The 54,949-nt window shown below is 70.7% G+C and carries 54 protein-coding genes (1 of these 54 cut by a window edge); 30 read left to right on the top strand and 24 right to left on the bottom strand.

Annotated features, from left to right (window positions below; translation table 11 throughout):
* From GXW71_RS05405 to GXW71_RS05380, 6 genes are all read right to left on the bottom strand, one after another.
* Nucleotides 1-886, bottom strand: partial view of an NAD(P)/FAD-dependent oxidoreductase gene (locus tag GXW71_RS05405; RefSeq protein WP_211851389.1) — the 5' portion only. 485 nt of this gene lie to the left of the window's left edge; only the first 886 of its 1,371 coding nucleotides appear in the window; it begins with the start codon at nt 884-886; its stop codon lies off the left edge, out of view.
* Nucleotides 883-1,143 carry a (2Fe-2S)-binding protein gene (locus tag GXW71_RS05400; protein WP_211851388.1) on the bottom strand — a complete coding sequence of 87 codons (261 nt, stop codon included), beginning with the start codon at nt 1,141-1,143 and terminating at the stop codon, nt 883-885. The genes GXW71_RS05405 and GXW71_RS05400 overlap by 4 nt, the downstream gene beginning before the upstream one ends.
* The gene (locus tag GXW71_RS05395) at nt 1,136-2,239 is read right to left on the bottom strand and encodes an NAD(P)/FAD-dependent oxidoreductase (protein WP_211851387.1); all 1,104 of its coding nucleotides are present in this window, start codon (nt 2,237-2,239) and stop codon (nt 1,136-1,138) included. The genes GXW71_RS05400 and GXW71_RS05395 overlap by 8 nt, the downstream gene beginning before the upstream one ends.
* A gap of 20 nt (nt 2,240-2,259) precedes the next feature.
* Complete coding sequence (locus GXW71_RS05390) at nt 2,260-3,228, bottom strand: Bug family tripartite tricarboxylate transporter substrate binding protein (RefSeq protein WP_211851386.1); 969 nt, start codon at nt 3,226-3,228, stop codon at nt 2,260-2,262.
* 112 nt (nt 3,229-3,340) lie between these two features.
* The gene (locus tag GXW71_RS05385; protein WP_211851385.1) at nt 3,341-4,249 is read right to left on the bottom strand and encodes a LysR substrate-binding domain-containing protein; all 909 of its coding nucleotides are present in this window, start codon (nt 4,247-4,249) and stop codon (nt 3,341-3,343) included.
* A gap of 232 nt (nt 4,250-4,481) precedes the next feature.
* A complete protein-coding gene (locus GXW71_RS05380; protein WP_246526307.1) occupies nt 4,482-5,765 on the bottom strand; it encodes a DUF1835 domain-containing protein in 1,284 nt (427 codons plus the stop codon).
* Nucleotides 5,766-6,023: 258 nt separating this feature from the next.
* On the opposite strand from GXW71_RS05380, the gene GXW71_RS05375 reads away from it, so the two are divergent.
* Both GXW71_RS05375 and GXW71_RS05370 read left to right on the top strand, forming a co-directional pair.
* Nucleotides 6,024-7,301, top strand: coding sequence for an FAD-dependent oxidoreductase (locus GXW71_RS05375; protein ID WP_211851384.1), 1,278 nt, complete (start codon nt 6,024-6,026; stop codon nt 7,299-7,301).
* A gap of 25 nt (nt 7,302-7,326) precedes the next feature.
* Nucleotides 7,327-8,286 carry a Bug family tripartite tricarboxylate transporter substrate binding protein gene (locus GXW71_RS05370; RefSeq protein WP_211851383.1) on the top strand — a complete coding sequence of 320 codons (960 nt, stop codon included), beginning with the start codon at nt 7,327-7,329 and terminating at the stop codon, nt 8,284-8,286.
* A 49-nt stretch (nt 8,287-8,335) separates the two neighbouring features.
* Here GXW71_RS05370 and GXW71_RS05365 read toward each other — a convergent pair whose 3' ends face one another.
* The 3 genes from GXW71_RS05365 to GXW71_RS05355 form a co-directional block, all read right to left on the bottom strand.
* Complete coding sequence (locus GXW71_RS05365; protein WP_211851382.1) at nt 8,336-9,433, bottom strand: serine hydrolase domain-containing protein; 1,098 nt, start codon at nt 9,431-9,433, stop codon at nt 8,336-8,338.
* 185 nt (nt 9,434-9,618) lie between these two features.
* Entirely contained in the window at nt 9,619-10,959 is a 1,341-nt protein-coding gene (locus GXW71_RS05360; RefSeq protein ID WP_211851381.1) for a hypothetical protein, read from the bottom strand.
* Between the two features lie 222 nt (nt 10,960-11,181).
* On the bottom strand, nt 11,182-12,606 hold the full coding sequence (locus GXW71_RS05355; RefSeq protein ID WP_211851380.1) for an aminotransferase-like domain-containing protein: 1,425 nt from the start codon (nt 12,604-12,606) through the stop codon (nt 11,182-11,184).
* A 107-nt stretch (nt 12,607-12,713) separates the two neighbouring features.
* Here GXW71_RS05355 and GXW71_RS05350 point away from each other — a divergent pair, with 107 nt between their 5' ends.
* From GXW71_RS05350 to GXW71_RS05330, 5 genes are all read left to right on the top strand, one after another.
* On the top strand, nt 12,714-13,577 hold the full coding sequence (locus GXW71_RS05350; RefSeq protein ID WP_211851379.1) for a DMT family transporter: 864 nt from the start codon (nt 12,714-12,716) through the stop codon (nt 13,575-13,577).
* Nucleotides 13,578-13,695: 118 nt separating this feature from the next.
* A complete protein-coding gene (locus GXW71_RS05345) occupies nt 13,696-13,989 on the top strand; it encodes a hypothetical protein (protein WP_211851378.1) in 294 nt (97 codons plus the stop codon).
* A 216-nt stretch (nt 13,990-14,205) separates the two neighbouring features.
* Nucleotides 14,206-14,478: a hypothetical protein gene (locus tag GXW71_RS05340; protein WP_211851377.1), complete on the top strand. Its 273-nt coding sequence runs from the start codon at nt 14,206-14,208 to the stop codon at nt 14,476-14,478.
* Nucleotides 14,479-14,559: 81 nt separating this feature from the next.
* Nucleotides 14,560-15,060 (top strand): peptide deformylase, encoded by a 501-nt coding sequence (locus tag GXW71_RS05335; RefSeq protein ID WP_211851376.1) that lies wholly within the window; start codon nt 14,560-14,562, stop codon nt 15,058-15,060.
* A gap of 186 nt (nt 15,061-15,246) precedes the next feature.
* Nucleotides 15,247-15,624 carry a hypothetical protein gene (locus tag GXW71_RS05330; RefSeq protein WP_211851375.1) on the top strand — a complete coding sequence of 126 codons (378 nt, stop codon included), beginning with the start codon at nt 15,247-15,249 and terminating at the stop codon, nt 15,622-15,624.
* Here GXW71_RS05330 and GXW71_RS05325 read toward each other — a convergent pair.
* The gene (locus tag GXW71_RS05325; RefSeq protein ID WP_211851374.1) at nt 15,621-17,024 is read right to left on the bottom strand and encodes an MFS transporter; all 1,404 of its coding nucleotides are present in this window, start codon (nt 17,022-17,024) and stop codon (nt 15,621-15,623) included. The two genes, GXW71_RS05330 and GXW71_RS05325, sit on opposite strands and share 4 nt — an antisense overlap.
* 241 nt (nt 17,025-17,265) lie before the next feature.
* Here GXW71_RS05325 and GXW71_RS05320 point away from each other — a divergent pair, with 241 nt between their 5' ends.
* Genes GXW71_RS05320 through GXW71_RS05310 form a run of 3 tightly spaced genes read left to right on the top strand, consistent with a single transcriptional unit; the run spans nt 17,266 to nt 20,781 of the window.
* On the top strand, nt 17,266-18,096 hold the full coding sequence (locus tag GXW71_RS05320) for a chromate resistance protein ChrB domain-containing protein (protein ID WP_211851373.1): 831 nt from the start codon (nt 17,266-17,268) through the stop codon (nt 18,094-18,096).
* Entirely contained in the window at nt 18,093-19,481 is a 1,389-nt protein-coding gene (gene chrA, locus GXW71_RS05315; protein ID WP_211851372.1) for a chromate efflux transporter, read from the top strand. The genes GXW71_RS05320 and chrA overlap by 4 nt, the downstream gene beginning before the upstream one ends.
* A gap of 55 nt (nt 19,482-19,536) precedes the next feature.
* Nucleotides 19,537-20,781, top strand: a complete 1,245-nt coding sequence (locus GXW71_RS05310; protein WP_246526306.1) for an MFS transporter — start codon at nt 19,537-19,539, stop codon at nt 20,779-20,781.
* Between the two features lie 166 nt (nt 20,782-20,947).
* Here the strand turns inward: GXW71_RS05310 and GXW71_RS05305 are convergent, their stop codons facing one another.
* Together GXW71_RS05305 and GXW71_RS05300 are read right to left on the bottom strand one after the other, a co-directional pair.
* Nucleotides 20,948-22,291 carry a hemolysin family protein gene (locus GXW71_RS05305; protein WP_211851371.1) on the bottom strand — a complete coding sequence of 448 codons (1,344 nt, stop codon included), beginning with the start codon at nt 22,289-22,291 and terminating at the stop codon, nt 20,948-20,950.
* 347 nt (nt 22,292-22,638) lie between these two features.
* Entirely contained in the window at nt 22,639-23,622 is a 984-nt protein-coding gene (locus GXW71_RS05300) for an NAD-dependent epimerase/dehydratase family protein (RefSeq protein ID WP_211851370.1), read from the bottom strand.
* Nucleotides 23,623-23,742: 120 nt separating this feature from the next.
* On the opposite strand from GXW71_RS05300, the gene solA reads away from it, so the two are divergent.
* Nucleotides 23,743-24,924: an N-methyl-L-tryptophan oxidase gene (gene solA / locus GXW71_RS05295; protein WP_211851369.1), complete on the top strand. Its 1,182-nt coding sequence runs from the start codon at nt 23,743-23,745 to the stop codon at nt 24,922-24,924.
* 10 nt (nt 24,925-24,934) lie between these two features.
* Here solA and GXW71_RS05290 read toward each other — a convergent pair whose 3' ends face one another.
* Together GXW71_RS05290 and GXW71_RS05285 are read right to left on the bottom strand one after the other, a co-directional pair.
* On the bottom strand, nt 24,935-25,924 hold the full coding sequence (locus GXW71_RS05290; RefSeq protein WP_211851368.1) for a Bug family tripartite tricarboxylate transporter substrate binding protein: 990 nt from the start codon (nt 25,922-25,924) through the stop codon (nt 24,935-24,937).
* The gene (locus GXW71_RS05285) at nt 25,899-28,196 is read right to left on the bottom strand and encodes a DUF3604 domain-containing protein (protein ID WP_211851367.1); all 2,298 of its coding nucleotides are present in this window, start codon (nt 28,194-28,196) and stop codon (nt 25,899-25,901) included. Before GXW71_RS05285 ends, GXW71_RS05290 begins: the two co-directional genes overlap by 26 nt.
* Nucleotides 28,197-28,318: 122 nt before the next feature.
* Here GXW71_RS05285 and GXW71_RS05280 point away from each other — a divergent pair, with 122 nt between their 5' ends.
* The 3 genes from GXW71_RS05280 (at nt 28,319) to GXW71_RS05270 (ending at nt 31,043) form a co-directional block, all read left to right on the top strand.
* Nucleotides 28,319-29,215, top strand: a complete 897-nt coding sequence (locus GXW71_RS05280) for a LysR family transcriptional regulator (protein ID WP_211851366.1) — start codon at nt 28,319-28,321, stop codon at nt 29,213-29,215.
* A 68-nt stretch (nt 29,216-29,283) separates the two neighbouring features.
* Nucleotides 29,284-30,117 (top strand): aminotransferase class I/II-fold pyridoxal phosphate-dependent enzyme, encoded by an 834-nt coding sequence (locus GXW71_RS05275; RefSeq protein WP_211851365.1) that lies wholly within the window; start codon nt 29,284-29,286, stop codon nt 30,115-30,117.
* On the top strand, nt 30,114-31,043 hold the full coding sequence (locus GXW71_RS05270; protein WP_211851364.1) for an AEC family transporter: 930 nt from the start codon (nt 30,114-30,116) through the stop codon (nt 31,041-31,043). The genes GXW71_RS05275 and GXW71_RS05270 overlap by 4 nt, the downstream gene beginning before the upstream one ends.
* 48 nt (nt 31,044-31,091) lie before the next feature.
* Here GXW71_RS05270 and GXW71_RS05265 read toward each other — a convergent pair whose 3' ends face one another.
* On the bottom strand, nt 31,092-31,706 hold the full coding sequence (locus tag GXW71_RS05265) for a hypothetical protein (protein WP_211851363.1): 615 nt from the start codon (nt 31,704-31,706) through the stop codon (nt 31,092-31,094).
* Nucleotides 31,707-31,961: 255 nt separating this feature from the next.
* Here GXW71_RS05265 and GXW71_RS05260 point away from each other — a divergent pair, with 255 nt between their 5' ends.
* A complete protein-coding gene (locus tag GXW71_RS05260) occupies nt 31,962-33,437 on the top strand; it encodes an amidase (RefSeq protein WP_211851362.1) in 1,476 nt (491 codons plus the stop codon).
* Nucleotides 33,438-33,478: 41 nt separating this feature from the next.
* On the opposite strand, the gene GXW71_RS05255 is transcribed toward GXW71_RS05260, so the two are convergent.
* A complete protein-coding gene (locus GXW71_RS05255; RefSeq protein ID WP_211851361.1) occupies nt 33,479-34,606 on the bottom strand; it encodes a GlxA family transcriptional regulator in 1,128 nt (375 codons plus the stop codon).
* Between the two features lie 184 nt (nt 34,607-34,790).
* On the opposite strand from GXW71_RS05255, the gene GXW71_RS05250 reads away from it, so the two are divergent.
* Nucleotides 34,791-35,864 carry a class I SAM-dependent methyltransferase gene (locus tag GXW71_RS05250; protein WP_246526305.1) on the top strand — a complete coding sequence of 358 codons (1,074 nt, stop codon included), beginning with the start codon at nt 34,791-34,793 and terminating at the stop codon, nt 35,862-35,864.
* Nucleotides 35,865-35,872: 8 nt separating this feature from the next.
* Here GXW71_RS05250 and GXW71_RS05245 read toward each other — a convergent pair whose 3' ends face one another.
* On the bottom strand, nt 35,873-36,370 hold the full coding sequence (locus GXW71_RS05245; RefSeq protein ID WP_211851360.1) for a DUF2938 domain-containing protein: 498 nt from the start codon (nt 36,368-36,370) through the stop codon (nt 35,873-35,875).
* A 99-nt stretch (nt 36,371-36,469) separates the two neighbouring features.
* On the opposite strand from GXW71_RS05245, the gene GXW71_RS05240 reads away from it, so the two are divergent.
* From GXW71_RS05240 to GXW71_RS05230, 3 genes are all read left to right on the top strand, one after another.
* The gene (locus GXW71_RS05240) at nt 36,470-36,910 is read left to right on the top strand and encodes a helix-turn-helix domain-containing protein (protein ID WP_246526304.1); all 441 of its coding nucleotides are present in this window, start codon (nt 36,470-36,472) and stop codon (nt 36,908-36,910) included.
* Nucleotides 36,911-36,982: 72 nt separating this feature from the next.
* Nucleotides 36,983-37,726, top strand: a complete 744-nt coding sequence (locus GXW71_RS05235; protein WP_211851358.1) for an alpha/beta fold hydrolase — start codon at nt 36,983-36,985, stop codon at nt 37,724-37,726.
* Between the two features lie 72 nt (nt 37,727-37,798).
* Nucleotides 37,799-38,770, top strand: a complete 972-nt coding sequence (locus tag GXW71_RS05230; protein WP_211851357.1) for a Bug family tripartite tricarboxylate transporter substrate binding protein — start codon at nt 37,799-37,801, stop codon at nt 38,768-38,770.
* 50 nt (nt 38,771-38,820) lie between these two features.
* On the opposite strand, the gene GXW71_RS05225 is transcribed toward GXW71_RS05230, so the two are convergent.
* Nucleotides 38,821-39,951, bottom strand: coding sequence for an acyltransferase family protein (locus tag GXW71_RS05225; protein WP_211851356.1), 1,131 nt, complete (start codon nt 39,949-39,951; stop codon nt 38,821-38,823).
* Between the two features lie 331 nt (nt 39,952-40,282).
* Here GXW71_RS05225 and GXW71_RS05220 point away from each other — a divergent pair, with 331 nt between their 5' ends.
* A complete protein-coding gene (locus tag GXW71_RS05220) occupies nt 40,283-40,495 on the top strand; it encodes a hypothetical protein (protein WP_211851355.1) in 213 nt (70 codons plus the stop codon).
* A 21-nt stretch (nt 40,496-40,516) separates the two neighbouring features.
* On the opposite strand, the gene GXW71_RS05215 is transcribed toward GXW71_RS05220, so the two are convergent.
* Nucleotides 40,517-40,750, bottom strand: coding sequence for a hypothetical protein (locus GXW71_RS05215; RefSeq protein ID WP_211851354.1), 234 nt, complete (start codon nt 40,748-40,750; stop codon nt 40,517-40,519).
* Between the two features lie 127 nt (nt 40,751-40,877).
* Between GXW71_RS05215 and GXW71_RS05210 the strand changes: the two genes are divergently transcribed.
* The 5 genes from GXW71_RS05210 (at nt 40,878) to GXW71_RS05190 (ending at nt 45,599) form a co-directional block, all read left to right on the top strand.
* Complete coding sequence (locus GXW71_RS05210) at nt 40,878-41,084, top strand: hypothetical protein (RefSeq protein ID WP_211851353.1); 207 nt, start codon at nt 40,878-40,880, stop codon at nt 41,082-41,084.
* A gap of 141 nt (nt 41,085-41,225) precedes the next feature.
* The gene (gene yghU / locus GXW71_RS05205; RefSeq protein ID WP_211851352.1) at nt 41,226-42,104 is read left to right on the top strand and encodes a glutathione-dependent disulfide-bond oxidoreductase; all 879 of its coding nucleotides are present in this window, start codon (nt 41,226-41,228) and stop codon (nt 42,102-42,104) included.
* Between the two features lie 57 nt (nt 42,105-42,161).
* Nucleotides 42,162-43,049, top strand: coding sequence for a LysR family transcriptional regulator (locus GXW71_RS05200; RefSeq protein ID WP_211851351.1), 888 nt, complete (start codon nt 42,162-42,164; stop codon nt 43,047-43,049).
* A 99-nt stretch (nt 43,050-43,148) separates the two neighbouring features.
* Nucleotides 43,149-44,387 (top strand): YbfB/YjiJ family MFS transporter, encoded by a 1,239-nt coding sequence (locus GXW71_RS05195; protein ID WP_246526303.1) that lies wholly within the window; start codon nt 43,149-43,151, stop codon nt 44,385-44,387.
* 60 nt (nt 44,388-44,447) lie between these two features.
* The gene (locus GXW71_RS05190) at nt 44,448-45,599 is read left to right on the top strand and encodes a mandelate racemase/muconate lactonizing enzyme family protein (RefSeq protein WP_211851350.1); all 1,152 of its coding nucleotides are present in this window, start codon (nt 44,448-44,450) and stop codon (nt 45,597-45,599) included.
* A gap of 36 nt (nt 45,600-45,635) precedes the next feature.
* Here the strand turns inward: GXW71_RS05190 and GXW71_RS05185 are convergent, their stop codons facing one another.
* The 4 genes from GXW71_RS05185 to GXW71_RS05170 are packed head-to-tail and all read right to left on the bottom strand — an operon-like array spanning nt 45,636 to nt 49,067.
* Nucleotides 45,636-46,289: a GntR family transcriptional regulator gene (locus tag GXW71_RS05185; RefSeq protein WP_211851349.1), complete on the bottom strand. Its 654-nt coding sequence runs from the start codon at nt 46,287-46,289 to the stop codon at nt 45,636-45,638.
* 41 nt (nt 46,290-46,330) lie between these two features.
* Complete coding sequence (locus tag GXW71_RS05180) at nt 46,331-47,326, bottom strand: Bug family tripartite tricarboxylate transporter substrate binding protein (protein ID WP_211851348.1); 996 nt, start codon at nt 47,324-47,326, stop codon at nt 46,331-46,333.
* A 2-nt stretch (nt 47,327-47,328) separates the two neighbouring features.
* Entirely contained in the window at nt 47,329-48,450 is a 1,122-nt protein-coding gene (locus tag GXW71_RS05175) for an alanine racemase (protein WP_211851347.1), read from the bottom strand.
* Entirely contained in the window at nt 48,447-49,067 is a 621-nt protein-coding gene (locus GXW71_RS05170) for an HAD family hydrolase (RefSeq protein ID WP_211851346.1), read from the bottom strand. The genes GXW71_RS05175 and GXW71_RS05170 overlap by 4 nt, the downstream gene beginning before the upstream one ends.
* Before the next feature lie 96 nt (nt 49,068-49,163).
* Between GXW71_RS05170 and GXW71_RS05165 the strand changes: the two genes are divergently transcribed.
* The 3 genes from GXW71_RS05165 to GXW71_RS05155 all read left to right on the top strand — a co-directional run bounded on the left by GXW71_RS05165 (nt 49,164) and on the right by GXW71_RS05155 (nt 51,097).
* Nucleotides 49,164-49,802 carry a glutathione S-transferase family protein gene (locus tag GXW71_RS05165; RefSeq protein ID WP_211851345.1) on the top strand — a complete coding sequence of 213 codons (639 nt, stop codon included), beginning with the start codon at nt 49,164-49,166 and terminating at the stop codon, nt 49,800-49,802.
* A 236-nt stretch (nt 49,803-50,038) separates the two neighbouring features.
* A complete protein-coding gene (locus tag GXW71_RS05160; RefSeq protein ID WP_211851344.1) occupies nt 50,039-50,404 on the top strand; it encodes a 4a-hydroxytetrahydrobiopterin dehydratase in 366 nt (121 codons plus the stop codon).
* Nucleotides 50,405-50,485: 81 nt separating this feature from the next.
* Nucleotides 50,486-51,097 (top strand): hypothetical protein, encoded by a 612-nt coding sequence (locus GXW71_RS05155; protein WP_211851343.1) that lies wholly within the window; start codon nt 50,486-50,488, stop codon nt 51,095-51,097.
* Between the two features lie 292 nt (nt 51,098-51,389).
* Here the strand turns inward: GXW71_RS05155 and GXW71_RS05150 are convergent, their stop codons facing one another.
* Nucleotides 51,390-51,599: a hypothetical protein gene (locus GXW71_RS05150; RefSeq protein WP_211851342.1), complete on the bottom strand. Its 210-nt coding sequence runs from the start codon at nt 51,597-51,599 to the stop codon at nt 51,390-51,392.
* A gap of 342 nt (nt 51,600-51,941) precedes the next feature.
* On the opposite strand from GXW71_RS05150, the gene GXW71_RS05145 reads away from it, so the two are divergent.
* The gene (locus GXW71_RS05145; protein ID WP_211851341.1) at nt 51,942-53,768 is read left to right on the top strand and encodes a calcium-binding protein; all 1,827 of its coding nucleotides are present in this window, start codon (nt 51,942-51,944) and stop codon (nt 53,766-53,768) included.
* A 154-nt stretch (nt 53,769-53,922) separates the two neighbouring features.
* Nucleotides 53,923-54,949, top strand: a 1,027-nt coding sequence (locus GXW71_RS05140) for an ABC transporter transmembrane domain-containing protein (protein WP_246526302.1), incomplete at its 3' end; no start/stop codon positions are given.

The following is a 54,949-nucleotide window of genomic DNA, read 5'->3' as shown; positions in this document are numbered from 1 at the left end:
CGCCGCCATCCCCGGCCACCAGAATGCCCGGGATCAACGTGTTGCCCCAATCATCCAGCACCGGTTCCCAGGCACGCTGTGCGGCGTTCCAGCGATGTTCGCAGCCCTGAATCGCGCGAGTGACCTGGGTGTTGGGAACGACCCCATCGTGCAGCAGCAAGGTGTCCGCCGTGTGGATCTGCCCGCCGACGTGGATGCGCTCCAGGCGACCATCCCCCTCGACCACCACATCCCGTGTGCGAAACACCGGCACGCGCTGCCGGACGGCCCGCATCCAGGCGAGGCCCCGCAGCAGGTAGCCGGGGGCGGTCAATGCCCGCGGCAGGCGCAGAAGGGCGTGCGGCGTGATCCGGCTCATGTCGACGATGCCCGCGATCTCGCCGCCTCTGGCGAGGGCCTGAGCGGCATAGAGCCAGATCAACGGCCCCTGACCGGCGATCCAGACGCGACCGCGTGGACGCAAGCCGGCCGACTTCAGCAGGATCTGCGCGGCGCCCACGCCCATGACCCCGGGGAGGGTCCAGCCGGGGATCGGCAGCGCGCGTTCCGTGGCGCCACTGGCCAGGATGACGCGGCCCGCATCGACCTCATGCACGGCGTGGTCCTGCAGGACGAAGGCGCGCGGTCCGGGCTCGATCGCCCAGAGCACTGCGCCGCTGTGGAGCCCCGCACCGCTGGCGCGGAGTGCTGCCATCAGCGCGGCACCTTCGCGTGATTGCGCCGCACCCGGGCCCACGGCGTCGGGCTTTGCGGCGCGGTGCACCTGGCCACCGGGGGCGGCATTCTCGTCCAGGAGCAGCACCGAAGCGCCGTGCCGCCGCGCCTCGATCGCCGCCGACATGCCGGCCGGCCCGGCGCCCACGATCAGGATATCGACCTTCGTCATGGGGAAGCCCTCATGCCCGCGACCACCGGGACCATGCAGGCCTGTCTCGCCCCCTCTCCCTCCACCGTCACAAGGCAATCGAAGCAGACGCCCATCATGCAGAAGGGGCCACGGGGCGCGCCGCTCATCCCCGTCACCCGGACGCGGTTGATGCCCGCGGCGAGCAGGGCCGCGGCCAAGCTTTCGCCCGCGCGTGCGGGGATCTCCCGATCCTGCCAGGTGATCGTGCAGTCCGGCGGCTCGACGCGTTCAAACATGGAAGCGCCTCGGGTGAAACGCCGCAACCGCATCCGGCAGGCGTCCGGCGAGGATGCCTTCGGCCAGCGGCCCGGCATGCTGCGCGGCCAGCGTCACCGCCGAGTGGCAGACGGCGACGAAGGCGCCGGGATGCGTGTCGCTCTGCGCATAGGCAGGGAGCTTGTCGGGGGTCATGGGACGCAGCGCGCCCCAGCTTCGCAGGCTGTGCGCCTGCGCGAGCGATGGCAGTATGCGGACCGCCCGCGCGGCCATGGTCGACAGGTTCATCACCCGCGTGCGCGGCTCCGGGTCGCCGTCATCCTCGTTCGTGATGCCGATCTGCACGGTGCCGTCGATCGTCTGGCGCAGGGCACTCGCCGGCAGCGGCAGCATGGGCGGCAGCCGCTCGGTCACGATGTTCTGTCCGCGGACCGGCCGCACCGGGACATCAAGTCCGATCATCGTCGCCAACCTCTGGGTGCCCAGGCCCGCCGCAACCACGAGCTTCGTCGCCTGGACCGCGGTGCCATCGGCGCGGTGGATCTTGAAATGAGCATCCCGCTCGATCTGCACCACATCCGCGCCCGGCAGATGGGCCGCGCCCGCGGCCGCCAGCCCGGCGTGGAATCCGCGCAACACCATCAAGGGATTGATATGACCGTCCTGCGGCTGGAAGCTCGCGCCGAGGACGTCAGGGCCCAGCTTGCAGCTTGGCATGAGGTCCAGCAACGCGGCGCGGCTCAGCAGGCGGAGATCGCTGGCGCCCTGGTTGTGCATCCGGTTCACGAAGGCACGGCGGGCTTCCAGCTCCTCCTCGCCAAGACAGAAGACGAGCCCCCCCTGTGCGCGATATCCGATGTCGCGTCCGGCAAACCCGGAGAGCGTCTCCGCGAGTGCCGGCCAGGCGGCAAGCGCGTCCCGTGTCCAGCCGGCGTAGGACGGCGCGCCGTCACCCTTGCTCTGGCTCCAGATCAGGCCGAAATTCCCGCGCGCCGCGCGCAGGGCGACATCGCCTCCATCCAGCACCGCGACGTGCGCGCCACGCGAGGCGCAGCCCCATCCGATGGCGCTTCCCAGCATGCCCCCGCCCAGGATGGCAATATCGAAGATCTCCATGGGCCGCTCCGATCGATCGCTCAAAGGCGGATGTTCGCGCTGCGGATGATCTCGCCCCAGCTTGCCCGCTCCCGCTGCAGAAAGGCGGTGAACGCCTCCGGCGAAAGATCCATGGGTATGCTCCCGGAATTCGCCAGCCGCTCCTGTTGCGCGGGTGTCGCCATCAGGGCACGAACTTCCTGGTTCAGGCGGGCGACGATCGGGGGCGGTGTCCCGGCCGGTGCGAAGAGGGCCGACCAGGCACTGGCCTCGAAGCCCGGCGCACCCTGCTCGGCGATCGTTGGAACGTCAGGCAGAGCGGCAAGCCGCGCTGACCCGCTGACCGCGAGGGCCCTCAGCGTCCCTTGACGGATGAACGGGAGCGAGGAGGTTCCGCTGTCGAAGAGGAGGTCGCAGTTGCCGGCTATGGCCTCGGTCAAGGCTGGCCCGCTGCCACGATAGGGGATCTGCACCATATCGAGCTGGAAGGCTCGGGTGAGCATCTCCACGATGAGGTGCGAGGGCGAGCCCTGGCCACCGGTACATGCGTTCAAGCCGCCGGGTTGCCGGCGCGCGCGATGCAGAAGATCGCTGAAGCTCCGAAACCGCGAGTTCGGCGCCACCACGAGCAGCAAGGGGGTGATGGCCGGCAGGGCGATGTGCACGAAGTCGGCCATGGGGTCGTAAGGCACGCTTGTCAGCTGCGGCAGGATCGTGAGCGGGCCGCTGGAGTTGACGGCCAGGGTGTAGCCATCGGGTGCGGCACGGGTCACCAGCTCCGTCGCGAGGAGGCCGCCGCCGCCGCTCCGGTTCTCCACCACGAAGGGCTGGCCGAGACGGCTTTGCAGGTGCTGCGCGAGGACGCGCGCCAGCAGGTCTGTACCACCACCGGGCGGGAATGGCACGATGAGGCGGACCGACCTGTTCGGCCATTCGCTCTGCGCACGGGCGCGAGACGCGACCGATGCGGTGAGTGCAGCGCCGATGGCGGCTCGCCTCGTGATGTCCATGTCCAACCCTCGTGCGCTCGGATGCCACCCGGCATCTCGCGAGGCCGGTCTCTCAGCGCCAAGTTCACCGTTCCGTCACGGGCGGGGCCAAGTCGAAGTTGTCATCAGGTCATCAGGAGAGCTTATGGGCCGTCACGGCTTCGTCGCATTGGGCAATCAGGCTGCGCAGGGCCCCGGCAGGTGGAAGGCCGATCGCCCGGACCAAATGGATCTGCATCGCAATCGGCGCGTTGAGCGGACGCGCTACCCCACCGTGCTCGACGTGCATGAGGGCTGTCTGCTCATCAGCGACCCCGACGCCCATCCCCTGCAGGACGAAGGCGGACACGGCCGCGGTAAGATGGGTCTGCACCGTGATGCGTGGCTCGATGCCCTCACGCAGCATGAGCGCGGCGAGTTGCCCGCCCAATGAGGAGCGTGCCGGCGAGAGTGCAACGAAAGGCTGCCCGTGCAGGTCGCGCGGCGTGACCTCGCGCTTGCGGGCCAGAGGAGAGCCGCGTGGCGCCAGGACCGCCCCGCGGAGCGCATGGCGGCGCAGTACCGAGAGTGCCGGAGGAACAAACAGGCCTTCGATGATCCCGAGATCGCATTCCTGCGCCTGAACCATTCGGGCGATCTGGGGAGAGGAATAGATCAGGAGCTCGAGCGCTGTTTCCGGGGAGGTCTGCGCGAAGTTCGCGAGTGCCCGGGGCAGAAAGGACGCTGCGACGGATGGCATGGCCGCCACCCTGAGGGTGCCTCGGCGGCCTTGGCGAATCTCGGCGGCAACCGTGGCAATGCGCTCGAAGCCCATGAAGCTGCGTTGCAACTCGTCGAAGAACAGGCGTCCTTCCAAAGTTGGAACCAGGCGGCCCTTGACGCGATCGAAGAGCGCGAAGCCGACATCCGTCTCGAGGTCTTTCAACAGCCTGCTGATCGCCGGCTGCGTGCGGCCGAGTGCGGCAGCAGCTTCGGTTGCGCTGCCACTCAGGATGGTTTGGCGGAATGCCTGGAGGCCAAGAGGCGTTGGCGGTCGTGGCATTATGGCGTTCCGCAATCGGCACGTGGCATGAGCATCTCCAGCTTCATCGCGCGCTGTGGAAGCGGCGTCGGCCAATGACCGGCGATCCGGCAGCCAGCCCAGCTTACATCAGCTACTCAGCGCGCAGCCGCAGTGATGGGCTGGTCGTCCAGACTATCCGGTGGGTTGCGCCTAAGCCCCATGAAGCCGGAGACCACCGGAATCAGGTGATGGAATCAGACGCAAACAGCGCCTAGCACTCCACGACGCTCGCTGTCGCGGCGTCCCAGCGCCAGCAGGGCGCGCCCGCGATCTGGACGCCGCCGAGCCAGCGCGCCGGCGGGTGCAGCGACAGCCAGTCCACCTCCCCCGCCAGGACGGCCCGCCCGAGGGGCGTCATGGTCAGCCGCTCCTGCGGCCAATGCCGGTCCTCACCCGCGAAGGCGCCGGTGAAGACCGGCGCGCGCGCCGCCTTCATGGCCTCGACGATGCTGCGGATCATCAGGTCGGTCAGCCAGGGCAGCGGCTCCCGCTCCATCATCAGCGCGGCATAGGCCTCGCCCACGGTCCGCGGCCGCTCGGCCAGCAGTTCCAGGATCAGGCGCTCGGTCAGGCTCAGCCCGGTGCCCGTCCAGGGCAGCTCCTGGCAATGCCGGCGCAATGCGGCCCCGAGTTGGGGCAGCGCCGGAATCCCCGCCGCGGCCAGGCCAGCGAGCGGCCGTGGGTCCGGCGCACGCAGCGCGTCCCAGACGGCGCGCCCGGCCTGCAACGCGTCTTCGGAGACCGGTGCGCGCGCATCCCACAGCAGGCGCAGCGCCTCCGGCGGCAATTGCCCGAGGCCGATGAAGCGCATCGCGCCGGGATAACCTGCCGCCGAGACGAGATCGAGCCGCGCCGGCGCCGCTTCCGCGAACTGCGCCAGGCAGCGCGCCAGGATGAGCTGGTCGTAGCTGTCATGCTCGAACCAGAGGATGATGCGTTCGTAGCGCTCCGCCGCCGACCGCAGCCCCGCCTCCGCCGCGGCGAGGTCGCTCGCGATCTGCGCGCGGTTGCGTCCCACGCCCTCGCCATAGCTTTCGGCCAGGAAATCCGCGCGGCGCTCGAGCCAGTCCGGTGCATCCAGCACCGGCCCCTGGCAGAGCGGATCGGAATACTCCAGAAAATCCCCAGCGAAGCCCGCCTGCCGCAGGCTGGGCGCGATGTCGGAGCCGCAGCGGATGTGCAGCGTCGCCATGCCGCGATCGACAGCGGCATCGCCGCTGATGATGCGGTCCCAGGCATTGTCCATCGCTTCGACATGCGCCTTCAGCTTCGGCCAGCTCGGCAGGCCGAGCTCGCGCGCGATGACGAGCTGCGCCTCGCTCAGCCGCGCGAGGTCGTCGGGCATGGCACCCTGCGCCACGGCCTTCGGATGCTGCACGCGGAAGCGCTGCTGCGCATCGGCGTCGCCGGCGCGCAGGCCCTTCAGCAGATCCTTGGCGCGCTTGCGCTGCTGTTCGAGGTTGATCCGGAACGGCGATGCCGGGCGGTCGGTCATGGAAGCCCCTTCCTCGTGCCTGCGTCCGCCGGTCAGACAGGAAAGGGTGGATGATTCGTCGGGCCACGCTTCGCTGGACGTGGGCGCAGCCCTTCCCGCGGACACGGAGGCTCCGACCGAGCCGGGCCGCAGCCAATCAAATGCCGGCTCGGCGGTCAAGAATGCCGGGCGCTGGAGCAGATCCCGATCAGGTGGCATATCCCCGACCCCGGCGGCATTCCCAAGGCCGGCCTGAATGACGACACCCGGAGGAACGCCATGACGACCCTTGCGCCCGATGTGCTGGTGATCGGCGGCGGCATGGCCGGCACCGTCGCCGCCATTGCCGCGGCCCGCGCCGGCGCGGCGACGGTGATCGTGGAGCGCTTCGGCTTCCTCGGCGGCGCCGCCACCGCCGCCGCGGTCGGCCAGTTCGTCGGCTGGGAGACCGCCGCCGGGCGCCGCGTCGTCGGCGGCATCGCGGAGGAGATCGTGGCGCGCCTCGCCGCCATCGGCGGCAGTGATGGCCACAGCCACTTCACCATGTCGACCGGCCACCGCATGGACCGGGTGCAGTACGACCCCGAATTGCTGAAGCCCGTCCTGGATGCGCTGGTGACCGAAGCCGGGGCGCGGCCGCTCTTTCACGCCAACCTGCTCGGCGCCGAGCGCGAGGGTGGCAGGATCGCGGCCGTGCATCTGCTGACCAAGGCAGGGCCCTGGGCATTGCGGCCGCGCTGCGTGATCGACGCTTCCGGCGATCTCGATCTGCTGGCCGCCGCAGGCGCCCGTTTTTTGCCGCTCGGCGCGGGAGAGACGGCGCAGCCCGCGACCGCCATGTTCCGCTTCGGCCCGATCGACCTCGCGGCCTTCGGCGCGATCGCCGGGGCCGAGTTGGCGGCGCTGGCGCAACAGGGCGTGGCGGAAGGCCGCCTCGCCCGCGCGGCACTCCATGCCAGCCGGATCGCGGGCACGCGCGATGCCTGGTTCAACATCTCCCGCGTCGCCTTCGACGCCACCGACCCGATCGCGCTCTCCGATGCCGAGATCGAGGGCCGCCGCCAGGCGCTCGCCGCCGCATCCTTCCTGCGCGACCGGGTGCCGGGCTGCGACGAAGGCCGCCTCGTCGCCCTCGCCCCCGCGATCGGCGTGCGCGAGAGCCGCCGCATCGCCGGCCGCCATCTGCTGACCGAGGACGAGCTCCGCGCCGGCACTGCCTTCGCGGACCGCATCGCCTGGGGCGCCTATCCGATCGACATCCATCCCGCGCAGGGTGCCGGCCTGGACTTCGTGGAATTCGGCGCCGACCACGCCTATGCCATCCCCTTCGCGAGCCTGGTGCCGGAGGGGCTCGACAACGTCCTTGTCGCCGGGCGCGGGATCTCCGCCACGCACCGCGCGCATGCGGCGACGCGGGTCATGCCGACGGTGATGGCGATCGGCCAGGCCGCCGGCACCGCCGCCGCGCTCGCGCTGCAGGCCAATGCCGCTCTCGCCGCGACCGACACGGCCCGCCTGCAGGCGCGGCTCCGCGACGACGGCGCCATCCTGCCCTGAACCACGAAGACGACCGAGGCCCGCCATGACCCTCACCCGCCGCGCGGCACTCGCGCTGCCCATCCTCACCACGCTGCCGGCTGATGCCGCCGATTGGCCGGCGCGGCCGCTCCGCATCCTCGTGCCCTTCGCGGCCGGCGGCCCCGCCGACGGGCTGGCGCGCATGCTGGCGGAGGTTTTCTCGCCGCGGCTCGGCCAGCCGGTGGTGGTGGAGAACCGTCCCGGCGCCGGCGGCATCATCGGCACTGCCGCCGCCGCCACCGCCAATGACGGCCATACGCTGCTCTTCGGTTCGATCAGCATGACGATCGTGCCGCATCTGCAGGCGCAGCCGGTCGGCTATGACGTGGTGCGCGACTTCATCCCGCTAGGCCTCGTCGGCTCCACGCCCTTCCTCGCGGTGGTGCCTGCCGCCTCCCCGATCCGCGACATCGCCGGGCTGATCGCCGCGGCGAAAGGGGCGCGGCCGCCGACCGCCGCCAATTCCGGCAACGGCACCCTCTCCCACCTTGCCGCCGAGCTGTTCAACGCGCGCACCGGCGCGCAGATCGAGAGCGTGACCTATCGCGGCGAGGGCGTGCTGATGCCGGACCTGCTGAACGGCACCGTCGGCATGGGGTTCCTGACGCTCTCCTCCGTGCTGCCGCATATCCGCGCCGGCCGGCTGCGCGCACTCGCCGTCGCCGGCCCCGAGCGCCTGCCCGAACTGCCGGAGGTGCCGAGCTTCGCCGAGGCCGGTCTGCCCGGGCTCGAGGTCGATGGCTGGCAGGCGTTGTTCGCGCCGCTGATGACGCCGCCCGAAGGCGTCGCGCGCGTCGCCGCGCTGCTGCAGGAGGCGATGGCGGATCCGGCGGTGCGCGCCCGCATCGCAGGCTTCGGCGTGCAACCCGCGACCCGCGACCGTGCTGCCTTCGTGGCGCTCTTCCCCGAGGAGTTCACGCGCTGGGGTGAGCTCGTCCGCGCCCGCGGCATCCACGCGGAGTAGGACCGGAGGTTCCGGGTGATCGAACGCCGCTCAGTCTGGCTCTGCCGATCTAACGCAAACACGGCTTGTCGAGCATGTCCCAACCATAGGCGCGCGCCACCCGATCGACGATTTCCTGCGCCAGCGGCTGTCCATTGTCGCCGTTGGTCATGACGACCACGCCATAGCCCTTGGCTCGATGTGCGGTCGCCAGGCATCGAAATCCCCAGTTGCTACCGCCGTGTTCAAAGTACCAGCCCTCGCCTTTTCGCGTGATCGAGAAGCCGATGGCGTAAGAACCGACGCCCACTGGCGTCACCATCTCCTGCATCGTGGCCCGGGTGAGCACCGCGCTGGATTGTCCGGCCAATGTCCGTTGAACATCGATCATGAACTTCGCGAGGTCGGTCGGCGTGGTCCAGAGCCCGGCCGCGGCCTGTTCGGGATAGACGTGCCACCGTGCGCCCATGCCCCTTCCGAACGCATTGTGGCCCCGCGCAGTCAGCGTCTCGCGATCCGCCGGCAAGGGCTGTTCGAAGCTGCTGTCGGTCATGCCGATCGGGCCGAGCACCCAGTTGCGCATGATGTCCGTGAATGGAAGCCCGACCGCATCGACGAGCGCGAGTTGCTCGATCATGACGCCTCCACCGGAATAGTGGGAGACGGTGAGGGGTGGGCGAACCAACCGCACCGGGCCGACATTGGACGGTGGCTGGCCGTCGAGCATCTGCCGCACCGTGGGCAGGGGTGCTCCAGGCTCGTAGCCGGGGAAGCCGAAGCCGTCCCCGGTACCGGATGTATGGCTCATGAGTGTTCGCGGCGTCACGGGCGGACCGTCGTTGAATGGCGCATCCGGCAACGTCCAGGATGTCAGGATGGTGTTGATGTCCTGGTCCAGGCCGAACCTGCCGGTCTCAACGGCCTTGAGCGACGCCATGGCCGCGACCGCTTTGCTGATGGACGCAGCCTGGTACCGCGTTTCGTTGGTGGCGGGCGCACCGGTTTCGACATCCGCCACACCCCAGGACTTCGCCCAGTGGACCGCAAAGTCCTGGATCACGGCGATGCCGAGGCCGGGCACGCCGTAATAGGCCATGACCTCTGGGATCGTGAGTGGATCGGCGCCCTGGCGATTGGGCGATTGAGGCCCTTCGATGTCTGCGATCATTCGGAAGCGCTGCCTCCTCAACGCCAGCCCAATGCGCTGGGCGGTCACGGCAGGATGTGAGTCCAATGGGTCGCAGAGACCGAATTGGCCCCCGCGCACAGCATACGCGCGACGGGCTCCACCTCGCCAGTGACGTGACCTCCACGAATTGGGCGGTGTTCAACGATGCCAAATGCCGATTCAGCTCAGCCGGGTGGCCGCCGCTGCGCCGCCTCGCGCGCATAGAACCGCTCCACCTCCGCCCGGCTAATGTCCTCATCGGTCAGCGCTTCCGGGACGATGAGGACCACCGCCGGCTGGTCCTGCCGCCGCATCGTGTGGGCCATGCTGTAGAGCGTCCAGATCCAGGGATAGCCGAGGTCCGGCAGCCCGAAGCGCCGCGGCTCCATGCAGAGGTCGCACACCGAGACATCCAGCACGATCCCAGACAGCTGCGACAGCGTCTTCTCCAGGCCAGACCGATACCGATAGGCGTCGACGCTCGACAGGATGCTGGTGCCCGCGAAGAGGGCGACCATGGTCAGGGACAGGCCCCGCAGGGATCCACCAAGCCAGTCAAGCCCACGCCGCGGCCAGGACCAGCGCCGCTGGTCCAGCAGCAGCGGCGCCATGGCGATGAGGATCGACAGGCCGACCGTGTAGACGCGCGACGGATAGGCGTACTGGAACAGCCTGGTCCGCAGATAGAGGCCCTGCCCCACCAGCAGCAACGCGACAGGCAGCACGAAGGCCGCGGCCGCGAGGGCGATGACGATCACCGGCCGGTGCTGGAACAGCCGGATCGCGACCAGGCTCAGCAGCAACTGGCCGCCCAACAGGGCGGCCAGTACGATGACATGGGCATTCAGGACATCGCCGCCGCTCGGCTCCGGGTTGACCAGGTAGAAGCCGATCTGGAACAGCGGCCCGAAGCAGAGCAGACCGAGCGTCGTTCGCCTGACCCAGCCCGCGCTGCCATCCTGTGCGCCGCTCCGGCGCGCGGCCAGCGCCAGGACGATGTTGGACAGGACGATGGTCTCGTAGCTCGCCACCAGGAAGAAGGCGGCCGCCAGCCGCTTCCATCCCTTCGGATCATCGGCGGGATGCAGAGTGTAGAGCGTGAACAGCGTCGTCAGGGCGAGGGCGAAGAGCAGCTCGGTCACCGGGAAATTCGCCAGCAGCAGGGTGCCCGACAGGAAGACCGCCAGCAGGGCATGGCGCAGCGCGTCATCCAGGCCCGAGCGGCAGATGGCCACCACCGGCACTAGGATCAGCGCATAGACGGCAGCGCCGAACAGCATCGTGCCCGGCACCACGGCGTCGGGGTCGATCAGTCCCAGCAGCCGCAGCGCGCCGGTCGACCACATCACGGCAAAGAAGCGGCGCGGCGTCGGCTGCGGGAACCAGAACGGGTCGAGCAGCGGCTGGACGACGAAATTGGCACCGTCCAGAAAAAGCTGGCGGCCGGACCAGATGCTGAGGAGGAGCACCGCGGCGATCGCAAGCGCGCGCGCCCACGCCTGGTCGCGCGATGGCATCCCATTCATTGGCATGCGTCCCGGCTTGTGTGTCGGACTAGTTTCGCGCGGCAGACCGTGGCCTGGCTGGAGCGTGATGACTTGAGGCGGAATCGCCGAAAAGTCTGAATCACGCAAGCAAACATAGCGTTAGGGCGCGATCGCTTGAGGGTGCACTAACCGAAAAGTGTGAATCACGCGATCCAGCAAAGTGGCTGGACCGTGATCGGTTCCACTTGAACCGAGCATGGTTTAGCGGCGTGTGGTGCTGCAGGCGTCGGCCTTGCGCAGCGCTGCCTGCAGCACCGCGTAGATCCGCGGATCAGCCGATTGCGCGACGTTGAAGCGCAGGAAGCTCTTGGCCGTCTGCGACAGGCTGAAGGCATTGCCGGGCGCGAGCACGATGTTCTCGGCGAGCGCATGGCGGGCGATCTCAGCAGCGTCGATCCCTTCCGGCAGCCGGCACCACAGGAAGATGCCGGCCGATGGCTCGATCGCAGGCAGGATCCCGATCGGCTTCAGCCGCGCCGCGGTCTCCGCCATGGCACGGGCCAGGCGCTGGCGCAGCGCCTCCATGTGCTTGCGGTAGCTGCCATCCTGCAGCAGCGCCAGCACCAGCTCGGCCGAAAGCCGCCCGCCGCCGAAACTGGTGGCGATCCGAAGATCGGCGAGGCCTTCGATCCAATCGGGCCTTGCCGCGATGAAGCCGCAGCGCACCGAGGCCGAGAGCGTTTTCGAGAAGCTACCGATATGGACGACGCGCCGCAGCCCGTCGAAGGCGGCGAGCCTGGGCGCAGGCGCCACCTCGAAATCCGCGAAGATGTCGTCCTCGACGATGGTGAGGCCCGCCTCCTCGGCGAGCTTCAGCACGCGATGCGCGGTGACCGGCGAAAGCGTGGCGCCGGTCGGGTTGTGGAGCGCGGCATTGGTGATGTAGAGGCGCGGCCGATGCTCGGCGAGCGCCTGGGCGAAAAGCGCGGTATCCGGCCCGGTCGCCGTATAGGGAACGCCGACCACCTTCGCCCGGTGCGCGCGCAGCAGGGCATGGAAGTTGAAGTAGCAGGGGTCGTCGACCAGGACGGCGTCGCCAGGCTCGATCAGGAAGCGGCAGACGAGGTCGATCGCCTGCGTCCCTGATTCCGTCAGCATGATCTGCGCGGGCGGCACCTCGATGCCATGCGCGCTCATGCGCCGGGCGAGAAGTGCCCGCAGCGGCGCGAGGCCGAGGGGTGAGCCGTAATCGGCGAGCGCCGCGTCCCCGGCCCGGGAGAGGGTCCTGAGCGCCCGGCGGATCGCCGCCTGCGGCATCCAGGATGCCGGCAGCCAGCCGCAGCCGGGCTTCAGCACCTCCTCCCCCGCTTCCAGCGACTGGCGTGAGATCCAGAGGGGATCGACCGCCCGGTCGAGCCGCGGTCCGATCTCCGCCAGCGACAGCGGTGCGAGCGGGGCCGCGACGTAGAAGCCCGAGCCGGCGCGCGCGCGGATGGCGCCTTCCGCCGCCAGCCGCTCATAGGCTTCGACGACGGTCGATTTGGAGACCCGCATCGCCACGGCGAAGGCGCGGATGGAGGGCAGCCGCGCACCGGGCGTCAGGCTGCGCGTGGCGATCCGCTGCCGGATCGCCGCCATGACGGTGGCGGTCAGCGTCACGCCGGCGACCGCCGTTCCTGCATCCATCCGTACCGCCTCCTCGACCATGACAGTTCGACCGGATTGTATGGCACCATCCCTGGCATGGCCACGGCCTGCAGCCGATACCGGACGGGGCGGAAAGCGAGGCCGGGATGGACAGGACGACGGGTGGATGGATCAACGGGCTGCTCGGCGTGCTGATCTTCAGCGGATCGCTGCCGGCGACGCGGGCCGCGGTGATGGATTTCGATCCGGTGTTCCTGACCGCGGCGCGCGCCGCCCTGGCCGGCCTGCTGGCGCTCGGCCTGCTCGCGGCCTTCGGCGGGAAGCGGCCGGAGCGCGGCGACCTCCTGCCGCTTGCCATCGTGGCGCTCGGCGTCGTCCTCGGCTTCCCCTTGCTGACCGCGCTGGCGCTCGCGCACATCACCTCGGCGCATTCCATCGTCTTCGTCGGGCTGCTGCCGCTGGCGACCGCGGGCTTCGGCGTGCTGCGCGGGGGCGAGCGTCCGCGGCCGGGTTTTTGGCTGTTCTCCTGCCTGGGCAGCGCCCTGGTCGCGGGCTTCGCCCTGGCGCGGGGGCCGGGGGGCGCCGCGGCCGGCGACCTCCTGATGCTGGCCGCGATCCTCGTCTGCGGCCTTGGCTATGCCGAGGGCGGCAGGCTGTCGCGCCGGCTCGGCGGCTGGCAAGTCATCTCCTGGGCGCTGGTGCTGTCACTGCCGGTGGCGGCGGGGCTGGCGCTGCTCACCCTGCCGCCCGGCTTCGCCGGCATAGGCGGGCCCGCCTGGATCGGACTCGCCTATGTCTCGCTGTTCAGCATGCTGATCGGCTTCATCTTCTGGTATCGCGGGCTGGCGCAGGGCGGCATTGCCGCGGTCGGCCAGCTCCAACTGCTCCAGCCCTTCTTCGGCCTGACGCTCGCCGCCCTGCTGCTGCACGAGCAGGTCAGCCCGGCCATGCTGGCCGTCACGGCCGCCGTCGTGCTGTGCGTCGCGGGCGCCAGACGCTTCGCGTCCTGAGCCAGGGCACCGCGACCGGATGGCCGGCCCGCGCGGAAAGCGTTCACCCCGGGCGCCTGTCCGGTCTATCAAGGGTCGTGCTCACGCCCAGTCCTTCGAAGACGCAGAGGTCCATGTTATGAACGCGACGCGACGCAGGCTGATCTGTGCCGGTGTGCTGCCGGCGGTCCTTCCCGCCGCGGCCATGGCCTTTCGCTACGAGGCACCCGGCGTCGATGATGCAGCGGCGCTCGCCGCGCGCTGCCCGTCCGATGCGGCGCTGTCCAATGCGGATGTCGCCGCGCTCCGGCAGGCTCATGCACAGCACGCGGTCACCGCGGAGCAGCAGAAGATGATGGAGGAAGGCGCCCGCTGCCCGATCTGCGGCTGCCCGCCGGTCTCGCTCGCCGAGCCGGCCAAGGGGCTTCTCTAAAGCGTGATGCCTTGAGGCGGAATTGCCGAAAGGTCTGAATCACGCGATCAAACGCAGTAGCAGAGCATGATGCGTGAGCGTATGCGAGCGCACCATGCTCCAGCGGATCTTTCGTCCGCCCGGGAGCGACGTCAGGTCGTTGTCATGAAAGACGCGGATACTGACGCCCGTCCGCCCGGGCCCGGCGGCAGGCAATCCATCCGGGAGGTCACGCGCATGTCCCGCTTCCTCGCCATCTCCGGCGCCGCGATCCTCGCGCTGGTCCTGGTTGGCGGGATGCCGGCGCTGCTGCGCCGGGCGCCGCCGGCCGTCTCCGCCCTGGTCATGCCGCCGGTCGTTCCAGGGGCGCGCGGCCATGATCCCTGCGAGGACGGCTGCGCGCCCCCGCTGGCCTGGCTGGACGACGGCTGGGCGCTGCTGTCCGACTGGCCCGGCCGCGCCGAGCTCCGCGCCGATGGCCGGCGGGGGAAGCCAGCGACCCGGCTCTGACTACCTTCGCGGCGGTCGCGGCATCGGCCATCATCGCCGCCCGGCAGGCATGCCCGCGCCGGCCCTGCTGCCGGAGCTGCCGTGACGATCCGCCCGATCCTGCGTTTCCCTGACCCGCGCCTGCGCATCCCCGCAGCCCCGGTGCGCGATTTCGACGCGGCGCTCCGGTCGCTGGCCGCCGATCTGCTGGACACGCTGCGCGCGGCGCCGGGCATCGGGATTACGGCGCCGCATATCGGCGTCGCGCAGCGGCTGGTGGTGCTGGAGCTCTCCGCCCTCGATGGCGTCCGGACCTATGTCAATCCGGAGATCGTCTGGGCCTCGGCCGAGATGGCCCGGCATCCGGAGGGCAGCATCGCCATGCCGGGCGTGACCGAGGAGGTCGAGCGCCCCGCTTGCGTGCATCTGCGGTACCGCGACCTTGATGGCGCGGAGCAGATGGAGGAAGCGGAGGGCCTGCTGGCCGTCTGCCACCAGCATGAGATCGACCAGCTCGACGGCGTCTTCTGGATCCAGCGCCTTTCGCGCCTGAAGCGGGACCGGCTGGTCAAGCGCTACGGGAAGCTGGCGCGGGCGCCCTGACGGCCGCAGCGTGCCGCCGCCGCGCCCTGAGCCGCCCTGGCCCGGCGCTGCCATCCTGCCGATGGTCGGCTGGGCGTCGCGGCGTGGCGAGGCAAAGTCTTCAACCGCAGGGTTGTGGTCCTGGAAAGGAACCGAGGGCTAGGCTGCGCACTGCGGCCAGGGGGCCACGCCGCGGAGCGTTTCCCGATGATGAGTTCCGACACCGAATACCGCATCCGCCTCGATCGGCTGGCGGACGAGCTGCTGCTTGCGCGCGAGGAGCAGCGGAAGATGCCGTCCGGCGCGGCCCGGGACCGCCGGCGGCAAGAGCTGGACGCGCTGGAGCAGAACCAGGACGCGATCCGACGGACCCTGGGGCTGCCGCTCTGCCGCGAACGGGTGGAGCGGGCGCAGGTCGACGGGATCGTCGAGGCCCAGGCGGCGCTCACCAACGCGCACCGTGCGGAGCGGGAGCGCCTCGGGCTGACACCTGCGCAACAGGCGCGCCGGCGGATCGCGTGGCTGGCGGGTGGCGCCGGGGGCTTGCTGCTGCTGGCGCTGCTGCTGATGCTGAGCCTCGATTAGAGCGCCATCGCCTGCCGCCGCGTGGTGATCCAGGCGACGGCCGCGGCGGCGAGCTGCACGGCGGCGCCGAGGAGCATCGCGAGACGCAGGCCCGTGGCCCCGCCATCCGCGAGTGCGAAGAGGCTGCCCAGAACGGCGACGCCGATCGTGGCCCCCACCATGCGCGCGACATTGATGAGCGCGGCGGCGGTGCCCGCGCGGGCGACGGCAACGGCGCCGACCGCGACCCCCATCAGCGGGCCGGTGGCGAGGCCCATGCCGAGCCCGGTCAGCGCCAGCCCGATCTCGGCCGCGGCGAGGGAGGTGGCGCCCGCCGCGACGCCGATCAGCAGCAGCCCGCAGCCGATGATGGCGACGCCGCCCGCCGTCATGAAACGCGTTCCGAACCGGGTGCTCAGCACTCCCGAAGCGGGCGAGACCAGGACGAAGAGCAGCGCCATCGGCAGCAGCGCGATCCCGGCACCGACCGGCCCGAGCTGGCCGCCCTCCTGCCAGGTCAGCGGCAGCAGGAACAGCACGCCATACATGCCGAAGGTCATGCCGGCGGTTGCGATCACCGCGCCGCGGAAGCCGGGCGGGCGGAAGAGATCGAGCGGCACCAGCGCGCCGGCGCCGCGACGCGCCTCCACCCGGATGAAGACGGCGAGCGCGAGGAGCGCGAGAATGAAGGCGCCGAGCGCCGTGCCGATGTCCCGGTGCGCCTCGATCGCCGCGAGCGCGAGGCCACCGAGCGCCACGGCGCCGAGGACCTGCGCGGGCGCGTCGAAATGCCGGTCCTGCGGATCAGCGGATTCCGGGATTGCGAGAAGTGCGAGCGCCAGCGTCGCGATCCCGAAGGGCACCACGACGAGGAAGATGCTGCGCCAGCCGAAGCGGTCCAGCAGCAGCCCGCCGGTCGCGGGCCCGATCGCGAGCGCGAGGCCGTTGCATGCCGTCCAGATGCCGAGCGCCCGGGCGCGGTCGCGAGCATCGGGCCAGGCGACGCGGATGATGGCGAGCGAGGCCGGCAGCAGCAGCGCGGCGCCGATGCCGGCTGCCGCGCGGCCGCCGATCAGCGCCGCGACCGTGGGCGCGGCCGCGCAGAGCAGCGATGCCGCGGTGAACAGCGCCGCGCCCGCCATGAAGATGCGCCGCCGTCCCAAAAGGTCGGCGAGCAGTCCGCCGGTCAGCAGCAGCACGGCGTAGAGCAGGTTGTAGCTGTCGACCACCCATTGCAGCGCGCCGACGCCGGCACGGAAATGCTCGCCGATCGGACGCACCGCCAGGTTGACCACGGAGGTGTCGAGCTGCGCGATGAGCACCGCGATGCAGAGCGTCAGCAGCGTGAGCCGGTGCCGCTGCTCACCGCCGCGCGGCACGCTTCCGGCTTGCATGGCTGGTGGGAGGTCGTCGCCGTGCATGGGCTGTCATCCTGTCGGTTCCGACGCGATGGCAGCCTAACGGGCCCCGCGGGCGGGTGTTTCACCCGCCGCCGAAAAACCGGCCCCGCCATCCGCCGCGATCGCGATGCTCCCGCTTGATCGTGCCGATGGACGGGCTTAACATCTCTGTCGAGGGGCCATCCGCGATCGCCCCATGAGGCTTCGGCCCAAGCATCGCGTCCAACGCTCCGGCGCTCCGCGCCGAAGGGAGGACGCCCCGATGCCGGGTCCCGACACCATCACCTCAGCCCAATTGTCCCGCCTGATCGGCACGCCCGATGCGCCCGTCATCATCGATGTCCGCATCGACGACGACGTCGCACGCGATCCGCGGCTGCTGCCCGGCGCGATCCGTCGCGACTTTCGCTCGGTCGCCGGCTGGGCCGCGGAGCAGGCCGGCCGGCCCGTCGCCGTCGTCTGCCAGCGCGGCCAGAAACTGAGCGAGGGCGTCGCCGCCTGGCTGCGCCATGCCGGCATCCGGGCCGAGACGCTGGAGGGCGGCTTCGAGGCCTGGGCCGCGCTCGACGCGCCACTCCTGCGGCCGGACCACCTGCCGCCGCGCGACGCAGCCGGCCGCACGCTCTGGGTGACGCGCGCACGCCCCAAGATCGACCGCATCGCCTGCCCCTGGCTGATCCGCCGCTTCGTCGATCCCAGCGCGGTCTTCCTGTTCGTGGCCCCCGGGGAGGTGCCGGCGGTCGCCGACCGCTTCGGGGCGACGCCCTTCGACATCGAGGGCGTCTTCTGGAGCCACCGCGGCGAAGCCTGCACCTTCGACGTCATGATCGAGGAATTCGGCCTGCAGTCCGACGCGCTCACGCGCCTTGCCGCCATCATCCGCGGCGCCGATACCGCCCGGCTCGACCTCGCGCCGGAAGCCGCGGGGCTGCTGGCCGCCTCGCTCGGCTTCTCGCGCCTCTATCGCGATGACCTCGCCCAGCTCGACGCTGCGATGGGGCTCTATGACGCCTTCTACCGCTGGGCCCGCGACGCGGTGGCCGAGACCCATAACTGGCCGGCGCCGCAGGGGATGACAGGAGCACGGGCATGAGCCAGGCCACGACACAGGTGGCCGAACCCGCTGCCTCGCCCGGGGCCGCCGCCCCGGACGCGGCCCCGCGCCTACCAAGCTTCGCGGCGGCGCTCAGGGTCTGGCTGAAGATCGGCCTGCTCTCCTTCGGCGGGCCGGCCGGGCAGATCGCGCTGCTGCACCGGGAGGTGGTGGACGACCGCCGCTGGGTCTCCGACGCGCGCTTCCTGCACGCGCTCAACTTCTGCACGCTGCTGCCGGGACCGGAGGCGCAGCAACTCGCCACCTATCTCGGCTGGCTGATGCACGGGGTGCGCGGCGGGATCGCGGCGGGCGTGCTCTTCGTGCTGCCCGGCATGGCTGTCATGCTGGGGCTCTCGGTGCTCTACGCGACGCTCGGCACGGTGCCGGTGGTCGCGGCCCTGTTCTTCGGCCTGAAATGCGCCGTGCTGGTGCTGGTGGTCGAAGCGCTGCTGCGCGTCGCGCGGCGGGCGTTGAAGACGCGCGCGGCCTGGGCGCTGGCTGCGACCGCCTTCGCGGCACTCTACCTGCTTGGCGTACCCTTCCCGGTGGTGGTGCTGGCGGCGGCGCTGCTCGGCTACAGCCTGCCGGGCGCCTTCCGCGGCAGTGGCCACGGCGCGGCCAAGGATGGCCCGCCGGCGCTGCTGGACGCGGTCCTGGCGGCGGATCCGGGCCGGCCGACTCGGCTGGCCGCGAGCGCCTGGCGGGCCGGCTGGGTCGCGGTCGCGCTCTGGCTGCTGCCGGTCGCGGCGCTGATGCTGGCAGGCGCCGGGGTCTTCGCCGACATCGCCTGGTTCTTCTCGAAGATGGCGGTGGTGACCGTGGGCGGCGCCTATGCCGTGCTCGCCTATGTCGCGCAGGAGGCGGTCGCGGGTTATGGCTGGCTCACGCCCGACCAGATGCTGGTCGGGCTCGGCCTTGCCGAGACCACGCCGGGCCCGCTGATCCTGGTGCTGCAATTCGTGGGCTTCCTGGCGGGCCATGGCCAGGGCGGGATCGCCTGGGGCATCGCGGCTTCGGTGCTGACGGTCTGGGTCACCTTCGCACCCTGCTTCGCCTTCATCTTCCTCGGCGCCCCCTATGTCGAGCGGCTGCACGCCAACCGGGCGCTCACCGGCGCATTGGCCGCGGTGACCGCCGCGGTGGTCGGCGTCATCGCCAACCTGGCGCTCTGGTTCGGCCTGCGGGTGCTCTTCGCCGAGATCGACCGGATGGCGATCGGCCCCGTCGCGCTGGACATGCCGGCGCCCGCCAGCCTGGACCCGCTGGCGCTCGGGCTGGCGGCGCTGGCGGCCTTCTGCCTGTTCCGCCTCCGGCTCGGACTGCTGCGGACGCTCGGCGTCACCGCCCTGGTCGGGCTGGTGGCGAAGCTCAGCTTTGGCTGACGGCGCGGCCACCGCGGCCCAGGAGGGGCAAGGAAAGGCGATGAGGAGGTCCGGATTGGCAGGCTCCGCGGATGCTTCCCCCTCGGCGGTGCCGGATGCGTCGGGCGGGATGCCCGGCCGCGTCCTCACCGCGCGCGGCCTCAGGGCCTTCGGCGACGGCTATGTCGCGATCCTGCTGCCGGTGCATCTCGGCCGGCTCGGCCATGGACCGGCGGATATCGGCCTGATCGTCACCAGCACCCTGCTGGGCTCGGCGCTGCTGACGCTCGCCTTCGGCATCCTCGCGCATCGCCTGCGCCTGCGTCTGCGCACGGGGCTGCTCGCCGCCGCGCTGCTCATGGCGGCGACCGGACTCGGCTTCGGCACCATCCAGGATTTCTGGCCGCTGCTGATCGTCGCCTTCGTGGGCACCATCAATCCCTCGGGCGGCGACGTGAGCGTGTTCCTGCCCATGGAACATAGCGTCATCGCGCATTCCGTCGCGGATTCGGCGCGCACTGCGGCCTTCGCCCGCTACAGCTTCATCGGTTCCGCCGGCGCGGCGCTCGGCGCATTGGCGATCGGTGCCTTCGAGTGGCTGCAGGCGCAGCTCCCCGGCATCGATGTCGGAAGCGCGCTGTTCCTGCTCTATGGCGGCATCGGGCTGGCGACCCTGATCCTCTATGCCGGCCTGCCGGAGCTGCGGACAGGCGAAGCACCGCCGTCCGCAGCACTCGGGCCCTCGCGTCGGCGGGTCTATGGCCTCGCCGCGCTGTTCTCCGTCGATGCCTTCGGCGGCGGCTTCATCGTCAACACGCTGCTCGCACTCTGGCTGTTCGAGCGCTTCGGCCTCTCCGTCGCGACCACCGGCGCGATCTTCTTCGCGACCGGGGTATGTTCCGCGCTGTCCTACTTCGCCGCGGTGCGGCTGGCGGCCCGTTTCGGGCTGGTCAACACCATGGTGTTCACCCACCTGCCCTCCAGCGTCTTCCTGATCCTCGCCGCCTTCGCGCCGACGCTCCCCCTCGCAGTGGCGCTGCTCGTGCTCCGCAGCCTGCTGTCGCAGATGGACGTCCCGACCCGCTCCTCCTACGTGATGGCGGTGGTCGAGCCCGCGGAGCGGCCGGCGGCGGCCAGCGTCACCGCGGTGCCGCGCAGCCTGGCGGCCTCGCTCTCGCCGGCGCTCGCGGGCTGGATGCTGGCCGCGAGCGCCTTTGGATGGCCGCTGATCTGCGCGGGCCTGCTCAAGATCGCTTATGACCTCGCGCTGCTCCGGCAATTCGGCGCCGTCCGGCCGCCGGAGGAGCTGCGGCGCGGTTAGGAGCCTGTCTGAGAAAGGTGCGTGGAGGGCTGCCCGCGGATTTTTCGTCCCTGGTGTGCCGGGTGACGCAGCCGATGCTGGTTGCATCGGCGAGGAGGCCGGTGCGCCAGGGGCGGAAAAGACCCGGCAGACCGACCCGCTGCCGTTCTCAGACAGGCTCCTAAAGTCAGTCCGAGTCTGGCAGCGCCGCGGGCTGCCGCCGCGCCAGCAGCTTGTCGATCCGCCTTCCGTCCATGTCGATGATCTCGAAGCGCCAGCCTTCGAAGTCGAAATGCTCGCCGGCCACGGGCAGATGCCCGAGCTGGAACAGCGCGAAGCCGGCGATGGTGTGGAAATCGCCCTCCGCCGGCCGCGTCCGGAACCCCAGCCGGTTGAAGGCGTCATGCGCGGACATCCCGCCATCGATCAGCAGGGATCCGTCCTCGCGCTCGACGATGTCCGGCTCCTCCCCTTCCGCATCCGGCAGGTCGCCGGCGATGGCTTCGAGCAGGTCGGTCTGGGTGACGATACCGTCGAGGCTGCCATATTCGTCGATCACGATCGCGAGCCGGACCGGGGACTTCTTGAACTGATCGAGCACGCGGAAGATCGGCGTCGCCTCATGCACCGTCACCGGCTCGCGCAGCGCGGCCATGGGATCGAGCGGCTTGCCGTCCAGGACCTGGTCGAGAAGATCCTGCTTCAGGATCATGCCGAGCGGCTCGTCGATATCGCCACGGCCGACCAGGAGCTGGTCGTGCCGGCTTTCGCGGATGGTGCGCAGGATGACGTCCGGCGGATCGTCGGCATCGATCCAGTCGACATCGCGGCGCGGCGTCATGATGTCGGCGATCGGGCGGACGCCGATGCTGAAGACGCGCTCGACGACCTCCTGCTGCACCTGTTGCAGCAGCCCGGCCTCCTGGCTCTGCGCCACCAGCAGCTTCAGCTCCTCCGGCGAATGCAGCGATCCCTCCCCGGTTCCCGGGCGCAGGCCGCAGAGCCGCAGCACGAGGTTGCCGAGGCCGTTGAGCGCCAGGATCGCCGGCCGGAGCAGGAACAGGAAGACCCCGAGCGGCCGCACGATCCGCAGCGCCGTGCCCTCGCTCCGCTGCAGTGCCAGGCTCTTCGGCGCCAGCTCGCCGAGCACGATGTGCAGCGCGGTGATGATGATGAAGGAAATCGCGACCGCGATCGCGTGCGCCCCGGCGGTCGCGAGCGATCCCGGCAGGGCGCTCAGCAGCGGCTGGATCAAGTGGGCGAGCGCGGGCTCGCCCACCCATCCGAGGGCGAGCGAGGAGATGGTGATGCCGAGCTGGGTCGCCGCGAGATTGGCGTCGAGGTTGTCGACGGCGCGTTGCAGCGCGACAGCATTCGTCCGCCCGTCAGCGACGAGTTCGGTGACCCGGCTGCGGCGGATGGCGACAAGGGAGAATTCGGCCGCGACGAAGAAGCCATTCGCGGCGACGAGCACGAGCACGGTCAGTACGCCGATCAGATCGACGATACCACTGCCATCGGAACCAGGCATTGCCTCCTCTCGGGCGGCCAGCGCCGCCACGGGTTGTGGGTGGGGTCACCCATAGCACGCGCCCGGCGCAAGCCCAGGGACCGGGGCGCCGGAAGGCTCGCCCTGGCTGGACCAGACGTTTCGCTCCGAACTGGACATTCTGTGCGGACCAGCTCCGCGGCATTGTCGGGCTGCGGCTGCCGATCGCGCGCATCGAGGCAAACGCAAGATGAGCCAGAACCGGAGCGCCGGGGACCGCGCAAGAGTCGCCGAGGGCCGCGCCGCGAGCGACCGCGCGACGGACCGGATCGCCGCCGGTCTGATCCCGCGCTGAGCGGTTCGTGCGGCCGCCGGCGCATTTCACCCGATTAGCTTGGTCCACCGGATCGGGATTTGCTCTGAACCAGGTCCTTCGGCGCCACGTAGCCCGGATCATGCGCGAAGGGCAGCGGAGTGTCGGTGCGCAGCGCATCCAGCACCGCGGCGAAATCCGTGCGGCAGCGGAAGCCGAGCAGGGTCTCGCTGCGGCGCGCGTCGTAGACGCGGCCGATGCTGGCCGGCAGGCGCCAGCCGCGGTCGGCATAGAGCGCCGCCGCATCCGGGAACAGGCGCCGGATCACCGCGGCCGCGTCGCGCTTCAGTGCCTCGGCATCGGTGCGCGCGAAGGGTGTCGGCGCCGAGATGACGAATTCCCCGAAGCCGAGCACGGGAGCGCGGTCGAGCGCCGCCACATGGGCCTCCGCCGCATCCTCCACGGTCAGGCGGCGATGCAGGAACTCGTTCGCCTTGAGATTGGGGCCGCTCCAATCGCGGAGCGTGTCGTCCTCCTCCGGGAAGAAGCGGGCGGTGCGCAGCACGACGCAGTTCAACCCGTGCTCCAGGTGGTGCAGCCGGCAGAGCCCTTCGGCCGCGAGCTTGGTGACGCCGTAGATGTTGCGCGGCGCCAGCGGTCCCGTGCCCTCGTCGAGCCAGATCGCGGCGCTGCCGGCCTCCGCCCGGATCGCCTCCGAGATCATCAGCGAGGTGGTCGAGGTGAAGACGAAGCGGTCATGCCCGGCACGGGACGCGGCCTGCAGCAGGTTCAGCGTGCCGGTCACGTTGACGTCGATGAACGCCTGCGCGGCGAAGCGCGCGATGTCCGGCTTGTGCAGCGCGCCGGCATGGATCACCGCCTCCACCCCGTGCTCGGCGAAGACACGGTCGACCAGCGCGCGATCGGCGACCGAGCCGATCACCTGCGTATCCGCCCCAGGCGCGATGTCGAGGCCGATGACGGCATGCCCGTCGCGGCGGAGCCGGGGTGCCAGGAAGCGGCCGAGCCAGCCGGAGGAACCGGTCAGGAGGATGCGCATGGCGCGTGCTTTACCGTGGGCCGCAGCACCCGCCAAATCAGCCTGTCGCGCGGCGTCTGGTCCGGGACCGCGAAGACGTGCTCCAAATGACGCCATGCTCTTGGCCAAAGGATGATGCCGATGGGAACGGAACCTGCCCGGACGGATGTGGCCGTCATCGGGCTGGGCGCCATGGGGGCGGCGACGCTCTACCAGCTCGCCCTTCGCGGTGCCTCGGTGCTCGGCATCGATCGCTTCGCGCCGCCGCACGATCAGGGGTCGAGCCATGGCGAGACCCGCATCACCCGCTGCGCGGTCGGCGAAGGCGACAGCTACGTGCCCTTCGTGCTGCGCTCCCACGCGATCTGGCGCGCGCTGGAGGCGGAGACCGGCGAGACGCTGCTCGATGCCTGCGGGCTGCTGATGATGGCGCCGCGCGGCGTCCGCACCGGGCATCACGGCAAGACGGATTTCCTGGGCCGCACGATCGGCGTCGCGCAGCGGCATGGCATCGCACATGAACTGCTGGACGGCGCGCAGGTCGCCGCCCGCTTCCCGGCCTTCCGCGTGGCCGGCGACGAGGAAGCCTATCTCGAGCCGGGCGGCGGCTTCGTGCACCCGGAGCGCTGCATCGCCGCCCAGCTCCGCCGCGCCGCCGCGCTCGGCGCCACCATCCGCACCGGGTGCACGGTGCAGGCCGTGCGCCGCATGGGCCGGGCAATGCTGGTGGAGACCGATGCCGGCCCGGTGCTGGCCGACCAGGTCGTCGTCGCCGCCGGCGCCTGGGCGGGCAAGCTGCTCGGACCGCCCTTCGACGGCGTCCTGGTGCCCCGCCGGCAGGTGCTGCACTGGTTTCCCGTCGAGGACGAGGCGCTGTTCCGTCCGGGGAGTTGCCCCGCCTACATCTGGATGCATGGCGCGCAGCCGGACGATTATTTCTACGGCTTCCCGGCGCTCCCCGGCGCCGGCGCGGTCAAGGTCGCGACCGAGCAATATGCCGAGGCCTGCGACCCCGACACGGCCGACCGCAGCGTCTCCCCGCAGGAGAGCGCCGCGATGTACGAAGCCCATATCGCCGGGCGCCTCAGCGGCGCGCGGCCGGGCCCGGCGCGCGCCGCAGCCTGCCTCTACACGGTGACGCCGGATTCGGGCTTCGTCATCGACCGTGACCCGGAGAACGACCGGGTCGTGCTGGTCTCGCCCTGCTCCGGTCACGGCTTCAAGCATTCGGCCGGCATTGGGGAAGCGGTGGCCCAGCTCGTCACCGACGGCCGCAGCGACATCGATCTCGGGCCGTTCCGCTTCGGCCGGCTCGTGAGCTGACGCGGCGCCTTCAATCCACCCGCGCGACGGCGCGCGCGACCGGGCCGAGGCGGGCGATGTCGGAGGCGATCATGGCTGCGAATTGCGGCCGCGTGATGCTCGGCGCCAACTCGAACCCCGCGCGCCGCAGCCGCTCCTGCACCTCGGGCAGCGCCAGCGCCGCGTTCACCGCGGCGGCGAAGCGCTCGACGCCGGCCGCCGGGATGCGTGCCGGCAGGCCGAAGCCCATCCAGAACACCATCTGGCAGCCCTGCAGCCCGAGTTCGTCCTGGGTCGGCAATTCCGGCAGGAAGGGCGAGCGCTCCGGCGAGGTCACGGCGAGACCGCGCAGCCGGCCGGCCTGGATCATCTCGATCACTGAAGGCAGGTTGAAGTAGCCGAAATCGACCTCGCCGGCCGCCACCGCATTCACGCCCTGGGGCGCGCCGCGATAGGGGACATGCACCAGCTCCAGCCGCTCCGCCGCCGCCAGCAGCGCGCCGGAGAGGTGGTGCGTGGTGCCGCTGCCGCCGGAGGAATAGGTGATCCACCCCGGGTTCCGCCGCGCCGCGTCGATCAGCGCGGCGAGGCTGGTGTGCGGCCCCTGCGGGTTGACGATCAGCGCATTGGCGACATTGACCGCCGGCGCGACCGGCGTGAAGTCCGCCACCGGATCATAGCCGGGGTTCCCATACAGGAAGGGGCTGATCGCCTGGGTGCTCATGGTGATGAGCACCGCGGAGGCGAGGTCGGTGCTGCGCGCCACCTGGGCCAGCACCACGGTGCCGCCGGCGGCCGGGCGGTTGTCGATGACCAGCGTCTGGCCGATCCGCGCCGCGATCTCCGGCGCCACGATGCGGGCCATGATATCGGCGGTCGATCCGGCGGCGAGCGGCACGAAGAGCGTCACCATCCGGTCGGGCCAGGCGGCAGGTTGCGCGGATGCCGGCGTGGCCGTACCGGTCAGCGCGGCCGCGCCGAAGCCGGCGAGAAGCTCACGGCGGAAGAGCGGGGGCTGCATCGGGATCTCCAGGGATCAGGTAGATGGGAGAGCTCCATGCAACATGGCCATCCTCGAGGATCACCTTGGCCCAGAGGGCGGTATCCCCTTTGCCGTCCCGCCGGATGCGGCGGGTCAGCTTGGCCTGGCGATGCGGATTGGCATCGGGCAGGCGGTAGAGCCGGATGCGGCGGCCGAGGCCGCCGGCATCGAAGATCCTGTCGTCGAGGCCGAGCTCGGCGAGTGCCACCTCGCCGCCGACATGCGGTGTCGTGAAGCGCAGCGTGCCGGCGGCGGCATCTTCCAGCATCGCCTCGAAGCCGCCGAAGCCACCGGTGGTGACGGCGGTCCAGGCGATGGCGGCATCGCCCACCAGATCGCAGCGCTTGTCGAGGTTCCAACGGTTGATCGGGCGCATCGCGGCGAAGCGGTTGCCGACGAGCTCCGCGCCGCCATCCCAGAAGCACTGGCGGCCGCGGCCGCGATATTCGGCACCTTCCCAGAGGAAGCGGATGCGGCGGCCGAGGTCCTGCGCCGCATAGGGGCGCCAGGTCTCCAGCACGCGCAGGCCGTCGCGGATCTCGATGCGCTCGATCGGCGTGCCGGCGCTGACCTCCAGCGCGAACTCCACCTCCTGCGGCGCGCCGGCGAGGATGTCGCCCATCAGCGCCTGGCGCACGCGGCCGACCGGCCTGCCGCCGGCCGCCGGATCATCCTCATGGAGCGCGGCCGCCTCCGCCAGGTCGACGCGTGCGTCGAGGAAGAGGCGCGTGCCGGTGGTGCAGTAATGCCTGCGGCGGCGGAGCGCCTGGAACACCGCGTCGCGCGTCAGCGCCGGCGCCATCAGGCAGGTGAGCCCGCCATAGGCGCCGAACAGCGAGGCGCCGGGGTGGCTGGCGCCATGGCGGCCCTTATGGCCGTCGGAATTGGCGACGATGCCGACGCGGTAGCCGGCGCGAAAGGCATCCTCGGCCAGCCATTCGAAGGTGCCCCAGTCGGAATGCACCTCGACCTGGCGCTGCAGCAGCCGGTCATGGCCGCGGCCGGCGATATCGGCGTAGCGGCCACCGACATGGGCCATCACCAACGCATCGCGGCCGCGCAGCCTGTCGAACAGCGCATCCACGGTGAAGGCGTCCTGGTCCGCATCGGCGAGGTCGCCCACCAACGCGTGGCTGCTGCGGTGGATCGCCTCGCCTTCGCGCAGGAACAGCACGTTGCGGTCGCCGCCGAGCGCGGTGTTGCCGCTCCATTCATAACCGGGGATGAAGACGAAGCGGCCGGGCTGGTCGAATTCCGCGGAGACGGCGTTGAGCTCGGCCCAGAATTCCGGCGTGATCTGGAAGTCGTTCCCCTGGTGGCACATGGCATCGAGGAAGGCGCAGTCGCGCGCGAATGCGGCGAAGCCGCGCAGCGGGTTGGTGCCGATGGTCTCGCCCGACTGGCCGTGCAGGTCGGCCCAGACATGGCGCAGCGGTACCTCCGCCGTGACGCGGAGCGGGTTGGAGGCACAGAGGAGATTGCCGCCGGCGTCGCTGAGCGTGACCGCGATCTCCCCCGGCGCGGTGGCGCGGAGGCCCGCGATGCGGTGGCTGCGCGCGCCGGGTGCGAAGCGGATCTCCGCCGGCAGACCCGCGAGCGGACCCGTGGCCGCGAGACGCAGCGTGCCGTCGACCAGCGCCGTCGGGTTGCCCCAGGCGTCGTCGGCGCGGAGGCCGAGCGCCAGATCCTGGCCGGGCGCGATGAGGGTCGGCAGCACCGCGTGCCAGGTGGCGGGCGGGCCGGCGACGATGTCGATCACCGGCTGCTCCGGCACTTCGCACCAGTTGAGCGTGGCGAAGGGATCGCAGAGGGTGCGGAACTGGAAGCCGTCCTCGGCGAAGGTCTGCAGCCGGATGCCGGGGGAGCCGCCGCTGGTGTCGCCGAAGACCAGGGTGATGGTGTCGCCTTCGCGCAGGAAGCCGCGCACCACCTTGACCCGGAGCGCCTTGTCCCAGGGGCGGAGGTGGCCCTTCACGTCGAAGCTGAGCGCGAGGATGGCGCCGTTCGACGCGCTGGCGGTGACGTAGTGCGCGGCCTTGGGATCGGCGAATTGCGGCGTCCCCATGTCGGAGGCGAAGCGGAAGGTCACCTGGATGCCGCCGGTGTCGTCGATGCCGAAGCGGCCGGCGGTGTAGGTCAGGCGGAACGTCGCGAAGGCGCCGGCGGTGAAGCGGCCGGTCCGGTCGAGCCGGGCGGTGCCGATCTCGCCGCGCATGTAGTCCGTCAACCCGACCCGGTGCGTCGCGCCCATGCTGCCCCGCCAGAACCCTGTCCAGCGGGGAGTATCATCTGGAATACTGGCTGACCAGCACAATTCAGCTAGGCGCTACCCGGCCGTGTGGACTCGCGGGCGCCGGGCCCTACCATCGCGCCATGTCGCTCCGCGCCTTCCGCACCCTCATCGCCATCGCGCGGCATGGCACCTTCGCGCGCGCTGGGGAGGCGGTGGGGCTGACCCAGTCGGCGGTCAGCCTGCATGTGAAAGGGCTGGAGGAGGAGTTCGGCGTGCGGCTCTTCGACCGCTCGCGCCGGCAGCCGGTGCTGACCGAGGCCGGCCAGGTCCTGCTCGCCCGCGCGGAGGAGCTGGTGGCGCTGCATGACCGCATCCCGGCGGCGCTGAGCGCGGAGCGCGCGCTCACCGGGCGCTTCCGCCTGGGTGCGATCCAGACCGCGCTGGCCGGGCCGCTGCCCGATGCGCTGGCAACGCTCCGCCGCGCGCATCCGCGGCTGCGCGTGCATGTCGCGTCCGGCATGTCGGCGGAGCTCGCGCGGCATGTCGCGGCCGGCGAGCTGGACGCGGCCATCGTGACCGAGCCGGTGCGCCCGCATCCTCCCGACCTGGCCTGGGCCCCACTCTACGAGGACCGCTTCTGGACGCTGGCGCCGCCCGGGCAGGAAGGACGCAGCCTGGCGGAGCTGCTGCGCGACCTGCCCTTCATCCAGTTCGACGCGCGCGCCTGGGCCGGGCGGATGATCGCGCGCGAGCTGCGCCGGCTGGGGCTGGAGGCGCGGGAGGGCATGGCGCTCGACAGCCAGGATGCGATCGTCCGCATGGTCGCGAGCGGCCTCGGCGTCGCCATCGCCCCGCTCGCGGAGGACGCCCTGGCGGAGCTGCCCCCGCTGCTGCGCCTGCCCTTCGGCGAGCCGCAGCTCCGCCGCCGCATCGTGCTGCTGGAACGGCGGGACCGGCCGGCGCAGCGCGTGGCGGAAGCGATCGGCGAGGCGGTGCAGCGAATCATGAAAGAAACTCAAGAGAAGGTCGACAATTAAGAATTATTCCTCAGGCACTGCCCGCCCTAGCGTCCCGGCCATCTTCCTGTCGCCGGATCCTCCCTCCCATGTCCTCCTCCATCGCGCCCTCCCCGATCCTCGCCATGGCCCGCCGCGCCGCGGCGCTGCGTGCGAAGGGCCGCGACATCGTGGACCTGACGCTGGGCGAGCCCGACTTCGCCCCGCCCGCCCATGTCGCCGAGGCTGCGCGGGCGGCGGCGGGGCAGCCGCTCGGCTACACGCCCGCCAACGGCATCCCGGCGCTCCGCGCCGCCGCGCGGCGGGCGCTGATGCGCGATCGCGGCCTCGGCTACGGCGATGATGAGGTCGCGATCGGCTGCGGCGCCAAGCAGGTCATCTTCAACGCCTTCCTGGCGACGATCCGGCCGGGGGACGAGGTGGTCATCCCCGCGCCCTACTGTGCGAGCTACCCGGAGATGGTGCGGCTCTGCGGCGGCGTGCCGGTGATCCCGCCCTGCCCGGCCGAGGACGGGTTCCGCCTCTCGCCCGCCGCCCTGGCGGCGGCCATGACACCCCGCTCCCGCTGGGTGGTGCTGAACGCGCCGGGAAATCCCTCCGGCGCGCTCTACGCGGAACAGGAGCTGGCGGCCCTCGCCGCGGTGCTGCGGGCGCATCCCGGCGTGCTGATTCTCTCCGACGAGATCTACGCCCATATCCGCTACCGGCCCGGCCCCTTCGCGAGCATTGCCGCGGCGGCGCGCGAGCTCCGCGACCGCATCCTCCTGGTCGACGGCGTCTCCAAGGCCTATGCGATGACCGGCTGGCGCGTGGGCTGGGGCTTCGGCGCGCCGGGGCATCTGCGCCTGTCCTTCGCGACGGAGACGAAAGTGCTGCGCGAGGGCTGCCGGCGCATCGTCGCTGCGCTGGCGCGGCGCCGGTGACCGGCACCGTCCTTCTCGCCCTGCTGCCGGTCATCCTGCTGATCGCGCTCGGGCATTGGCTGCGGCGCAGAGCGTTTCTGGCGGGAGGCTTCTGGCCGCAGGCGGAGCGGCTCGGCTATTTCCTGCTGCTGCCCACCCTGTTCCTGCACGGGCTCGCGACCGCGCATCTGCAGTCGCTGCCGGTCGGGGTGCTGGCGGCGGTGCTGATCCTCTCGACCCTCACGGTCTCGGCGCTGCTGACGGCGGCGCGGCGGTTCATGCCGATCGACGGCGCCGGCTTCACCTCGGTCTTCCAGGGCAGCGTGCGGTTCAACAACTATGTCGGCATCACCATCGCGGCGGGGCTGTTCGGCGCGCAGGGGGTCGCGCTGGCGGCGATCTGCAACGCCGCCATCGTGCCGACGGTCAATGTGCTCTGCGTGCTGGTCTTCGCGCGCTACGGCAGCGCACGGCTGAGCGCGCGCGGCATCCTGCGTCAGATCGCGGCCAACCCGCTGGTGCTCGCCTGCCTTGGCGGCATGCTGCTGCAGGGGACGGGCCTCGGCCTGCCGCCGGGGCCGGAGCCGGCGCTGCGGGCATTGGGCGCGGCGTCGCTGCCGCTCGGCCTGCTCTGCGTCGGCGCGGCGCTCGACTTCGGCACCGCGCGGCGCTGGGTCGGGCCGGTCGCGGGCGCCTCCGCCGCGAAGTTCCTGCTGATGCCGGCGGCGACGCTGCTGGCCGCGCTGGCCTTCGGGTTGCGTGGGCCGGCGCTGGTGACGGCGCTGCTGTTCCAGGCGATGCCGACGGCGTCCTCCGCCTACATCATGGCGCGGCAGCTCGGCGGTGACGCGCCGCTGATGGCGGGCATCGCCGCCGCCCAGACCGTGCTGGCGATGGCCGCGATCCCGCTCGTGCTCCTCACCCTGACGGTGATGGTGGCGCCGTGACGACCGAGGAAATCCTGGTGCGCCATCCAGCCGGGCCGGGCGCCTGCCCTATTCGGGCCAATAGCCGCCGTCGGGGCTGAACTGGAAGACGGGCGGGCTCCAGTCCACGAAGCGCACCGCGCCATTCTGTTCCTCGACATAGCCCTGCGGGCTCGCGGAGGCGCGGACATAGGCACCGCTCATGACCGCGATCGCCTGGCACAGCTTGATGCCGTTCCCGGTATAGGTGCCGTGCTTGCCCGTGTAGTCGTCGCTCACCCGGGCCATCATGCAGACGCGGAAATTGATCTCTGCATTGCTCGCGAAGATCGCCGACTGGTCACCGAACTTCTTGACTGTCTTGCTCGTGATGAACTCGCTGCCGATCAGCGCGCCATAGGCCTTCCAGCCCGTCCCCGATATCTTCCCGTCCGCGAAGATCTTGGCGAACAGCTCGTCCATGTCCGCCGCCACGTTGGCCAGACCTTCGACCACGCCGACGCAGTGGGCGAAGATATCGAGTTGCGTCAGCCGCCTCGGCCGGCTGGCATTATCCCCCGCCGCCTCCAGCAGCTTGTCGAAGAAGGAGTCGCTCTCCGTCACGACGATCTGCTTGTTGTAGGATTGCCCATTCACCTGGCTGCCGATGTTGCGGGCGATCATCGCCACCTTGTAGTCCGCCACGCTAGGTCCCCATTCTGTATCGATCCAGGGAAGAACTTGCGGCGGTCCGTGACGTCACCTTTTGGGGGGAGGCTCGCGCGATGGTGAAGCCTCGCACCCGCGCGGAATCGTCCGCCGTGCGATTCCGCTGGGATGAGATCCGCTCCAGAGAATGTCGCGTTCGCAAGTGCTCACGCGGGATTCAGACTTTTCGACGATTCCGTCTCAGGTCATCACGCTCTAGGCTTCGCCGGGATTTCCGAAGCAGGGCGCGACATGACATTGGCGATGAGCTGGGACGAATGGGCCAGGCACGACGCGACGGCGATGGCCGAGCGGGTGCGCAGGCGGGAGGTGACGCCGGCCGAGCTCGCGGCGCAGGCCGCCGCCGGCGTCGCGAAGACCAACCCGGCGGTGAGCGCCGTCGTCGAGGTGTTCGAGGATGTGGTCGCGGACCCGCTGCGAGACGGGATGGACCCCGGCGGCCGCTTCGCCGGCGTGCCCTATCTGATGAAGGACCTCGGCCCCACCCTGAAGGGCCGGCTGCAGGAAATGGGATCGCTGCTGATGCGCGGGAACCGCGCGGCGGCGGACAGCTATCTGACGGGCCGCATCCGGCGCGCCGGGCTCAATATCATGGGCCGCACCACAACGCCGGAATTCGGCTGCTGCAGCTCGGCCGAGAACCCCGCCGTCTATGTGACGCGCAACCCATGGGACCTCGATTACACCACCTGCGGCTCCTCGGCCGGCAGTGCCGCGATGGTGGCCGCCGGCGTGCTGCCGATCGCGCATGCGACGGATGGCGGCGGGTCGATCCGCATCCCCGCCGGCGTGAATGGCGTGATCGGGCTGAAGGTCTCGCGCGGGGTCTTCTCCATCGCGCCCGCCGCATCGGACCTGACGGGGCTCGTTTCCATCCAGGGCTGCCTGACGCGGAGCGTGCGCGACACCGCCGCCTTCGTGGATGCCTGCCGCGGCGGCGCGCCGGGCGAGTTCATGCCCTATTGGACGGCACCCGAGCCCTGCACCGACCTCATCCAGCGCGACCCCGGCCGGCTGCGCATCGCGCTGTCGCATGAATGGGGCGACTACCGCGCGACCGCGGAGCGCGTGGGAGAGCTGGAGCGCGTCGGCCGCTTCCTGGAAGGGCTCGGCCATCATGTGGAATGGGCGCTGCCGGCGGTGGATTTCCGCGCCGCCTTCGCCGCGCAGACCACCTGCTACATCAGCAATTTCGCGCAGACCATCGCCAACCTGCTGGCGCCGCGCGGCCTGAAGCGGCCGCCCGCCGACCTCGTCGAGCCGATCAACATCCGGATCTGGGAAGCGGGCCTCGACACCTCCTATACCGAGCGGGCGCGGATGCAGGCGGTGTTCAACGCCACCTCCCGCGCCTTCGGGCATTTCTTCGAGGATTGGGACATCATCCTGACGCCGGTCACCGCGCTGCCGACGCCGCGCATCGGCACCACCGAATACCTGACGATCAGCGACAACCCCTCGGTGCTCGACTGGTTCGGCAATCTCTGGCGCAACTTCGCCTATACGCCGCTGGCCAATCTCTGCGGCATCCCCGGCATCTCCCTGCCGCTGGCGATGCAGGAGAACGGGCTGCCGCTCGGCATCCAGGCGCAGGCTCGACAGGCGAATGACGGGCTGCTGCTGCAGCTCGCCGCGCAGATCGAGCGCGCGATCGATGGGAAGTGGAATGCCGGGCGGGTGCCGGGCGTGCATGTGGCGGCGGGCTGAGGCGCGGCGGTTGGAGAGCGTGATCGGTTGAGGATCGCGGCTCAAGTGCGCCCGGCGCGGATCTTCCCGGGCGCCATGACGCCTGCCGTCATCGCCGGCTTCCCGCCCGGACGATCCTCCTGCGCCTCCTGGCGCGGGCGGGCGTAGTCGGGGATCCGGAAGCGCCGGCGATAGGCGCCCGGCGCCAACCCGGTCAGACGCCTGAACAGACGGCGGAAGAAGGCGGGCTCCTCATAGCCGACCTTCCAACTGATCTCGTCGACCGAGGCTTCCGTGCGCTCCAGCCGGCGCTTGGCGTCCTCGACCCGGAGGCGCTGCACATAGGCGATCGGGCTGAGGCCGGTCGCGCCGGTGAACCGGCGTTTGAAGGTTCGCTCCGTGAGTCCGGTCTGCCGGAGCATGCCCTGCAGGGGATCGGCGACCGAGAAATGCGTGGCCAGCCAGTCCTGCGCCGCCTGGACCGCGCGGTCGCCATGATCGCTGCGCCCCTCAAAGACGATGTAGGGCGCGAGCCCGTCCTGGTGCCATTGCAGCGCGAAGAAGCGTGCCATGGCTTGCGCGGCGGTCGCGCCGGCGTGGCGGGCAATGAGGTAGAGCACCAGGTCGTGCCAGGTCATCGAGGCACCGGAGGTGATCAGCTCCTCTCGCCTTCCGGCGACAACGAGCACCCGCTCCGGATGGATCGGCACCGCCGGGTAGGCGGCCGCGAAGGCGCGCGCGTAGCCGAAATGCACCGTCGCATCCATGCCGTCGAAGAGCCCGGTCTCCGCGAGCAGGAAGACGCCCGAGCAGGCCGAGCAGAGCAGCGCGCCGCGGCCATGCATCGCGCGAAGCCATTCGACCAGCTCGGGATGGCGTCCCTTCTGCCACCCATCCGGCCCGAGCAGGACGGAGGGCACGATGACGATGTCGGTCGCCTCCAGCGAGGCGATACCCCGATGCACGCTTGTGGGCACGCCGCTCGCAAGCTGCAGCGGGCCGGGCTGCAGCCCCACGATCTCCACCCGGAAGGGCGGCGCCTGGCCCGGCGCGTTGCCGGGCGGCGGCAGGATCGCGAAGGCGTTCATCACGTCGAAAATGCCGCTCAGTGTCGAGACCACGGCCTCGGGGATCGCGAGGATGCTGACATGGAGCGGTTCCGATCCGGCGACGGTGGCGCGATTCAGCATCCCGGCCTCCTGGCCTGTGGGGTGCACGACGATACCGGGGGTGGTGCGGCGGCGCCATCATCCGGCATCGGCCCGCATGGCGCGAATGGCCCGGTTCTGGACCGTGCGGCTCTGCCCCCCGCACCAGGCCGCTGCGATCTTCGGCGCAGCCCCGGCGCCCGCCGGACGCGAAGGAGAGATGCAGATGGAAACCACCCGGCACGTCACCATGGACCCCCAGAAACTCGATGCGCTGATCGGGCGCGCGCTCGGCGATCTTTCGGCCGGCTATGGCGGGGTGATGGTGAGCCTCGGCAACCGCCTCGGCCTCTACAAGGCGATGGCCGGCGCCGGGCCGCTCAGCGCGCGCGAGTTGGCGGGCCGCGCCGGCTGTGCCGAGCGCTACGTACGCGAATGGCTGAACGCGCAGGTCGCGGGCGGCTACGTCGCCTACCACGCGGTCAGCGACAGCTACGAATTGACGCCGGAGCAGGCCTTCGTCCTCGCCGACGAGGACAGCCCCGCCTTCATCCCGAACGCCTGGGCCGTCCCTGCTTCGATGTGGTTCGACGAGGACAAGGCGATGGAGGCCTTCCGCACCGGCAAAGGCATCCCCTGGGGCGACCATGATGGGCGGCTGCATTGCGGCGTCGCAGCCTTCTATCGCAACGCCTATCGCGGCAGCCTGGTGGCGGAATGGCTGCCGGCGCTGGCTGGCGTGGTCGAGAAGCTGAAGGCGGGCGCGCTGGTCGCCGATGTCGGTTGCGGCCACGGGCATTCGACGATGCTGATGGCGAAGGCCTTCCCGGCATCGCGCTTCCAGGGCTTCGACACGCACGGCAAGTCGGTCGCGGAAGCGCAGCGCCTCGCCGCCGAGGCGAAGCTCGACAATGTCGGCTTCGAGCTCGCCAGGGCCGAGAGCTATGCCGGCGCAGGCTACGACCTGATCTGCTTCTTCGACTGCCTGCACGACATGGGCGACCCCGTCGCCGCGGCGACACATGCGGCCAAGGCGATCGCGCGCGACGGTACGGTCATGCTGGTGGAGCCCTTCGCGAAGGATCGCATCGAGGACAACATCTCCCCCGTCGCGCGGATGTATTACGCGGCGTCCACCACCATCTGCTGCGCGCATGCGATCTCCGATGGCGGACGGCTGGTGCTGGGCGCGCAGGCTGGCGAGGCGCGGCTGGCGGAGGTGTTCCGCAAGGCCGGCTTCACCCGCTTCCGCCGTGCGGCGGAGACACCCTTCAACCTGATCCTGGAAGCGCGACTCTGACGCGCGGCTTAGGCAAGAAGCGCGGCCGCGCGCGCCGCAAGATAGAGCCCGAGGCCGAAGACCAGATGGGTGACGAGGCTGCGCCGGCGCGCGACACCCGGCTGCGGCGTGCGGGCAGCGGCGATGCCGAGGCCGAAGGCGGGCTGCATCACCAGGAAGGGTGCGGCCAGGCTGACGAGCCCCGCCGCGACCGCCGGCAGCAGCGTCGGGTCCCGCACCCAACCGATGCCTTGCACCGCGACCAGCAAGGCCGCGAAAAGGATGCCGATGGCGTAATGCGCCAGCCAACCGAGCGCCCGTTCCCCCCGCACCGGCTGCGCCGCGGTGATCGGTGCATGCCGGAAGCGACCCCGCGCCATATGGCCGATCCAGCGCCCGACCAACGCGTAGTCGAGGGAGGGCCCGCCGAAGGCGCGCTGCCGCAGCAGCGCCCAGAGGTCCATCACGATGGTGGCGCCGATGCCGATCGGCAGTGCGTGACACAGGATGTCGGGCAGGTCGGGCATGGTGGATCCCCTTCGGGGTGCGGCCCCTCTGGCTTGCTGCGGGATGGCGGTGATGGCATCCTGCCACTTGAAGTTCACTTGAGGTCAAGCATGCTGGGCATGGACATCGCCGAGGTCGCCCGCCGCGCCGGGCTGCCCGCTTCGACGCTGCGTTTCTATGAGGAGAAGGGGCTGATCGCTTCGATCGGCCGGCGTGGGCTGCGGCGGCTCTTTGATTCCGACGTGCTGCCGCGCCTGGCGCTGATCGCGCTGGGGCAGCGCGCCGGCTTTTCCCTCGAGGAAATCGCGGGGATGTTCGGCGCAGATGGCCGCCCGGCGATCGACCGCGTGCAGCTCGCGGCCAAGGCGGACGAGCTGGACCGCACCATCCGCAAGCTCGCGGCGATGCGCGACGGCTTGCGCCACGCCGCGGTCTGCCCTGCCCCCAGCCACATGGAATGCCCGACCTTCCGGAAGATGCTGCGCATCGCCGGCGCGCACCGGCCGCAAACGGCGCCGGCTGGGCGCAAGCAGAGCGGGTTGAAGCGGATCGGACGGTAACGGCCGCGGGCCCGTGATCGACAGCCTGCGCGCCCGGCGCCATGCTGCCGATACCAGAGGGGAGGAGCCGTCATGCCGTTCTATGAAAGGGGCGAGGTCCGCATCCATTACGAGGAGGCGGGATCGGGCTTTCCGCTGCTGGTGCTGCCGGGCGGCGGGCTGAATTCGACCATCGCGAATCTCAGCACGCCCTTCAGTCCGCTGGAGATCCTGGCGGACGAGTATCGCTGCATCACGCTCGATCTGCGCAACGCCAATGCCGGCCAGTCCACCGGCCCGCTGGAGATCGAGCGGCCCTGGGATTCCTACACGGACGACCATCTCGGGCTGATGGATCACCTCGGGATCGAGCGCTTCCTGGTGCTCGGCTTCTGCATCGGCGGGCCCTTCATCTGGAACATGCTGCAGCGCGCCGCCGCGCGCATTCCGGCCGCGGTGCTGGCGCAGCCGAGCGGATCACGCCCGGAGATGCGGGACCTGTTCTACGAGAACAACATGGCCGGCTGGGGCCCGCAGCTTTGTGCGCGGCGGCCGGAGATCACCATGGCGATGGTCGATGCCTTCCTGACCCAGATGTACCGCAGCGATCCGGACTTCGTCTTCACCGTGACGCGGGACTTCGTCAGGGATTGCCGGACGCCGGTGCTGATCCTGCCGGACGAGATCCCGGCACATCCCTACGCGGTCGCCATGGAAGCCGCGATGCTGGCGCCGAACGCGCAGGTCAGCATGTATCCCTGGAAGGATCCGAAGGATCGGATCCCGCTGGCGGTGCGGCATATCCGCAGCTTCCTGCGCGCGCATCGGCCCGCGTGATCCGCATGCATTGACCGCGGCGGCCCGCATGCGATGCTCACCCCAAGCGGTGCTGCCGCAGGGGAGAGAACGATGCCTAGCCGACGCCACCTCCTGGCGCTCGCCGGCGCCAGCCTGGCCAGCCCGGCGCTCGCCGCCTGGCCGGAACGCCCGATCCGCGTGGTGGTGCCCTACGCCGCCGGCGGCAATGTCGATACCGTCGCGCGGCTGATGCAGCCGCGGCTCGTCGAGAGGCTCGGCCAACCCGTGGTGGTGGAGAACCGCACCGGCGCCGGCGGCAGCATCGGCGCCGAGCTGGTGGCCCGCGCGCGGGCCGACGGCTATTCCCTGCTCGCCGGCTCCAACGGGCCGCTTACGGTCAACCCGGTCGTGCAGGCGCGGCTGCCCTATGATCCCATGCGCGATTTCGCGCCCATCGGCATGGCGATGCAGGTGCCGCTCGCGCTGATGGTGCAGACTTCGCTCCGCATCGCCGGCATCGCCGAGCTGGTCGCCGCCGCCCGCGCGCGGCCGAACGAGATCGGCATCGGCACCGCGGGAGTCGCGAGTTCCACCCACATGGCGCTGGCGCTGTTCGGCGCCGCCACCGGCGCGGCGCTGCTGCACGTGCCCTATCGCGGCGGCGGCGCAGCGCTGCCCGATTTCCTCGCTGGCAATGTGCCGGCGGTCTTCATCGAGCTGTCCACGGCGCTGCCGGTGCATGCCGATGGCAAGGGCCGCATCATCGGCATCGCGGCTGCGCACCGGCTGCCCGCCCTGCCCGACATCCCGACCATGATCGAACAGGGCGTCGCCGATTTCGTGGCCGCCAGCTATGTCGGGCTGCTCGCCACCGCCGGCGCGCCGGAGGACGCCATGCGCCCGCTCGCGCAGGCGCTGGCGGCGGAGGTGGCGAACCCAGAATTCGCGCGCCGCATCGGCGAGATGGGCGGCGAGGCGGCGACGCCGGAGCTCGCGAGCCCGCGGGGCTTCGCGGACTTCCTTCGGGCCGAGCTGACGCGGACGCGCCGCGCCGCCGAGATCGCCGGGATCAGGCCCGAATGAGCGCAAAGACTCCCATCGGGCGCGACAGATTTGACCAGCCCCCGCCAAGCTTATCGCGCCTGATACGGTATGGCCGCCGGCGACAGCCTGGTGGATGGCGGCCGGATGCGCCGCGCCAGGCGGTGCGCCGGCTGTTCCACGAAGCGATGCATCAGGGCGGCCGCCGGGAAGGCGAGCGCGATGGCGATCGCGGCGGCCAGCAGCGGCGATCCGCCATCGCGCAGCAGATGCGTCGTCATCAGCAGTAGCGGCATATGCACCAGGTAGAGGCTGAAGGAGATGCGGCCGAGCCAGACCAGCGCCGGATGCCGCAGGCCTTCCGCGAAGCGCCCTTCCCGCTGCGCCAGCAGGATTAGCAGCACCGAGCCTGCGATGACGCCGTAGTCATGGGCGGAGGCGGCCATGACCAGGATGGCGATGCCCGCTGCCATGGCCTGCGGGCCATCGAGCCGCGGCGGTCGGCCGAGCGCCAGCGCGGCGCCGGCCGCGAAGGCGGGCAGGAAGCCGGCGCTGGCGATGAAGGTCTGCGGCAGGCTGTCCCCGAGGCTGACGCCGCCTTCGGGCATGCCGGCGAGCTGCGCGATGCCGGCACCGAGCAGCGCGACCGCCACGAGCAAGGCCCAGCGGTTGATGAACAGCAGGGCGATGGGCAGCAACAGGTTGATGCGCCATTCATGCACCAGGGTCCAGAGGACCGGGTTGAGCTGGAAGCCGTCGCCATGGCGCATCAGCAGTGCCTGCAGCAGCAAGGCCGGCCAGGTCCACATCTCGTACCAGCCCGCCTCGCCGGTGAGGTGGGGTGTTTCCTCCGGCATCGGCCCGCGCCAGACGAGGCCTTGCAGCAGCGCCGAGAGCAGCAGCGAGGCGAGCACCGGCAGGCCGAGCCGCACGGCGCGTTGGCCCGCATAGCCGAGCCAGCCCGGGGCGCTCAGCACGCTGCCGGGACGTGAGGCCTCCTGCGCCCGCAAGGCGCGCGTCAGCACATAGCCGCTGAGAACGAAGAAGAAGATCACCGCGGGCCGGCCGATACCGATGGGGCGGAGCGGCGTGGAGAACAGCATCCAGCTCACCCAGCCCGGCACCTGCGGCAGCGCGATGAAGGCGTGGTGCAGCACCACGATGAATGCGGCGACGCCGCGGAGAGAATCGAGCTCGATCAGCCTCGACGGTGGTGTCGTCATGGGCCTCCGGATTCCATTCGGGACGTTGCGTCCCGGCCACGAGTGAAGCGCGGCCCTGATGGAATCCTGGGACACGCAGTCGGTGCCGCCCGAGGTCACGCTTGGGCGGCACCTCGTGCAACTGCCGAAAGGCGCGGCGGTTGCGGGGACGCGAGGACGCTACTTACCGACGCGGCGGCGGCGTGTCCGGCGGTGTTCATCGCGGGAAACCGTGCTTTGCCGGCCGCCGTTATAGATCGACGCGCGGAGCACCGGCACCACTCCGACAGATCCCGATCGCGCGATGTCGAATGCCGGATCGCAAAGCGCCGCATTCGAAAGGAGAACCGCCATGGCGAATGCCAGCAAGAAGCACGTCGGCTCCGGCACTCAGGGGAAGCATTCCGGAAGCGGCGGCACCAGCGAGATGCCTGAGGATAAGATCCAGGAGAACATGGTCCTGTCCAACCGCGACAAGTCGCAGCATTCCGATCAGCGGGGTCTCGACAGCAAGACGGTGCAGACCGAGCAATCCCAGGATCATACGAAAAACCGAACTCCGTAAAAGCCACGAGGCGAGGAAGCCCTACTCCGCCGCGCCAGCCTCCGTCAGCACGATCCGCCCCAGAGGTCCGTTACGCCACCAGCCCTCGATGACGCCTCGGGTGACGCCGTCCTTGATGGATGACAGGCCGTATTCCGGGAGCGCTTCTTCGAGTTCCTCCAGAGTCACCTCGGCACCGGGCTCGGTCCCGAAACTCCTGAGATGGTCGCGGATACGTGTGGCCACTTCGGCCGGTGCGGGGAATGAAGACAGCAACGCGAAGCTCCGACTACTGCGGCGAAAGGTCGATTGTTGGAAGGGCAGCCCGGAATCACACCCGCCGCACGGCGGGGGCCAGACCACTCTTTCGAGAGGTCCCGTTTCCGGACAGGCATGGTGACGAATGACGAGCCAACGCGGCGGATACAAGATCGTCCAGGACACCGGCCCAGGTGGCGGGTATTTCATCGTCGGCATCGGAACCGATGGCGAGGAAATCCTCTTCCCTGAGCGCTACGCCACCGAGGAGGAGGCCGGGGCGGCGATGGCAGCGCGCGACCTCGAGAAAAGCGACGAGGTCGTGCCGGGATCCCTGCCGTCGATGATCTGAATCCCCGCCGTCGATGATCTGAAAGTGAGCGTTGCACCGCCATCTGGCAGCGCGCCCGCGCCCCTCCATCGCCCTCTCCGCCCATGCCATGTAGGCTCCAGCCATTGCGCCGCGGCGCACCCCTTCTGGAGCTTCGAGAACGTGAGCGACACGACGGACTACACCCCACCCAAGGTCTGGACCTGGAACAAGGCCAATGGCGGCCGTTTCGCGAGCATCAACCGCCCGATCGCGGGGCCGACCCATGACAAGGACCTGCCGGTCGGCCGCCATCCCCTGCAGCTCTATTCGCTCGGCACGCCGAACGGCGTGAAGGTGACGGTGATGCTGGAAGAGCTGCTGGCCCTCGGTCATAGCGGCGCCGAATATGATGCCTGGCTGATCCGCATCAACGAAGGGGATCAGTTCGGCAGCGGCTTCGTCGGCGCCAACCCCAATTCGAAGATCCCGGCGCTGGTCGATCGCAGCGGCCCGGCGCCGATCCGCGTCTTCGAATCCGGCGCCATCCTGATGCACCTCGCCGAGAAGTTTGGCGCCTTCCTGCCGACCGAAGCCGCGGCGCGCGCCGAATGCCTCTCCTGGCTATTCTGGCAGATGGGCAGCGCGCCCTATCTCGGCGGCGGCTTCGGCCATTTCTACGCCTATGCACCGACCAAGATGGAATACCCGATCGACCGCTTCAGCATGGAGGTGAAGCGCCAGCTCGACGTGCTCGACCGCCGCCTGGCGGAAGGCGAGTACGTCGCCGGCAGCGACTACACCATCGCCGACATGGCGATCTTCCCCTGGTATGGCGGCTTGGTGAAGGGCTGGCTCTACGGCGATTCCGCCACCTTCCTCAGCGTGCAGGACTACAAGCACGTGCAGCGCTGGGCCGACCAGCTCCTCGCACGGCCGGCGGTGCGGCGCGGCCGCATGGTCAACCGCGTGAGCGGGGAGCCGTCGAGCCAGCTCCATGAGCGCCACGACGCCGCCGACTTCGAGACCAGGACGCAGGACAAGCTGGCGCCGCAAGGCTAGGCTCAAGCCGGCGGCGGGCCTGCCACCCGCCGCCCACGGGCAAATCGGAGAGCGGTCGTGGACTATGCGGAGCTTCGCGTGCTGGAGGCCGTGGCGCGGCACGGCAGCATGAACCGGGCCGCGGCCGAGCTGCACACCGTGCAGTCCAACGTCACCGCGCGGATCCGCGCCCTGGAGGAGGAGCTCGGCACGCGGCTGTTCGAGCGCAACAGCCGCGGCGTCGTGCTCACCGCCGCGGGGCAGCGGCTGCTGCCCTATGCCATCAGGCTCGGCACCCTCCTCCGCGAAGCGCAGGAGGCGGCGCGCGATGACGGTACGCCGCGCGGGCATCTCCGCATCGGCGCGCTCGAGACCACGGCGGCGCTCCGTCTGCCGCCCCTCCTTTCCGCCTACGCGCGGGCTTGCCCCGAGGTGGGCCTGGCGGTGACCACCGGCACCAGCGCCGCGCTCATCGCCGATGTGCTGGACTACCGGCTGGACGGCGCCTTCGTCGCCGGCCCGGTGCAGCACCCGGATCTGGTCGAGGACACGGTGTTCCGCGAGGAGCTGATGCTCGTCACCGCGGCTGGCTGCCGCGGCATCGAGGATCTCGACCGGCAGCGCGCGCTCAAGATCATCGTGTTCCGCCGCGGCTGCTCCTATCGGCAGCGGCTGGAGGCGCTGCTGGCCCGGCGCGGCATCCAGACCGCGCAGCCGCTCGAATTCGGCTCGCTGGAGGCGATCCTCGGCTGCGTCGCGGCCGGCATCGGCGTGACGATGCTGCCCAGGGCGGTCGTGCAGCCCGCGGTCTCTGAGGGGCGGGTCGCGGCGCATGCGCTGCCGCCGGCGCAGGCGCGGGCCGACACGGTGTTCATCCGCCGCCGCGAGAGCCAGCCGACCAGCGCTCTCACCGCGCTGCTGGCGATCGCCCGGCCGCTGCCCCTGCGGATGGCGGCCGCCGAGTAGTGGGCATCTCCCCTTCAGATAGCAGCTCTCAAGATAATTCGTTACCGCCGATAACCCGCCGCACCTAGGTCTGCATCCGAGGATGCAGGCGGAGGCAGCATGCAAGGGTCCGGTGCAATCGGCGCGGCGCGGCAGGCGATGCCGGGCATCAGCGCCTGGCGGGCGACGCTCTCGGCCTGCTGCGCCAGCCTGGTCGGCATCGGGCTCGCGCGCTTCGCCTATACGCCGCTGCTGCCGGCGATCATCGAGGCGCAGTGGTTCGGGCCCGAGGCGGCCGCCTATCTCGGCGCCGCCAACCTCGCGGGCTATCTCGCCGGCGCGCTGCTCGCGCGGCCGATGGCGGCGGTGATCGCGGGGCCGGCGCTGCTGCGCGGGCTGATGCTGCTCGCCGCCATCGCCTTCTTCGCCTGCGCGACGCCCCTCTCCCTCGCCTGGTTCTTCACCTGGCGGCTGCTGTCCGGGATCGCCGGCGGTGCACTGATGGTGCTGGCCGCGACCACGGTGCTGCCGCATGTCCCGTCGCCCCGGCGCGGCATCGCCAGCGGCGCGATCTTCGCGGGCGTCGGCCTCGGCATCGCCGCTTCCGGCACGCTGGTGCCGCTGCTGCTGCGCCAGGGGCTGGTCGCGGCCTGGTGCGGCCTCGGCCTGCTCTGCCTGCTGCTGACCGCGATCGCCTGGACGGGCTGGCCCGCGTCCAGCGCCGCACCCGCCGCGCCGCAAGCGCGGAGCCGGGCGCATCGGCAGGCGCGGCCATTGCTCTGGGCGCTCTATGCCGCCTATGCGCTGAACGCAGCCGGGCTGGTGCCGCATATGCTGTTCCTGGTCGACTACGTGGCGCGCGGTCTGGGCGAAGGCTTGGCGACCGGTGCGCAGTACTGGGTCCTGTTCGGCCTCGGCGCCGTGGTCGGGCCGGTGCTGAGCGGGCATCTCGCCGACCGCACCGGCTTCGGGCCGGCGCTGCGGCTCGCGCTCCTGGTGCAGGCGATCGGCGTGGCGCTGCCATTGCTCGGCCTCGGCACGCCGGCGCTCATCCTCTCGAGCCTCATCGTCGGCGCCTTCGTGCCCGGCATCGTGCCCCTGGTGCTGGGCCGCGTGCAGGAGCTGCTGCCGCATGATGCCGCGGCGCAGAAGGCCGCCTGGAGCAAGGCCACCACCGGCTTCGCGCTGCTGCAGGCGGCGGGCGGCTATGGCCTGACCTTCATCTTCAGCGAAAGCGGCGGGGATTACCGGCTGCTCTTCCTGATCGGGACCGGGGCGATCCTGCTGGCGCTGACGATCGAGTTCATCATGGGCATCCTGGAGCGTGATCGCCGCAGGCTGAGTCGGCCGGAGGCGTGAATCACGCGACCAAACAATCGGCCTGGCGCCGCATCGGCCCCAACCAAAAGGATGACGCCCATGACGCTCCACATCGCCCGCATCGAGACCTTCCTGTACCGGGCCGAGGTGGCGGAGCCGGTGAAGACCTCCTTCGGCAGCATCCCGCGCCGCAGCGCGCTGCTGCTGCGCGTCGAGGATGCGGAGGGTGCGCATGGCTGGGGCGAGGTCTGGTGCAACTTCCCGCCCTACAGCGCCGACAACAAGCAGCGGCTGTTCGAGACGGTGGTCGCCCCGGCGGCGCTCATCGGCCGCTATGCGGATGCGCCCGATGCCTGGCACGGGCTGACGGCGCGCACCGCACGCCGGGCCATCCAGGGGGGCGAGCCCGGCCCCTTCGCCGCCTGCATCGCCGGGCTGGACCTGGCGCTTTGGGATCTGGCCGCGCGCCGCGCCGGCAAGCCGCTGCGCGCGATGCTGGCCGGCGATGCCGCTGGGGATGCGGTGCCCGCCTATGCCAGCGGCCTCAACCCCGACACCGCGACAGCGGCGGTGGCGCGCTGCCGCGAGGCGGGCTTCCGGGCCTTCAAGGTGAAGGTCGCCTTCGGGGCGGAGATTGACGAAGCCGTGGTTTCCGGCCTCGCACGCGACCTCAGGCCGGGCGAGCGCCTGATGGTGGATGCCAATCAGGGCTGGGACGTGCCGGAAGCACGCCGCGCGGTGCGGCGCCTCGGCGCGCATGGCCTCGGCTGGATCGAGGAGCCGATCCCCGCGGACCGTCCGGCCGCCGAATGGGCGGAGCTCGCGATGCTTTCGCCGGTGCCGCTCGCAGGCGGCGAGAATGTGATGGGCTACGAGGGTTTCGCCACGCTCATCAGCCAGGGCCATCACGGCGTGGTACAGCCGGACATGCTGAAATGGGGCGGCGTCACCGGCGCCTTCGCGGTGGGGCGGCGGTCCGTCGCGGCGGGTCGGTCCTATTGCCCGCACTGGCTCGGCAGCGGGATCGGCCTGCTGGCGGCGGCGCAGGTGCTGGCCGCGGTTGGCGGCCCCGGCCTGCTGGAGCACGACGTCATGGAGAACCCGCTGCGGGAAGCGCTCGCCCAGCCCTTCCCACGGGTGCGCGACGGCGTCCTGGCGCTGCCCGCAACGCCGGGGCTCGGCGTCGAGCCGGACCTCGCCGCCGCGGCGCCCTGGCTGGTCACGCACATGGAACACCGCGCCGGCGCCTGACGCCTGACGCCTGCGCCTGCGCCTGCTGGTTCGCCCCTAGCCGACGCGACGCCGCGTCGCCGCCAGATGCGCACGCATCGCCGCCTCCGCCGCATCGCCATCCCGCGTGCGGATCGCCGCCGCGACGGCGCGGTGCTCGGCCAGCGCGCTGTCGCGATGGCCCGGCTGCGCCGCGACATGGCGGAGCGCGAGCGCCATCCGCCCTTCCAGCGAGGCCAGCAGGCGGTGGATCTCGGCGTTGCCGCAGGAAGCCGCGATCGCGGCGTGGAAGACGGCGTTGGTGCGGAAGAAGCCGTCCTCGTCGTCGACCGCGACCGCCGTCGCCTGTTCGGCGAGGATGGCGTCGAGCTGCGCGGCGAGACCGGCCGGCGCGCGCTCGGCCGCCAGCCGCGCAGCGAAGCCTTCCAGCGGGCCACGCGCCTCATGGATCTGGTCGGCCTCCTTCGGGCCGAGCTCCGCCACCACCACGCCGCGGCGCGGGCTTTCCACCGCCAGCCCCTCCGCGGTCAGCGCCAGCACCGCCTCCCGCACCGGGGACCGCGAGACGCCGAGGCGAAGCGCGAGCGCCGGCACGGAGAGCTTCTGGCCTGGCCGCAGATCGCCCGAGAGGATCGCGCGGCGCAGCGCGGCGACGGCTTCATCGACGACGCGCACCGCGCCCAGCACCGGCAGGGAATCGCCTTCGATCATGGGGGCAATCTCGGGGCCGGGCGCGGCCCAGGCAAGCGCGCTCAATCCGGCCGGATGCCGGCGGCGCGCAGCACCTGGCCCCAGCGCGCCTGCTCCTCCACCAGGAAGGCAAACATCGCCGCGGGTTCGGCATCCGCCATCACGGTATTGCCGAGCGCCTCCAGCCGCGCGCGGAAGGCGGGATCCGCCTTCGCCTCCCGCACCGCATCGCGCAGCCGCGCCAGCACCGCATTCGGTGTGCGCGCCGGTGCCAGCAGCAGGTTCCAGGAGGTCATGGTGTAGTCGGCGAGGCCCGGAAAGCCGCTCTCGGCCACGGTCGGGATCTCCGGCGCCTGCGGCAGGCGCGTGCTCGCGGTGACGGCGAGCGCCTTCAGCGTGCCGCCCCGCGCCTGGCCGAGGCCGGTCGTCGCGGTGTCGGCGACCAGCGCGATCATCCCGGCCATCAGGTCATTGGTCGCGGGCGCCACGCCGCGATAGGGGATGTGGTTCATGGAAAGGCCTGCGGCGGCCAGCAGCTTGGCGACCGCGAGATGCGCGGCGGTGCCGTTGCCGGCGCTGCCATAATCGTAGCGGCCGGGATTGTCGCGGATCAGCGCGAGGAAGCCACGGAGATCGGCGACCGGCAGGTTGGGTGCGCCGAGCAGCACTATCGGGCTTTCCGCCAGCAGCGCCACGGGGGCGAAATCCGCCAGCGGATCGAAGGGCAGCCGCGCGAAGAGCGACGGGTTGGTCGCCTGGCTGAGATTGTTGAAGAGGATGGTGTAGCCATCGGCCGGCGCCTTGGCGACGACATCGCTGCCGACCGTGCTGCCGGCGCCGGAGCGGTTCTCCACCACCATCGGCTGGCCGAGGATCGCCGAGAGGCGCTCCGCGAAGGTCCGCGCCAGCGCATCCGATGGCCCGCCCGGCGCGAAGGGCACCACCAGGCGGATCGGCCGGTTCGGATAGGCGGGCTGCGCGCGCGCCAGCGCGGGCAGCGTAAGCCCGGCGGCGATGAGGTTACGGCGGGAGAGGATCATGCTGATGGCTCCGGGCATTCTCACCATCCGTCGCAGCGCGCCCAGCGCGCGCGGGCGACGCCGTCGCCGTCATGCACGTCATAGCCGCCATGACCGCCAGCGGCCGTCAGGCAGGCATGGTTGGGCAGGATGCGCACCCGCGCGCCGAGCGGCAGGCGATCGAACCAGGCGGCGTCCGGCAGCGGCACCGTGCCGTGTTCCTGATGCAGCGTGGCGATGGCGAGCGGCAGCCGCGCCCCGGTCGCGGCATCGGCGAGGATGCCGAAGCGCGCTTCCGGCAGGTATGCATTGGCGCCGCTGTCCTTGCTGAGCGCGAGCGCGCCGGCATCGAGGATCAGCGCGCCGGCGGCACCCGGGCAATGCCTCTGATGCCCGATGACACCAGCCTCGACGGCGAGCGCCAGATCCTCCCACCGGCACATCCCGCGAGAGAGCTGCGCCAGGTCCCAGAACAGCGATACCCCTGCCCGCGCCTCCGTCACGCCGTCGAGGTGGCGCGCGAACAGCAGGGTCGGCGTGGAGCCCACCGAGACGATCGGGCAGCCATGGCCGGCGGCGCGCAGCCGCGCGGCGGCATGCGTGGCAGCGGCGCGCTCGGCCTCCGCGAGATCGGCGAGCGCCATGGGATCGTCGCTCGCGTAGGAATGCCCGGCATGGGTCATGACGCCGCGGAGGCGCAGCAGCGGATGCCGCGCGGCTTCGGCGGCCGCGGCGAGCAGCGCCGCGCCATCCGGATCGGTGCCGGAGCGGTGCTCCCCGCAATCGACTTCGAGCAGCAGGGGCAGCGGATGCGTCGCCGCCTCGCCGAGCAGCCGGAGCATCGCGGCATCATCGGCGACGATCGTCACGGCCGCGCCGCGCGCGGCAAGCGCGGCCAGGCGCGGCAGACGCGCGGGCGTCGCGGCGGCCGCCAGCAGCAGGTCGGAGAAACCGGCACCGGCGAGGAATTCCGCCTCCCGCAGGGTCGAGACGGTGACGGCGCCGATCGCGCCATCATGGGCGATGCGCGCGACCTCCGCGCATTTCGCGGTCTTGAGATGCGGGCGGAAGGCGACGCCGAGCGCGCTGCAGCGCGCGCGCAGGCGTTCGGCATTGCGCAGCAGCCGTGCGTGGTCGAGCAGCAGGCGCGGCGTGTCGCTCATGCGAGCCCCTCCAGCGCGGCGTCGAGGGTGCGCGCCTCGCGCAGCGGCTTGGGGCCGGGGCGCGCCGGCAGGCCGACGCGGTTGTGCCAGACGACGCGCATGCCGACGCCGGCCGCACCCGGCACATCGGCGCTGCTGCCCGCGACGAAGAGCGCGTCCTCAGGCGCGACGCCGAGGGCCGCGAGCACCGCACGGTAGGGCTCGGGCCGCGGCTTGTAGAAGCCCGCTTCCTCCGCGGTGATCACGGCATCGAAGGGCACGCCGCAGCGCGCGGCCGCGCGCCGACCGAGTTCCACCGAGCAATTGGTCGCGACGCCGAGCAGCAGGCCGCGCGCCCGCAGGCCGGCCAGCACCGCTGACACCTCCGGCCAGGGCATCAGCCCGTCCCAGCCGGCATGAAGTGCGGCCGGCGCGGCGGCGGTCAGGCCGGCATCGCGGGCGGCTTCGGCGACCAGCGCCTCATAGGAGCGATAGGCGCCGCAGCCATAGGTCAGCTCCAGGTAGCGGGCGCGCCAGCTTCGGCCGGCTTCCGCCCCGCCGGCGGCGGCATCCCAGACGGTCCAACTGTCGAGCAGCGCGGTGAGCAGGTCGAAGATGACGGCTTTCGGGTGCGGCATGATGGCTTTCTACATTTTACATGTAAATTGTCAAGGCAGGCCATGACGCGGCCGGGCATGCCAGACTGCGCCGGGCCGCAAACTGGGAGGGAGCTGATGTCGGAACAGCCGGTCCTCTATGGCGCCGCCTACAGCGTCTATGTACGCGCGGCGCGCCTCGCGCTCACCGAGAAGGGCGTCGCCTATCGGCTGGTGCCGGTCGATATCTTCGCGCCCGGCGGCCCGCCGCCGGAGCATCTGGCGCGGCATCCCTTCGGCCGCATCCCGGCCTTCGAACATCGCGGCTTCGCGCTCTACGAAACCGGCGCCATCACCCGCTATGTCGACGAGGCGTTTCCCGGGCCGGCGCTGCAGCCGCAGGCGCCGCAGCCGCGCGCCCGCATGAACCAGGTGATCGGCATCCTCGATGTCTATGCCTATCGCACGCTGGTCTGGGACATCTATGTCGAGCGCGTCTCCGCGCCCAAGCGCGGCCGCGCTTCGGACGAAGCGAGGATCCGCGATGCGCTGCCGTGGGCGGCGACCTGCCTCGCCGCGCTGGACGCGATCATGGGGCCGGGGCCCTTCCTGACGGGGCCGGAGCTGACGCTCGCGGACCTGCACGCCGCGCCGGTCTTCGCGCTGTTCACGGCAGCGCCGGAGGCGGAGCCGCTGCTGCTCCCGCATCCGGGCCTGCAGCGCTGGTGGGGCCGCATCGCGGCCCGCCCCAGCATGGCGGCGACCAGCCAAGCCTGAGCGATGAGACCATCCGTCAGGAAGCCGTGAGGCTGGGCCTGAAGACGCCTCCGGGTGCCCATTGTCGATCCCGCCTAGCGCAGCCTCGGGGTGGCACGTCCATCCGCTGCTGGAGCATAATGCGCGCGCAAGCGCTCACGCATTATGCTCCAGCACTGTGTTTGATCGCGTGATTCAGACTTTCGGCGATTCCGCCTCAAGTCATCACGCTCCAGGCAGATCGGAGGAGGGAGATGATGACCGGCAGCAGCCTCGCCGAGAAAACCTGCACCCCCTGCCGCGGCGGCGTCCCGCCGCTGACACCGGCGGAAGCCGAGGGCTATCACCTCCAGGCGCCCGACTGGTCGCTGATGGACGGCGCGACCCGGATCGAGCGACGCTTCCGGTTCAAGGACTTTTTGGAGGCCTTCGCCTTCGTCTCGCGCGCCGCCGCGCTGGCGGAGACGGAGGCGCACCACCCCGACATCAGCTTCGGCTGGGGCTATGCGGTGGTCTCGCTGCGGACCAAAAAGATCAAGGGCCTGCACGAGAACGACTTCATCATGGCGGCGAAGCTCGACCGCATTGCCGACGGTACCGGGGCGGCAGGTCAGGAGGCCTGACCTGCCGCGGAGGCGATTGCCGGCGGACGCCGCCTCCCGCACGCTCGCTGCCGTGTTCAGCGGCCGCCCCTGGAGGATGCCATGGTCGAACCCGACCTAGGGTCGGACCCCCTCCGCGACCGCATCCTGGACGCGGCGGTTGCCGAGGCCGAAGCGGACGGAGGCTGGTACGACCTCCGGCTCCACAGCGTCGCACAGCGGCTCGAGGTGCCGCTGGAGGCCGTGCTGGCCCGCTTCCGGGACGCCGACGCCATCGCCGACGCCTGGTTCGCCCGCGCGCTGCGCGCCATGCTGCGCGAGCCGGAGCCGGGTTTCCTGTCCCTGCCCCCGAGCGAGCGCCTGCACCTGGTGCTGATGCGCTGGTTCGACGCCCAGGCGTCGCATCGCCAGGTGGTCGGCAGCATGATCGGAGCGAAGCTGCATCCATCGCACCCGCATCACTGGGTGCCGATGATCTTCAGCCTCTCGCGCCTAATCCACTGGGCGCTGGAAGCAGCGCGGCTCGACGCCCGGGGCCTGCCGCGGCAGGCGGAGGAAGTCGGCCTCACCCTTCTCTTCCTCCGGGTGCTGCGCCTCTGGCTGCAAGATGCCAGCCCGGACCAGCAGCGAAGCCGCGATGTCCTGCGCCGCAATCTGGCTTGGCTGGACCGGCTGCCGAGGCGCCCCGTGCACAGCGGGGACGGCGGCACCTAGGCGTCGCGGCCGCGATCCGGCACGGCTGCCACCACCTCGCGCGCCTGACGGCAGCCAGGCGGAGCCCCGCGCGAAGCGCGCCAGCGCACTGCCCGTATGGAGGGTTTCTGCTCCTTTCCGCGGCATCACCCTCCGCGCCGAGGCCTTGGGATTCGCGATGCTGGTTCGTTGCTTGGCGCTGCTGACGGCGCTGCTGGCCCTCAGCGCCTGCGGGCATTACTGCGGCCTCGGCCGGCCCAATTGGCCGCTCTGCGCCTTCGACCGATAGGTGGATGCCGGCCGGCTCACCTGATCAGCCGGTCCCGCTATTGTCGGTCTTGTCGCTCTCCGCCTGCTCGCGCAGTTGCTCCGCCGTGAGGCCCGCGGGGACGGACCCGCTCAGCGTGCCGTCGCCCTCCTTGCGGTGCGCCTCGTCCTTGGGCGCGCCTTCGGGGGTGTGCGTCGTGCTGTCGGTCTTCATCCCGGGCTTTTTCGGCTGCTTGCTCACCACGCGCATCTCCATGCCGCTGTCCGGAAGGCTGAACGCACCGAATGGGCGCGGGATGCGGGGCCGATTCGGGACGCGGCGCGGCTGGACGTTTGGACAGGTTTATCACAACCGGTTGTTCGCAACGCCATTGCAGCGCAGCAAAGCCAGCACCGCCACAGGCCGGAATGCGCCACGCCCGGCCGCCAGAACGCGCGACGAACATCCGTGGTGCGAAGCCGGTTTCGCGAAGGAGGGTCGTCGCCTCTTCCGGCGCGCCAGGAATCCTTACGAAACGACACAATCTGCGCGGGCGTTATGAAATGCCGGATAAACCACCGATTGCGTAGGAAATCGTATACGGTCTAGCTCAAGCTTATGACAGAACGCATCGCGGCCAGAACGGCCGACCTCCTCGATACCTTCGGTGTCGTCACGCATCTCCCCTACACGGATGGTGGCTACCGCGAACTCAGCGCCACGACAAACGCGCTGACGTATCTCGGCCTCGACCATGTGCGCGATCAGGCGCCCAACCCGGAATATGACGAATACGGCCAGGAGCATTTCGCCGATGCGGCCGCCCGGGGCATCCACTTCACCTTCGTCGTCGAGGGCGGCGTCGACCCCGCCACCACCGTGCAGCGCATCCACGCGATCGAGCAGGCCTATCCCGGCACCGTCACCGCGATCGAAGGCCCGAACGAAGTCAACAACTGGCCCGTGACCTATAACGGGCAGACCGGCACGGCCGCTGCGCAGGCCTACATGAAGGCGCTGTTCGACGCGGTCCAGGCGGACCCACTGCTGCGTGACATCACCGTCTCCGGCTTCACCGACTGGCCGAACCATTCCAGCACCAGCGACACCAGCACCATCCACCCTTACGCCAAGGACGGCGACCAGCCGCTCGATCGCATCCAGCAGGATATGGAAGACCAGAACGCGGTCGATCCCGGCAAGCAGTTCCTGATCACCGAGACCGGCTACCACACGCAGATCAACCCGTCCGAGGGCTGGGAAGGCGTGAGCGAAGCCGTGCAGGCCAAGCTGATCCTGAACACCTACATGGATGGCGCGCTGGTCGGCGCGCAGCAGACCTATGTCTACCAGCTCCTCGACGCCTATGCCGGCGACAGCCAGGAGGAGCATTTCGGCCTCTTCCGCCTGGACAACAGCCCCAAGCCGGCGGCGACCGCCATCCACAACCTGACCACGATCCTCGCGGATACCGGCGGCACCGCCGAGAGCTTCGCGACCGGGAGCCTGGACCTGACCGTCACCGGCGCACCCGCGACCGGGCACACCTACCTGACCGAGAAGAGCAATGGCTCCTTCCAGGTCATCACCTGGGCCGAGCCGGACATCTGGGACGAGGACGGCAACCGGGCGATCACCGTCGCGCCGACCACGGAGACGATCAGCTTCGGGAAGACGTTCGCGACGGTCGAGATCTTCGACCCGCTGCTCGGCACGACGGCGATCCAGACGCTGCACGACGTCTCCAGCGTGAGCCTCGGCATCACCGACCATCCGCTGATCGTGCAGCTCTCCGGTGCCGGGACCACGCCGACGCCGACGCCGACACCAACCCCGACGCCCACTCCGACTCCGACGCCCACGCCGACCCCTGCGCCGATCACCGGCTCCAGCGCGGCGGAGACCCTCATCGGCACCGCCGGGAATGATGCGATCGTCGGCGGCGGGGGCGACACGCTGAAGGGTGGCCGCGGTGACGACACCTACACCGTCAAGGCGGGCGACAAGGTCGTGGAGCTGACCGGACAGGGCGCCGACACGGTGAAGACATCGGTCAACAACTACATCCTGCCCACCAATGTCGAAGACCTCGTCGTCACTGGCAGCGGCGCGAACACCGTGTCCGGCAACGCGCTCGCCAACGAGATCACCGGCAATGGCGCCGCCAACACGCTGAACGGCCGCGGCGGCAACGACGTGCTGACCGGCGGTGCCGGGAACGACACCTTCGTGATCGCCAAGGGCAAGGGCCACGACACCATCACAGACTTCCAGGGTGCGGGCGTCGCCGGCGGCGACAAGCTGCTGCTCAGCGGCTTCGGCCGTGGGGCGACGCTGAGCCATGTCGGCGACGACTGGTCCATCCGGGCGGCGGATGGCAGCGTCACCCATGTCACGATCGACCACGTCACCGAGCTGGCGACATCGGACTACGCCTTCGGCTGACCTCTCCAGGCTCTCCCCGGCCGCAAGGCCGGGGAGAGTTGGTGGTCCCTGTTCGCCCGGCGATGACGGGCTTCCCCGATATCCGACGCGTCCACGCCCGGCCCAGGCGATGCCGGCCGCTCGGCTTGACCATTGTCATCACCAAGGAATTGTCATGTCCGCCGCACTCCGCTCCGGCGCCCTGCCTGCCCTATCCGAGACGCCGTTGCGCCGTGCGCTGGCGATGTGCCGGGCGGAGTTCTGGTCGGTCGGCGTGTTCAGCGGCGTCGTGAACCTGCTGCAGCTCACCGTGTCGATCTACATGATGCAGGTGTTCGACCGCGTGCTGGCGACGCGCAACCTCGACACGCTGCTCTATCTGACGCTGATCGCCATCGCGGCGATCGGGCTGCTGGCGCTGCTGGAGGCGGTGCGCAGCCTCGTCATGCAACGCCTCGGGCAATGGGTGGAGCGGCGTGTCGCGCCGGAAGGCTTCACCCGCGCGCTGGAAGCGCAGCTCCACGGCCGCCCCTATCGGATGGAGGCGCTGCGCGACCTCGCGGTGGTGCGCGGCTATCTCGGCTCGCCCGGCGCGCTCGCGCTCTACGACCTGCCCTGGGTGCCGGTGTTCCTCGCGGTCATCTTCCTGCTGCACCCGATGCTCGGCTGCATCGCGCTCGGCGGCGCAGTGATCCTGTTCAGCCTCACCCTCCTCTCCGAGCTCGTCACCTCCGCGCTGCTGAAGCGCGCCGGCGCCGCCGCCATGACCAGCCAGCGCCGGGCCGAGGCGATGATGCGCAACGCCGAGGTGATCGACAGCATGGGCATGCTGCCGGCGGTGATGACCCGCTGGCAGGAAAGCCAGGCGGAGCTCGCACCGGCCACCGCCAAGGCCGCCGACCGCGCCGCGGTGTTGCTGGCGCTGACCAAGTTCTTCCGCCTCGCCGTGCAGGTCGGCATCCTCGGCGCCGGCGCCTATCTGGTGCTGCAGCAGGAGCTGACCTCGGGCGCCTCGATCGCCGGTTCGATCATCATGGGCCGCGCGCTCGCGCCGGTGGAGCAGCTCATCGGCGGCTGGAAGCAACTCGTGCAGGCGCGCCAGAGCTGGAAGCGGCTGAAGGGCTTCCTGGCGCTGCCGCGGATCCGGCCGCAGGGCATGAAGCTGCCGGCGCCGGTCGGGCGGCTCACGGTGGAGCGGGTGT

The sequence above is a fragment of the Plastoroseomonas hellenica genome, assembly GCF_018129085.1.
GTDB classification, from domain to species: Bacteria; Pseudomonadota; Alphaproteobacteria; order Acetobacterales; family Acetobacteraceae; genus Plastoroseomonas; species Plastoroseomonas hellenica.
This window is presented reverse-complemented; position numbering and strand designations above follow the sequence as displayed.

Excerpts from the sequence above, each read along its gene's own strand:
- GXW71_RS05225 (WP_211851356.1), bottom strand. The coding sequence starts at position 39,951 with ATGACGACACCACCGTCGAGGCTGATCGAGCTCGATTCTCTCCGCGGC.
- GXW71_RS05220 (WP_211851355.1), top strand. The coding sequence starts at position 40,283 with ATGGCGAATGCCAGCAAGAAGCACGTCGGCTCCGGCACTCAGGGGAAG.
- GXW71_RS05165 (WP_211851345.1), top strand. The coding sequence starts at position 49,164 with ATGTCGGAACAGCCGGTCCTCTATGGCGCCGCCTACAGCGTCTATGTA.
- GXW71_RS05230 (WP_211851357.1), top strand. The coding sequence starts at position 37,799 with ATGCCTAGCCGACGCCACCTCCTGGCGCTCGCCGGCGCCAGCCTGGCC.
- GXW71_RS05150 (WP_211851342.1), bottom strand. The coding sequence starts at position 51,599 with ATGGAGATGCGCGTGGTGAGCAAGCAGCCGAAAAAGCCCGGGATGAAG.
- GXW71_RS05360 (WP_211851381.1), bottom strand. The coding sequence starts at position 10,959 with ATGAATGGGATGCCATCGCGCGACCAGGCGTGGGCGCGCGCGCTTGCG.
- GXW71_RS05285 (WP_211851367.1), bottom strand. The coding sequence starts at position 28,196 with ATGGGCGCGACGCACCGGGTCGGGTTGACGGACTACATGCGCGGCGAG.
- GXW71_RS05395 (WP_211851387.1), bottom strand. The coding sequence starts at position 2,239 with ATGGAGATCTTCGATATTGCCATCCTGGGCGGGGGCATGCTGGGAAGC.
- GXW71_RS05305 (WP_211851371.1), bottom strand. The coding sequence starts at position 22,291 with ATGCCTGGTTCCGATGGCAGTGGTATCGTCGATCTGATCGGCGTACTG.
- GXW71_RS05375 (WP_211851384.1), top strand. The coding sequence starts at position 6,024 with ATGACGACCCTTGCGCCCGATGTGCTGGTGATCGGCGGCGGCATGGCC.
- GXW71_RS05210 (WP_211851353.1), top strand. The coding sequence starts at position 40,878 with ATGACGAGCCAACGCGGCGGATACAAGATCGTCCAGGACACCGGCCCA.
- chrA (WP_211851372.1), top strand. The coding sequence starts at position 18,093 with ATGAGCCAGGCCACGACACAGGTGGCCGAACCCGCTGCCTCGCCCGGG.
- GXW71_RS05320 (WP_211851373.1), top strand. The coding sequence starts at position 17,266 with ATGCCGGGTCCCGACACCATCACCTCAGCCCAATTGTCCCGCCTGATC.
- GXW71_RS05160 (WP_211851344.1), top strand. The coding sequence starts at position 50,039 with ATGACCGGCAGCAGCCTCGCCGAGAAAACCTGCACCCCCTGCCGCGGC.
- GXW71_RS05290 (WP_211851368.1), bottom strand. The coding sequence starts at position 25,924 with ATGCAGCCCCCGCTCTTCCGCCGTGAGCTTCTCGCCGGCTTCGGCGCG.
- GXW71_RS05190 (WP_211851350.1), top strand. The coding sequence starts at position 44,448 with ATGACGCTCCACATCGCCCGCATCGAGACCTTCCTGTACCGGGCCGAG.
- GXW71_RS05145 (WP_211851341.1), top strand. The coding sequence starts at position 51,942 with ATGACAGAACGCATCGCGGCCAGAACGGCCGACCTCCTCGATACCTTC.
- GXW71_RS05240 (WP_246526304.1), top strand. The coding sequence starts at position 36,470 with ATGGACATCGCCGAGGTCGCCCGCCGCGCCGGGCTGCCCGCTTCGACG.
- GXW71_RS05175 (WP_211851347.1), bottom strand. The coding sequence starts at position 48,450 with ATGAGCGACACGCCGCGCCTGCTGCTCGACCACGCACGGCTGCTGCGC.
- GXW71_RS05365 (WP_211851382.1), bottom strand. The coding sequence starts at position 9,433 with ATGATCGCAGACATCGAAGGGCCTCAATCGCCCAATCGCCAGGGCGCC.
- GXW71_RS05255 (WP_211851361.1), bottom strand. The coding sequence starts at position 34,606 with ATGCTGAATCGCGCCACCGTCGCCGGATCGGAACCGCTCCATGTCAGC.
- GXW71_RS05330 (WP_211851375.1), top strand. The coding sequence starts at position 15,247 with ATGATGAGTTCCGACACCGAATACCGCATCCGCCTCGATCGGCTGGCG.
- GXW71_RS05355 (WP_211851380.1), bottom strand. The coding sequence starts at position 12,606 with ATGGATGCAGGAACGGCGGTCGCCGGCGTGACGCTGACCGCCACCGTC.
- GXW71_RS05170 (WP_211851346.1), bottom strand. The coding sequence starts at position 49,067 with ATGCCGCACCCGAAAGCCGTCATCTTCGACCTGCTCACCGCGCTGCTC.
- GXW71_RS05345 (WP_211851378.1), top strand. The coding sequence starts at position 13,696 with ATGAACGCGACGCGACGCAGGCTGATCTGTGCCGGTGTGCTGCCGGCG.
- GXW71_RS05390 (WP_211851386.1), bottom strand. The coding sequence starts at position 3,228 with ATGGACATCACGAGGCGAGCCGCCATCGGCGCTGCACTCACCGCATCG.
- GXW71_RS05350 (WP_211851379.1), top strand. The coding sequence starts at position 12,714 with ATGGACAGGACGACGGGTGGATGGATCAACGGGCTGCTCGGCGTGCTG.
- GXW71_RS05260 (WP_211851362.1), top strand. The coding sequence starts at position 31,962 with ATGACATTGGCGATGAGCTGGGACGAATGGGCCAGGCACGACGCGACG.
- solA (WP_211851369.1), top strand. The coding sequence starts at position 23,743 with ATGGGAACGGAACCTGCCCGGACGGATGTGGCCGTCATCGGGCTGGGC.
- GXW71_RS05385 (WP_211851385.1), bottom strand. The coding sequence starts at position 4,249 with ATGCCACGACCGCCAACGCCTCTTGGCCTCCAGGCATTCCGCCAAACC.
- GXW71_RS05195 (WP_246526303.1), top strand. The coding sequence starts at position 43,149 with ATGCAAGGGTCCGGTGCAATCGGCGCGGCGCGGCAGGCGATGCCGGGC.
- GXW71_RS05155 (WP_211851343.1), top strand. The coding sequence starts at position 50,486 with ATGGTCGAACCCGACCTAGGGTCGGACCCCCTCCGCGACCGCATCCTG.
- GXW71_RS05325 (WP_211851374.1), bottom strand. The coding sequence starts at position 17,024 with ATGCACGGCGACGACCTCCCACCAGCCATGCAAGCCGGAAGCGTGCCG.
- GXW71_RS05250 (WP_246526305.1), top strand. The coding sequence starts at position 34,791 with ATGGAAACCACCCGGCACGTCACCATGGACCCCCAGAAACTCGATGCG.
- GXW71_RS05180 (WP_211851348.1), bottom strand. The coding sequence starts at position 47,326 with ATGCCCGGAGCCATCAGCATGATCCTCTCCCGCCGTAACCTCATCGCC.
- GXW71_RS05235 (WP_211851358.1), top strand. The coding sequence starts at position 36,983 with ATGCCGTTCTATGAAAGGGGCGAGGTCCGCATCCATTACGAGGAGGCG.
- GXW71_RS05400 (WP_211851388.1), bottom strand. The coding sequence starts at position 1,143 with ATGTTTGAACGCGTCGAGCCGCCGGACTGCACGATCACCTGGCAGGAT.
- GXW71_RS05185 (WP_211851349.1), bottom strand. The coding sequence starts at position 46,289 with ATGATCGAAGGCGATTCCCTGCCGGTGCTGGGCGCGGTGCGCGTCGTC.
- GXW71_RS05370 (WP_211851383.1), top strand. The coding sequence starts at position 7,327 with ATGACCCTCACCCGCCGCGCGGCACTCGCGCTGCCCATCCTCACCACG.
- GXW71_RS05340 (WP_211851377.1), top strand. The coding sequence starts at position 14,206 with ATGTCCCGCTTCCTCGCCATCTCCGGCGCCGCGATCCTCGCGCTGGTC.
- GXW71_RS05300 (WP_211851370.1), bottom strand. The coding sequence starts at position 23,622 with ATGCGCATCCTCCTGACCGGTTCCTCCGGCTGGCTCGGCCGCTTCCTG.
- GXW71_RS05245 (WP_211851360.1), bottom strand. The coding sequence starts at position 36,370 with ATGCCCGACCTGCCCGACATCCTGTGTCACGCACTGCCGATCGGCATC.
- GXW71_RS05380 (WP_246526307.1), bottom strand. The coding sequence starts at position 5,765 with ATGACCGACCGCCCGGCATCGCCGTTCCGGATCAACCTCGAACAGCAG.
- GXW71_RS05280 (WP_211851366.1), top strand. The coding sequence starts at position 28,319 with ATGTCGCTCCGCGCCTTCCGCACCCTCATCGCCATCGCGCGGCATGGC.
- GXW71_RS05275 (WP_211851365.1), top strand. The coding sequence starts at position 29,284 with ATGTCCTCCTCCATCGCGCCCTCCCCGATCCTCGCCATGGCCCGCCGC.